We start from the raw sequence: 54,096 nt of genomic DNA on the forward strand, positions 1-54,096 counted from the left end.
GCAGTGCTTGCCCCCAGGAAAGCCCCGGGCCTCCGATCGCCATATCCTGAGTGTGGCGCCGCCCGGTGCTTGCGAGCGGCTCAGACGGTAAAGCTTTCGCCGCAGCCGCACTGGTCCTTGACGTTGGGGTTGTTGAAGCGGAAGAAGCGGTTCAGCCCTTCGTTGACGTAGTCCACCTCGCTGCCGTCGAGCATCTCCAGGGCCTCGGGAGCCACGTAGACGGTGGCGCCGTGGGCCTCGAAGGCGGTGTCCTCGGCGTCGGCCTCGTCGGCGAAGTCGAGCACATAGCTGTAGCCGGAGCAGCCGCTGGGCTTGACCGAGACGCGCAGGCCCAGGCCGTGTCCGCGTTCGTCGAGGACGCGGTGAATCTGTTCGGCGGCGGCGGGGGTGATCGCGAGTTGCGCCATGGGACTTGCCTCCTGCAAGGAAGTGGGGGTCAGCGGCGAAGCCGGGTCAGGGCGTGGCGGATCTCCGCCAGGGCCTGGTCGATATCGGTTTCGCTGGTGAAGCGGCCGAAGCTGAAACGCAACGAAGCCAGGGCCCGGGCCCGGGGCACGCCGATGCCCTGCAATACATAGGATGGCTCTACGCTGGCGGAGTTGCAGGCGGAGCCGGTGGAGAGGGCTAGCTGGCGCAGGGCCATCAGCAGCGACTCGCCATCCACGCCGTCGAACGCCAGGTTGACGATATTGGGCACGGCGGCCTCCAGGCGGGTATTGGCATGGATACCTTCCAGGTCGGCGAGGCCGGCCAGGAAGCGCTCGCGCAGGGCGGCGATGCTTGCCTGGTCCGCTTCGCCCTCCGACTGGGCCAGGGCGAAGGCCTCGCCCATGCCGACGATCTGGTGCGTCGCCAGGGTGCCGGAACGCATGCCGCGCTCGTGGCCACCACCGTGGATCAAGGCCTCCAGGCGGATCTCGGGGCTGCGCTTCACATAGAGCGCGCCGATGCCCTTGGGGCCGTAGACCTTGTGGGCGGAGAGCGACAGCAGGTCGATGCCCTGGGCCGCCACGTCCAGGGGTAGCTTGCCAGCGGCCTGGGCGGCATCCACATGGAAGACGGCGCCATGGGCGTGGGCCACTTCGGCCAGGGCCGCCAGGTCGTGGATCACGCCGAGCTCGTTGTTGACCGCCATCAGCGAGACCAACTGGGTGTCGGCGCGCATCGCCTCGGCGAGTTGCTCCGGGGTGATGCGGCCATCGGCCCCCGGGGTCAGCCAGGTCACCTCGAAGCCCTCGGCCTCCAGGGCCTTGGCGGTATCGACGATCGCCTTGTGCTCGATGATCGAGGTCACCAGGTGGCGACCCCGCCCGCGGTTGGCGCGCATGAAACCGATCAGCGCCAGGTTGTCCGCCTCGGTGGCGCCGCTGGTCCAGACGATCTCGCGGGGGTCGGCCTGGATCAGGTCGGCGACCTGGCGACGCGCGCCTTCCACCGCCTGCTCCGCCAGCCAGCCCGGCATATGGCTGCGCGATGCCGGGTTGGCGAAGGTGCCATCCAGGGTCAGATAACGGCTCATGGCCTCGGCGACGCGGGGGTCGACCGGGGTGGTGGCGGCATAATCGAGGTAGATAGGGGCGCTCATGGGCTGGATCGGGACTCGCTGCGAGAAAACGGGGCCGCTCAGGGCGACGAAGTGGCGATGGTGCCGTCGGCGTGGCGCTGACGCTGGCGATCGGCCACCCGCTGGACCTCCTGGCGGGCGATCAGGTCGGCCAGGGTGATGCCGTCGAGGAAGCCGTGGATCTGCCGGGAGAGCTCGCACCAGAGGTGGTGGGTCAGGCAGATATCGCCCTGCTGACAGTCGGAGAGCCCCTGGCAGCGGGTGGCATCCACCGACTCGTCCACCGCATCGATGACCCGGGCCACGGTGATCGCCTCCGGGGCCACCGCCAGCAGATAGCCGCCGCCGGGGCCTCGCACGCTCTTGACCAGCTGGGCACGGCGCAGGCGGGCGAACAGCTGCTCCAGGTAGGAGAGCGAGATCTCCTGGCGGCGCGAGATATCGGCCAGGCTGGTGGGCTCACGGCTCGCGTTCATCGCCAGATCGAGCATGGCGGTGACGGCGTAACGTCCTTTGGTGGTCAGGCGCATAGTGAGTGCACGCTTGGTGGCGCCGGTCGCGCGCCACGAGTGGCTGTTGGCCCACCATTATGGGGAAGCCCCAGTAGAAGGGTCAACTATTCCCCGGTGCCGGTGGCCTTGTCGTCGGGCGGGTTGGGGCGCGCCTGACGCGGCGATGGGTCGGCCTCCGCCGGTGGGCAGCAGCCGTCCATGTCCTCGAGGATCTCGGCGAAGTCCTCGTCGCGCAGCTCCGGCAGCTTGCCTTCCCGGTAGCTGGCATCGAGCTTGCGCAGGGTGGAGCACATCCGCTCGATGCGTTCGTCCACCGCATGCATATGATCGAGCATGGCCTGCATGGAGCGAGCCATGGGGTCGGGCATGTCCTGGCTGACGCCATAGGCATCGAAGCCGAACTTCTTGCGGATCGCCTCGCGACGCTCGGGGTCGAAGCTGGGCACCTCTTCCACGTCCGGCTCGTCGCGCTTGACGATCTTGCCGGGAATGCCCACCACGGTGGCACCGGCGGGCACCGCCTTGGTGACCACCGCATTGGAGCCGATCTTGGCGCCGGCGCCGACGTTGAAGGGGCCGAGGATCTTGGCCCCGGCACCGACGATCACCCCGTCCTCCAGGGTGGGGTGGCGCTTTCCCTTGTTCCAGCTGGTGCCGCCCAGGGTCACGCCGTGGTAGAGGGTGACGTCGTCGCCGATCTCGGCGGTCTCGCCGATCACCACCCCCATGCCGTGGTCGATAAAGAAGCGTCGGCCGATCTTCGCGCCGGGGTGGATTTCCACGCCGGTGAGCCAGCGGGTCAGGGTCGAGAGGGTGCGCGCCAGCCACTTGAGGTTCTTCTGCCACAGCCAGTGGTTACAGCGATGCGCCAGCAGGGCGTGCAGACCGGGGTAGTTGGTCAGCACTTCGAAGAAGTTGCGTGCCGCGGGGTCGCGGGCGAAAACGCTATTGATATCTTCGCGCAGGCGTTGAAACATGCGGTGATCCTTGATGGCGATGGCTGCCCCTCCCCAGGGAGCGGCAAGGCGGCGTCGGCCTCGATCGATGAACAGGCCTACGCCTTATAGTGGGGGTCCGGGCGATGGCCTTCAACCCTCGCGGCGACGCGCCGCCTCGGCCTGCTTCTCGGTGGCGCTGAGGATGCCGCGCAGGATATTCACCTCCATGCTGTCGGGGCGGGCGCGCATCATCAGGCGGCGCAGCCGGGCCATCAACTGGCGCGGGGTGGCCGGGTCGTGGAAGCCGATGGTGATCAGGGTGCGCTCCAGGTGCTCGAAGTAGCGCTCCAGGTCGGCATGGCTGGCCGGCGGGGCGGTCTCGGTCATGCCCATGGGCGGCAGGGCGTCGTCGTCCTGCTGCTGGTCGAGCCAGGCCAGGCGGCACTCGTAGGCCAGCACCTGGACCGCGGTGGCCAGGTTCAGGGAGCTGAACTCCGGGTTGGCGGGGATATGCACATGGGCATGGCAGCGCTGCAGCTCGGCATTGGAGAGGCCGCTGTCCTCGCGGCCGAAGACCAGGGCGATGCGCGCCTTGGGGGCGGCCAGCTCCGCGGGGAGGCGCTCGCCCAACTGGCGGGGGCTGATCATCGGCCAGGGCAGGGTGCGCGAGCGGGCGCTGGCGCCCACCACCAGGGTGCAGTCGGCCACCGCCGCCTCCAGGGTCTCGACGACGCGGGCGCCGTGGACCAGATGGTCGGCCCCGGAGGCCCGGGACACGCTGTCGGCGGTCAGCACCTCGCAGCGCGGCGCCACCAAGGCCAGGTCGGTCAGGCCCATGTTGTGCATGGCGCGGGCGGTGCCGCCGATATTGCCGGGGTGGCTGGTGCCGATCAGCACGATACGGATGCGCTCTAGCATGGGGGTTACCTGGGGCTGCTGAATCCAAGGGGGCAGAGTTTAGCATGCCGACCGCTGGCGTGTGCGTGGCGCAATCCTCGGGTATCTGCTAGGATTCGCGCCGTCCACTATCGACGCCCCGCGTCCGTTCTTTAACAGTCACCGACTCCTCAAGGCCCGATCATGCATCCGATGGTCCAATTCGGCCTGCGCGCTGCCCGTAGCGCCGCCGAACAGTTTCTGCGTATCCGTGAGCGTATCGAGAACGCCCATGAAGAACACAACCTCGACCGGCTGCTGGAAGATACCGCCCGCAATGCCGAGACCCTGATCACCCGCCAGCTCGCCCGGGGCTATCCCGAGCACGGCGTGGCCGGCCGCTATACCCCGCACCGCGAGGGGCAGGGCGAGGGGCGTGACTATCACTGGCAGATCGAGCCCTTCCACGGCTACTCCAACCTGGGCGTGGCCGGGCGTGGCTTCGCGATCTCCTTGGTGTGCCTGCACAAGGGACGCCCGGAACATGCCGTTATCATCTGTCCCTTCAGCGACGACGAATACCTGGCCAGCCGCGGCCGTGGTGCCCAGCACAACGGCAAGCGCATCCGTGTGCCCAAGGCGTCCGCCATCGAGGGAGGGCGCCTGGCCCTGGGCCTGCCGGAGCTGTGGCAGCGCACCCGCCACTTCCCCGCCTATCTGACCCTGGCCCAGCGCCTGGGGCCCCAGGTGGAAGTGCAGCTGGCCACCGGCAGCGGCCTGCTGGACATGGCCGAGCTGGCCGCCGGTCGCGTCGATATGGTCTTCGTGCTGGGCCTGGAGGAGCAGGACAAGCTGGTCGGCAGCCTGCTGCTCAAGGAGGCCGGGGCGCTGATCGGTTCCCTGGACGGCGCCCCCAGCGTGCCCGCCGAGGGACAGCTGATGGCCGCCAACCCGCGCCTGTTCAAGGCGCTGATGCAGCAGCTTAAGCCGCATTTCTAAGCGCCGAGCGCCAAGAAAAACCGCCCCCATGGCCATGCCATGGGGGCGGTTTCGTTTGGGGTGCTTGCCGGCTTCCGGCGAGGCTAGGGCAGCTCTTCCGCCTCCGGATCTTCCTTCTTGGCGGGGATCAGGTCCTCGCGGTTGAGTTTCACCGCCAGCAGCAGGGCCGCGGACACATAGATGGAGGAGAAGGTACCGACCACGATGCCGATGATCAGGGCGATGGAGAAGTAGTGGATCATGTCGCCGCCCAGCACCAGCAGCGCCAGCAGCACCAGCAGGGTGGTGCCGGAGGTGGCCAGGGTGCGCGACAGGGTCAGGTTGATCGCCTCGTTGAAGATCGCCGGCATGTCGTCGATCCGCGAGGTGCGGATCGTCTCGCGGATGCGGTCATAGACCACGATGGTGTCGTTCAGCGAGTAGCCGATCACCGCCAGCAGGGCCGCCAGCACGGTCAGGTCGAACTCCCACTGGAACAGCGCGAAGGCGCCGACCACGATGATCACGTCGTGGATCAGCGCCAGCAGGGCGCCGATGGCGAACTTGTACTGGAAGCGGAAGGCCACGTAGAGCATCACGATGCCCAGTGCCACCAGCAGCCCCAGGCCGGACTGGTCGCGCAACTGGTCGCCCACCTGGGCGCCGACGAACTCGGCGCGCACCAGGTCGACACCGGAGCCACCCTCGCGCAGCAGGGCTACCACCTGGTTGCCCACCTCGGCGTCGAAGGCCTGCTGCAGGCGAATCAGCACCTCGGTGGCGGCACCGAAGGTCTGCACCGAGACGTCGCGGAAGCCCGCATCCTCCAAGGTCTGGCGCACGGCATCCAGGGTCGGCGCGGCGGCGTAGCGCACCTCCACCAGGGTGCCGCCGGTGAAGTCGAGCCCCAGGTTGAGCTGCTGCAACAGCAGCGAGGCGATCGATACCAGCAGCATCACCCCGGAGATCGCGAAGGCGAGCCGGCGCTTGCCCATGAAGTCGAACTGTCGATTGACTAGGCTTTTCATGCTCACCTCGTTAGATCCGGAGCGTCTTCAGCGGCTTGCCGCCATGGGTCAGGTTGACCATGGCGCGGGTCACCATCAGGGCCGTGAACAGCGAGGTCAGGATGCCCAGTGACAGGGTCACGGCGAAGCCCTTGACCGGCCCGGTGCCGATGGAGAAGAGGATCACCGCCACCAGCAGGGTGGTGATATTGGCGTCGACGATGGAGGTGAAGGCGCGCTCGTAGCCGGCGTGGATCGCCTGCTGTACCGACAGGCCGCCGCGCAGCTCCTCGCGTATCCGCTCGAAGATCAGCACGTTGGCGTCTACCGCCATGCCCAGCGTCAGGACGATGCCGGCGATGCCCGGCAGGGTCAGGGTGGCGCCGAGCAGCGACATGGCGGCCACCAGCAGCACCAGGTTGATGGCCAGGGCCAGGTTGGCGATGACGCCGAACACCTTGTAGCGCACCAGCATAAACAGCACCACCAGCAGCAGGCCGATCATCACCGACATCACGCCGCGGTCGATGTTGTCCTGGCCCAGGCTGGGCCCGATGGTGCGCTCCTGGACGAAGTAGATGGGCGCCGCCAGGGAGCCGGAGCGCAGCAGCAGGGCCAGTTCCGCCGCCTCGGTGGGGGAGTCGAGACCGGTGATGCGGAAGCTGTTGCCCAGCGCGCTCTGGATGGTGGCCAGGCTGATCAGGCCGCGCTCGGTGTAGGGCTCGCGGACCACCACCTCTTCGCCGTTTTCCAGCACTACCCGGTCGCGGGTCTTGTGCTCGATGAAGAGCACCGCCATGTTGCGGCCGATATTGGTGCGGGTCGCGCGGTTCATCAGGGTGCCGCCGGTGCCGTCCAGGTTGATATTGACCTGGGGACGGCCGTTCTCGTCGAAGCTGTGGTTGGCACTGGAGACGCTGTCGCCGGTGATGATGACGTCGCGCATCAGGTCGGCGCTGCGCGAGGGCGCGTTGCGGAAGGCGAAGCGCTCGGTCTCGGCGTCCGGGGTGTCGGGGCGCGCCTCGAGGCGGAACTCCAGGTTGGCGGTGGCACCCACCACCCGCTTGGCGGCGGCGGTGTCCTGCACGCCGGGCAGTTCTACCACGATGCGGTTGGGGCCCTGGCGCTGCACCATGGGCTCGGCCACCCCCAGCTCATTCACCCGGTTGCGCAGGGTGGTGAGGTTCTGGTTGATGGCGTAGTCCTGGATCTCGTTGACCGCTTGCTCGGAGAGGGTCATGGCCAGTGCCGCGCCGCGCCCCTCGCCGAGGTTCTGGTAGTCGAAGTCGGGGAAGTCGCGGGCGATCAGTCGACGGGCGTTATCGCGATCTTCCTCGTCGATAAACGCCAGGGTCAGGGTGCGCCCCTCGATCTCGGTGCCCCGGTAGCGGATGCGCTCGTCGCGCAGCAGCTCGCGCATGGCGCTGGCATTGACCTCGAGGCGCTGGGTCAGGGCCGCGTTCATGTCCACCTCGAGCAGGAAGTGCACGCCGCCGCGCAGGTCCAGGCCCAGGGTCATGGGGGAGGCGCCCAGGCCGGCGAGCCAGTCGGGGGTCGATTCGGCCAGGTTGATGGCCACCACATAGTCATCATTGACCCGCTCGGCGATCAGCTCCCGGGCCGGCAGCTGGTCGTCGGCATGGCGCAGGCGAATCAGGGTGGTGCCGCCATCCTGCTCGCTGGCCTTGACGGCGATGCCGGCGTTTTCCAGGGCGCTTTCGAGGCGATTCACCTGATTGGCATCGAGGGCCAGGTCGCCGCGGGCGCTGCTGATCTGGACGGCGGGGTCTTCCGGGTAGAGATTGGGAAGGGCGTAGAGGAGACCGACGAAGAGGACCAGAAGTACGAGAAGATACTTCCACAGGGGGTAACGGTTGAGCATGCAAGCCCTGCCTTGTTGCTAACGCAAGAAATGGCGGATGCCGGGCGGGGGGAAACCGCCCGGCGAGGCCGGGCGGTCGAGGATCAGATGGACTTGATGGTGCCCTTGGGCAGCACCGCCGCCACGGCATTCTTCTGCACATTGACCTCGGTGCCGTCGGCGATTTCCATGCTGAGGAACTCGTCGCTCACCTTGGTGACGCGACCCACCAGGCCGCCGCCGATGACCACTTCATCGCCCTTGGCGAGGCCGCCGATCAGCTGCTTATGCTGCTTGGCCCGCTTGGCCTGGGGGCGCCACAGCAGGAAGTAGAAGATCAGCACGAAGCCGACCAGCATCACGATCTGGGCGATACCGCCGCCCGCGGCGGCGCCGCCTTCGGCATGGGCCGGAGCGATAAGGAAATCCAGCATGGGTCAGTGTCTCCTGGACAGGTTAAGCAGAGTGCCGCGGGGCCATCCCCGCGGCGCAGAAAAGGGCGTCGTCGGCTTACTGCGGTGCCTCGGGAACCGGCAGGCCCCGGCGTGCATAGTAGCGTTCCACGAAGTTCGCCAATGTACCCGCTTCGATAGCCCCGCGCAAACCGGCCATCAGGCGCTGATAGTGGCGCAGGTTATGGATGGTATTGAGCATCGAACCGAGCATCTCGCCGCAGCGATCCAGGTGGTGGAGGTAGGCCCGGGAGAAGTGCTGGCAGGTATAGCAGTCGCAATCCTCTTCTAGGGGACGGGTGTCGTGGCGGTGCTTGGCGTTGCGGATCTTGACCGTGCCCTCGAAGGTGAACAGATGCCCATTGCGGGCATTGCGGGTGGGCATCACGCAGTCGAACATGTCGACGCCGCGCCGCACCCCTTCGACCAGGTCCTCCGGCTTGCCCACGCCCATCAGGTAGCGCGGCTTGTCGTCCGGCATCCAGGTGGGCAGGTAGTCGAGGACCTTGATCATCTCCTCCTTGGGTTCGCCCACCGAGAGGCCGCCGATGGCCAGGCCATCGAAGCCGATCTCCAGTAGGCCGTCCAGGGAGCGGCGGCGCAGCTCCGGGTACATGCCGCCCTGGATGATACCGAACAGCGCCGAGGGCGAGTTGCCGTGGGCATCCCGGGAGCGCTTGGCCCAGCGCAGCGAGCGCTCCATGGAGAGCTCGGCCTCCCGCTCGGTGGCCGGGTAGGGGGTGCACTCGTCGAAGATCATCACCACGTCCGAGCCCAGGGAGCGCTGCACCGCCATGGACTCCTCGGGGCCCATGAAGACCTTGGCGCCATCCACCGGCGAGCGGAAGTGCACCCCCTCCTCGGTGATCTTGCGCATCTCGCCCAGGGAGAAGACCTGGAAGCCGCCGGAGTCGGTGAGGATCGGCTTGTCCCACTGGGCGAAGTCATGGAGGTCGCCATGAGCCTCGATCACCTCGGTGCCGGGGCGCAGCCAGAGGTGGAAGGTGTTGCCGAGGATGATCTCGGCGCCGATCTCCTTCACCGAGGCCGGGGTCATGCCCTTGACGGTGCCGTAGGTGCCCACCGGCATAAAGGCCGGGGTCTCGACGGTGCCACGGGGGAAGGTCAGGCGGCCACGCCGCGCCCGGCCATCGCTGGCCAGGTGCTCGAAGGTCATGAAGCAATCGTTACGCATGGGAATCTCGACTCGAAAACAAGGGGCTCAGCGCGTCTTGCGGGTGAGGAACATCGCATCGCCATAGCTGAAGAAGGCATAGCGCTTGCGCACCGCCTCCCGATAGGCCGTCATCACGCTGTCATAGCCTGCGAAGGAGGAGACCAGCATCAGCAGGGTCGACTCCGGCAGGTGGAAGTTGGTGATCAGCGCATCCACGCAGCGCCACTCATAGCCGGGATAGATAAAGATATCGGTGTCGCCCCGCAGTGGGGCGATCTCGCCGCCGGCGCTGGCGCTCTCCAGGCAGCGCACGCTGGTGGTGCCCACGGCGATCACCCGGCGGCCGGCGGCACGGGCGGCGCGAACCTGCTCGCAGACCACCTCGTTCACCTCCACCCACTCGCTATGCATCTGGTGCTCGCGGATATCGTCGGCACGCACCGGCTGGAAGGTCCCGGCGCCCACGTGCAGGGTGACGAAGGCACTCTCCACGCCCTTGGCGGCGAGGCGCTCGAGCAGCGGCTCGTCGAAGTGCAGCCCCGCGGTGGGGGCGGCCACGGCGCCATCGCGGCGGGCATAGACGGTCTGGTAGCGGTCGCGGTCGCTGAGCTCGTCGTCGCGGGTGATATAGGGCGGCAGGGGCATATGGCCATGGCGCTCAAGGAGCTCGATCATCGGCGTCTCGCCGAGGAAACGCAGCTCGAACAGCGCCTCGCGGCGTCCTTCCACCACGGCGCGGATGCCGCCCTCGAAGTGCAGCTCGGTGCCCGGCTTGGGCGACTTGCTGGCGCGCAGGTGGGCCAGGCCACGGTGGGCGTCCAGGGGACGCTCCAGCAGCATCTCTACCTTGCCGCCGCTGGCCTTGTGGCCGTGCAGGCGGGCGGGAATCACCCGGGTGTCGTTGAACACCAGCAGGTCGCCGGGCTGCAGCAGGTCGAGCAGGTCGGGGAAGCGGCGATGAGCCAGCTCGCCGCTGTTGCCATCCACGCACAGCAGGCGGCAGTCGCTGCGCTGCTCGGAGGGGTAACGGGCGATCAGCTCCTCGGGGAGCTCATAGTGAAAGTCGGCGCGCTGCATGGCGGTTCGGGCTCGTTCGGCTCGGTGGCAGGGAGTGAAACTCGGGCGCCGGGCGCCCGGAAAAAACGCGCCCTAGGATACCCTGTCCTGACCGCCAAGTCAGGCCGCCCGGTGCATTCGCGATTGACCTGCCCGGTCCGCCACGTATAATGCCACGCCGTTGCCGGTGTGGCGGAATTGGTAGACGCAGCGGATTCAAAATCCGCCGGGTGCAAGCCCTTGTCGGTTCGAGTCCGACCACCGGTACCATAAAATCAAGCGCTTAGCGGTTCCTTCCTGGCTTGATTCTCTTTGCTTCCCCTACTTTGACGACATTTTGACGACGCCGGCTTTCGGTGCGTACTCGATCGCGTCGGCCAGATGGTCGGGGGGGCGGGTGTGTCTGTCTTAGGGGCCGTGGGCCGGCTTCCGGCCGCATCGCTCGGTATCGTCCATTCGGGGGATGGCGAGGCGGCGCCGTACGGGCAAGGTCCAGGTGACGGTGGCGTGCTTCGACTCGGGGTGGGCCGTCGTCGCGCCCCCGACTGGAGAGGACATGCCGAGCGTGATACCGAATAGAGACGTTGCCCTTTACGATACCGGCGAGGTGCCGATCGAGGCCAGTGGCTGGCGGGCGGTGTCGGCGCCGCCCGCCGGCTATGCCAGCCTGGAACAGGACCTGGAGAGCGATGTGCTGATCATCGGTGCCGGCCTGGCCGGGGCGTCGCTGGCCTTGCACCTGGCGGAGGCGGGTGTCGAAGTGACCCTGCTGGAGGCCCGCCAGCCGGGCTGGGGCGCCTCCGGGCGCAATGCCGGCCACGTGTTGCCGATGGTCAAGGATATGCGGGCGATCGAGAGCTTCGCGGATGGGGGGCGAGCCTTCCTCGAGTTGTTCGGCGAGCACCACCGGCTGCCCTTTACCCTGGCGCGTCGCCACGGCATCGAGTGTGATGCCGCCGAGGTCGGCTACCTGCATGCCATGCGTAGCAAGGGGGCCTTCGAACGCTTTTCCCGGCAGGCGGTGGCGCAGGCCGAGCGGCTGGGGCAGCGCGTCGAGCTGCTGGATGGCGCGGCCATGCGTGAGCAGACGGGGAGTCGCGCCTACCCCTTCGGGGTGTGGAACGCCGCGGGGGGGCGAATCAACCCCTACCGCTTCACGCTGGGCATGGTGGCCGCCGCCCACCGGCTAGGGGCCAGGGTCTATGGTGATAGCGCGGCCCTGACGCTGACCCCGGAGGGGCGGCGCTGGCGCGTCGAGACCGCCCGGGGTAGCGTGCGCTGCGAGCGGGTCGTGCTCTGTACCAATGCCTATTCCGGCGACCTGGTGCCCGTACTGGCCGGTGGCTGCTACCCCTTGACCGCGTATGCCCTGATGACCCAGCCACTGCCCCGGGAGCTGCGCGAGGTCATCATGCCGGGACGAGCGGTCCTGGCTCAGGAACCGGTCGATCTCAATCCGCTGGTCGTCGATGGTCAGCATCGCTTGATCATGGCGTCGATTCCCAGTCGCCGCCGACCCGCCGATGCCGCCTGGCACTTCCGTCATCACCTGCGTTGGCTGCACCGCACCTGGCCGCAGAGCCGGCATATCGAGCTCTCCCTCGCCCACTACTGGACTGGCCGGGTGGCGCTGCGCGATCAGGCCTTCCCCGGGGTCTATGAGGCGGCACCGGGACTCTATGGCCTGATGCACTTCAATGCCTGGGGCAATATCATGGCGCCCTTGCTGGGCATGCGCCTGGCGCAGGGACTGGTGGAGGATCGCCTGGATCGTATGCCGTTTCCGCTGATGCCCCCGCGGGCGGTGGCCTATCCGGGCAAGCAGGGCCTGCTGATTCGTCGCGGCCTGATTCCCGCGGCAAGAATGGCTCAGACCCTGGGCATGATCTAGGCCCCAGAGGGAGGCATCACCACCCACTCCGGTTCCTCGAATTCGCCGATCAGGTGGATCTCGCAGCAGGGCGCGGCAGCCTGAATGATCTCCCTGACCACCGGGTCCTGTCGCGCCTCCATGGCGTCGCGGCTGGCTTTGCTGTCCCAGTGGGCGATGGCGATCAGGGTGTGCGGGTCATCGATCTTGCGATGCAGCTCGGTACCTCGTGCGCCCGGTGCCCGCTGGATGCGCTGGCTGGCACGCACCCAGGCCTCGGCATAGTCCTCGGCCCGATAACCGTCGCGGATACGTACCTCGAAGAGATATTTCATTGCCCTTCCCCTGGTGGCTTCGGCGGCGTTGCCGAACAGTGTAGGCGCCTTTTCCTGCGGCCTTCGTGGGACTGTCCAAGCCCGTCGTTAAGGCTTATGATGCGATGAATTCACAGTCCTTCGCCCGCTTGCGGGCGGAGGACTGTTTTCGTTGGACGGTCGGTTTTTCGTCCATAGAGCGTTGACCGGCCTGTAGGAGGCACCATGTCGTCACGTCCCGCTATTATCATCAACCGTCTCGATGCCGAGCGCCTGCAGCGGCTGATCGATGCCGCCAGCGACAAGGACCTGCCGGTGGCGGAGTCCCTGGAGGAGGAACTGACCCGGGGCGAGGTCATCGACCCGGAGGATATCCCCGAGGATGTGGTCAGCATGAACAGCCAGGTGCAGTTCACCGACCTGACCCGCGACCGGCAGATGATCCGTACCCTGGTCTATCCCCATGCCCTGGCCGCCACCGAGGATGGGCTCTCGGTGATGGCGCCCATCGGCGCGGCCCTGTTGGGCCTGCGCATCGGCGATATCATCGACTGGCCGCTGCCGGACGGCAGCGAGATCAAGCTACGCATCGATGCCATCTTCTGGCAGCCGGAGCGGGAGGGGCAGTTCCACCGCTGAGCCCGCTAGGGAAGAGCGTTCCGGCCCTGGCCTTGGTAGGCTGGAAAAGTTACGTTCACGTCAATAAGCCAAGGAGGAGAGGCAGGATGCCATTATCACTGTGGTTGTCATTGGCGGCGGTCTGCGCCATGGGGGCGGTATCGCCGGGGCCCAGCCTGGCCCTGGTGCTGCGCCATACCCTGGGCGGCGGTCGTGCGCCCGGGGTCACCGCGGCCGTCAGCCATGCCCTGGGGGTGGGGCTCTATGCGCTGCTGACCGTCTGGGGGCTGGGTGCCCTGGTGGCCCGCCAGCCGGCGCTGTTCCAGGCCATCACCTGGCTGGGGGCGGCCTACCTGGCCTGGCTGGGCATCAAGGCGCTGCGCGCCGGCCGCGGCGCGGCCCTGGCCGCCGAGGGCGTGGCCACCACGCCGCGCCAGGCGGCCAGGGAGGGGCTGTTGGTGGCCCTGGGCAACCCCAAGCTGATCCTCTTCTTCGTGGCCCTGCTGAGCCAGTTCGTCAGCCCCGAGATGTCGGTGGCCGCCAAGGCGCTGATCGTCGCCACCGCCATGATCATCGACGGCGGCTGGTACGCCCTGGTGGCGGTAGGGCTCTCCCATGGTCGGGTGCTGCCCTGGCTGCAGGCCCGGGCCCACTGGATCCACCGCATCACCGGGGTGCTGCTGCTGGGCCTGGCGATACGCGTGGTCTGGGGCCCCCTCTAGCGCCATCCTGCGTTGACGGGCCCGCCTGGCACCCCGGCCCGCTCCTGTTAGGCTGAATAGCGGGCCTATCCTGGGAGAGAAGGGCATGACGTCGACGCATCCTAACGAGGCGGCGGTACTGGACAGCGATCAGGACGTGGCCGCCTCCCTCTCCCTGCAGTTGCATACCCTGGGCATTCGCGCCCGTTACTATCGGAGTCGTCGGCGCCTGCTGGAGGAGCTGGACCGGCGGCGTCCGCAACTGGTGGTGCTGGCCCTGGAGCCGGGGCGCATCGATGGCATCGCCGTGCTGCGCGACCTGTCCCGGCTCGGCTATGTCGGCGCCGTGCTGCTGCTCAGTGGCGTCGAGCGCAAGGTGGTACGCATCGCCGAGCGGGTCGGCCGCACCCTGGGCCTGCTGATGCTCGACTCCCTGCCCAAGGCCTTTCGGCTGGCGGAGCTGCGGCAGCGCCTCGATGGCCTGCATCCCTTGCCCCGGGAGGCCTGGCAGGCCCCAGCGGCGCCACCGGCACGTACCGTGGAAGAGATCGAGCGGGCCCTGACCCAAGGCGAGTTCCTGGTTTACTACCAGCCCCAACTGGAGCTGGCCGGGCAGCGCATCAGCGGCGTCGAGGCCCTGGTGCGCTGGCGGCATCCCCGGCGGGGCATCCTGGTGCCGGGGCAGTTCCTGGGGGCCATGACGCTCGAGCAGTACCGCCGCTTGACCCGTTGCATGCTGACGGGCGTGATGGCGGACGTGGCGCGCTGGCCGACCCTGCAGGAGCTCGACAGCATCTCGGTGAACGTGACCCCCGAGGAACTGATGAGCGAGGAACTGCTGCTGCTGATGGAGGAGCTGCGCGCCGGCCTGGCCAAGGCGCCCCCCCTGGTGCTGGAGGTGACCGAGACCGCGGCCATGGACGACGAGCTGCTGGGCGGCGAGGTGGCGGCGCGACTGCATCTGCACGGCCTGGAGCTGGCCATCGATGACTTCGGGGTGGGCTTCTCCTCCCTGGCTCGGTTACAGATGCTGCCGGTCAGTGAGCTGAAGCTGGATCGCAGCTTCGTCAGCCACCTCCAGGAGGAGCCCCTGGATGCCGCCATCGTCGAGGCGGTGGCCCTGCTGGGGCGGCGCCTGGGGATCCGGGTGGTGGCGGAGGGCGTGGAATCCCTCGCCACCCTGGAGGCCCTGGCCCGCTATGGCTGCACCCATGCCCAGGGCTATGCCCTGGCCCCACCCATGCCGGCGGAGGCCCTGGCGGGGCTGCTGACCCGCCACGCGGGCTGAGGGCGTCACGACTCAGTGGTGGTGGGCGTCCGCCGCCTCGCTGCCTACCGACGCTTCCTCCACCCAGACCTCGACCTCGATGCTATCGCGCTCGGCGAACTCCAGGGTCAGTGGGAAGCGCTGGCCCACCGCCAGGGGGGCTTCCAGGTTGATCAGCATCAGGTGCTTACCGCCGCCGGGACGCATGGTCAGGGTCTCGCCGGGGGCGATCTCGAAGGCTTCCAGTTGGCGCATCACCATACGGTCCTCCGCCATGGTCATGTCATGCAGCTCCACCACCTCGCTGACCGGGCTGCTGGCGCCGATCAGGCGCGCCGGCTGCTCGCCCTCGACGCCGATATCCAGGTAGGCGGCGCCATTGGGCGCCCCCGGCGGCGTGGGCGTGGCGAAGGGGTGGGTGACACGCAGGTCCCCATGATGGGCCTCGTGGGCCAGGGCGGAAGGGGGCAGGGCGGCCAGGACTGTGGCGGCCAGACCGGCAGCGAGGCCGAGGCGAAGGGAAAGCGCGGGCATGATGCATCCTTGTCGTATGAGAGACGATAAGCTTAGTCGCGGCCCCAGCGTAACCAAGGCGGCGCTTTGTCGCACTCATCGCGCTCAAGGGCCGGGCAGCCGATCGAGGATCGGCGTCAGGGCCAGGTCGGCGGGCAGGCAGCCGTAGGCGGGGCTGGCCTCGCCCAGGCGGCTGCGACAGAAGCCCTCGGCCACCGCCGCCGGGACCCGGTCGAGCAGTAGCGCCGCCTGGGTGGCCTGGGCCAGGCGCTGGGTCAGCCAGCGGGCCCGGGGCTCCAGTGCCTCGGCGGGGCCGGCCAGCAGGCGGTGAATCTCCGCGAGGGCGCGATCATAGTCGCCCTGGCGACCCTGGGCCTTGGCCAGCAGGGCGAGCAGTGCCTCCAGGCTCCGGGGCTGGCGCCGGACCACCCGCAGCAGGTCCAGGCAGATCACGTTGCCGGAGCCCTCCCAGATGGAGTTGACCGGGGCCTCCCGATAAAGCCTGGCCAGGGGCGACTCCTCCACATAGCCGATGCCGCCCAGGCACTCCATGGCCTCGGCCATGAAGCCGGGCCCGAGGCGGTTATGCCAGTACTTGGCCAGGGTCGGCAGCAGCCGCGCCAGGGCCGCCTCCTCGTCGTCGTCGGCGGCGGCGTCGAAGGCCCGGGCGGCGCGCAGGCTAAGCACCACCCCGGCCTCCACCTCCAGGGCCAGGTCGGCGATCACCGCGCGCATCAGTGGCTGATCCGCCAGGCGCTTGCCGAAGGCGTGGCGGCCGCAGGCATGCTGCCAGGCACACACCAGGGCCTGGCGCATCATGCCCACCGGGGCGACGGCGGCGTCGAGGCGGGTCTGCTGGACCATCTCGAGAATGGTGGCGATACCGCGGCCCGGGTCGCCCACCGGCAGGGCCCAGGCGCCCCGGTACTCGATCTCCGCCGAGGCGTTGGCGCGGTTGCCGCACTTCTCCTTGAGGCGCTGCAGCTCGATGGCATTGCGTGTGCCGTCCGGGGTGAAGCGGGGCACCAGGAAGCAGCTCAGTCCCTTGCTCTGCTGGGCCAGGGTCAGGAAGCCGTCGGACATGGGGGCGCTGCAGAACCACTTGTGGCCGGTGAGGCGGTAGCCGTCGCCGTCGCGCTCGGCCCGGGTGGTGTTGGCGCGCACGTCGCTGCCGCCCTGCTTCTCGGTCATCGCCATGCCCAGGGTGGCGGCAGCCTTGTCGGCCAGGGGCAGGGCGCGGCCATCGTAATCGTGGGCCAGCAGCTTGGGCTGCCAGGTGGCGAGCACCTCGGGGGCGTGGCGCAGGGCGGGCAGGGCGGCATGGGTCATGGTGATCGGGCAGCAGAACCCCGGCTCCGCCTGGGTCAACAGATAGAGGGCCGCCACATGGGCCTGGTGGCCGCCGCGCCCCGCTTCCCGCCAGGCCACGGCATGCCAGCCACCGCGGCAGGCCAGCTCCATCAGCCGATGATAGGCGGGGTGATAGCGCACCTCGTCCAGGCGCCGTCCGTAACGGTCGAACAGGCGCAACTCCGGCGGGTGGCGATTGGCCGCCTCGCCCCAGGCCTGCACCTCGCGGCTGCCCACCGCTTGGCCGAGCGACGCCAGGCGCTCGGCGACCCAGGCCGGGGCCTCGTGGTTCAGGGCCTCGCGCAGCGGCAGGTCGTCGGCGAAGGCGTCCCGGTCGTCGTCCGCGGGCGGCTGATTCTCGACCGTATGGCTGGCCAGGGTCTCGCGGGGGGCAAAGTCGCGCATCGAGGCGCTCCTAAAGCGATGGGCCTGCCCCCAGGATAGCCCCTGGGCAAGAGACTCGGCCGCTGGCCCATTTCGACTCCCGCTCTTTCTGGCCCTATGGGCGGGGACTGAGTAGGCTGAGGGGAGATCCACAGGAGAGTCCGATGACCGCCGATATTGCTTCGACCCTGGCCCTGCCCGAGCCGGTGATCGCCGATGAGTCCATCCAGTTGGTGGACGCTCGCAACCGCCCCTGTGGCAGTGCCCCCCGGGCGCTGATGCGGCGCTTTCGCTTCTGGCATCGGGCCACCTATGTGGTGGTGCTCAATGGCCGCGGCGAGCTCTGTGTGCAGCGCCGTACCCTGATCAAGGAGGTCTTCCCCGGCCACCTGGACCTGGCCGCCGGGGGCGTGGTGGGTGCCGGCGAGGCGGAGCATGTGGCGGCCCGCCGCGAGCTCGCCGAGGAGCTGGGGATCCGCGGCGTGGCGCTGCGGCCCTGTGGCGGCTTCCGTTATGTGGAGGGCGGCCACCATATCTTCGGCAGCCTCTTCCTGGTGCGCTACGACGGGCCTTTGACGCTTCAGGCCGAAGAGGTGGCGGAGGCCTTCTGGCTGCCCCTGGACGAGGCCCTGGCCCTGGACTCGGTGACCCCGGACACCCGTCGCGCCATCGAGGCGCTGCGGCGCCTTGGCCTGCTGGAGTCGCCGGCATGAATCGGCCCTTGGCGCCGCCGCTGAGCGAGGCGCGCCTGGCCCGGGTGGCCGAGGCCCTGGCCCAGGTGGTGCGTGGCAAGCCCCGGGAGGTGCGCCTGGCGTTGTGTTGCCTGCTATGCCGGGGCCACCTGCTGATCGAGGACCTGCCGGGGCTGGGCAAGACCACCCTGGCCCAGGCCCTGGCCCGGGTCACCGGCTTGGCGATGCAGCGCATCCAGTTCACCAGCGACCTGCTGCCGGCGGACGTGCTGGGGGTCTCGGTGTTCGATCCCCGGGACGCCAGTTTCCGCTTCCATCCCGGCCCCATCTTCCATGGCCTGGTGCTGGCCGACGAGATCAACCGCGCCACCCCCAAGACCCAGAGCGCCCTGCTCGAGGCGATGGAGGAGGGGCAGGTGACCATCGAGGGCGAGACCCGTGCCCTGCCCGACCCCTTCTTCGTCATCGCCACCCAGAATCCCCAGGAGCAGTCGGGGACCTTCCCGCTACCGGAGTCGCAGCTGGATCGCTTCCTGATGCGCCTCTCCCTGGGCTACCCCGATGCCAGGGCGGAGCGCGAGATCCTCAAGGGCGAGGCGGGGCGGGGGCGTCTCTATGAGCTCGCCGCCCTGCTCGACGCCGAGACCCTGCGCGGCTGGCAGGCGCGGGTCGCCGAGGTGCATGCCTCCGATAGCCTGCTCGACTATGTGCAGGCTTTGGCCAAAGCCAGCCGCGAGCACGCCGAACTGCCCTGGGGGCTCTCCACCCGGGGCGTGCTGGCTCTGCTGCATGCGGCCCGGGGCTGGGCCCTGCTGGAGGGGCGCGATCATGTATTGCCGGAGGACGTCCAGGCGGTCTGGGTGCCGGTGGTGGGCCACCGCTTCAGCGAGGCGCGCCGGGAGGAGGGCGAGGGCCTGGCCTGGCAACTGCTCACCGCGGTACCGGTGCTGGGCTAGCCATGATGCTGGGCATGGCGGCCCGAGCCTCCTTGCGGCAGCGCTGGCGGCGTCGCCTGGCCACCCCCCAGGGGCAGCCACTGCACCAGCGCCGCCTCTTCCTGCTGCCCACCGTCTTCGGCCTGGGCTGGGCCACCCTGGTGCTGGTGCTGTTGCTGTTCGGCATCAACTACCAGAACAACCTCGCCTATGGCCTGGCCTTCTGGCTCTTCGCCATCGCCCTGGTGGCGCTGTGGCGGGGCTGGCGCAACCTGCACGGCATCCGCGTCACCCTGCGCTCGCCCCAGGAGGTCTTCGCCGGCGGCGAGGCGCGCCTGGGGGTGCATCTCCAGGCGCCCCGGGCCCGTCAGGGCATCCAGCTGCGCCTGGGAGGCGACCCGGTGACCTGCGTGATCGAGCACGGCGAGGGCCAGGCCCAGCTGACCCTGCCGGCGGCGCGCCGTGGCTGGCAGCCCTTGCCGCTGCTGCGCCTGCACAGCGACTGGCCCCTGGGGCTGGTGCGGGTGCTGGCCTGGGTGGCCCCGGGCGATCCGCTGCTGGTCTATCCGGCGCCCCAGGACGAGGCGTCCCGTAGCTCCCGGGACGACGGGGAAGGGCAGGAGGAACGCGACTTCAGCGGACTGCGCCGCTATGTGCCCGGCGATAACCCCTCCCGGCTGGCCTGGAAGCAGTGGAGCCGCACCGGCATGCTGGCCACCAAGCAGTTCAGCCGGCCGCCGCGGCGGGTGCTGTGGCTCGATTACGACGAGGCGCCGGGGGACCCCGAGCGCCGCCTCGCCTGGTTGTGTGCCCGGGTGCTGGCCCATCACCGCGCCGGCGACGCCTATGGCCTGCGCCTGCCCGGGGTGACCCTGACCCCGGACGGCGGCGATGCTCAGCGCCGTCGCGCCCTGCGTGCCCTGGCCTTATGGAGACAGACCCCAGAGGTGAGCCCATGAGCGCGGCCCCGCTCGCATGGCGCCGTCGATCATGGCGTGCCCTGGCCTTATGGAGGCAGACCCCAGAGGCGAGCCCATGAGCGCCGCTCCGGTAATACTGGCGGATGGCCGCTCGTTGTCGGCGGCCATGTTGCGCCAGCTGTTTATCGGCCAGTGCCTGGTGGTGGCCCTGCACCTGGCCTGGATGCCGCCCTGGTTGCTGGGGGTGGCCCTGGCCGCCGCCGGCTGGCGCTATCTGCAACTGCGCGACCGGGTGCCCCGGGCCAGTATCCTGCTGCGGCTGACCGCGGTAGTCGGCGTGCTGGCGGCGCTGTGGGTGGAGTTCGGCAGCCTGCACGGCATGGATGGCCTGATCGGCGTGTTGCTGGGCATCTACCTGCTCAAGTTGCTGGAGACCCACAATCGTCGCGATGCCCGGGTGGTGATCTGCATCGGCTTCGTGGCCATGACGGTAGCCTTTCTCCACGACCAGGGCGTGCTGATGACGATCGGCGCCCTGGTGGCGGCGGTCTGGCTGCTGCAGTCCCTGGTGGGGCTGGCTGGGGCCGCCCAGCCCGCGAGCCGCTGGCGCGAGACCCTGTGGCTGGCGGGGCTGTCGCTGCCACTGATGGTGGTGCTCTTCTTGGGCTTCCCGCGGCTGGGGCCGCTATGGAGCATGCCGCAGACGGAGCGCGCCGCCACCGGCCTCACCGAGGAGATCGCTCCCGGCGATATCGCCGAGCTGTCGCGCAGCGATGCCCGGGCCTTCCGGGCGCGCTTCGAGGGCCGCGAGCCGCGCCCCGACGAGCGCTACTGGCGGGTCTATACCCTGTCGCGCTTCGATGGCGAGCGCTGGTCGCGGCTGACTCCGGCGGAGCTGGCCCGGGCCCTGGGCCGGGCGGAGGAGCGCCTGGCGGTGCCGGCCACCCGCTCACCCTTCGCCGACGGGGCGCCGACGCGCTTCCGCGCCGAGCTGCTGCTGGAGCCCGATAGCCGACCCTGGCGCCCCTCCCTGGGCGCCCCCCTGGCCAGCGACGTGCGCCAGCGCTACCTCACCGATGGCACCCTGGAGGGGCTGGAGCCCCTGGCCGGGCGCAGCCTGCTGCGCCTGGCCAGCAGCGGTGAGGCCCCGGCCCATGCCGACCCCGTGGGACCGGCCTGGTACACCCGGCTCCCCGAGGGCACCAACCCGCGCAGCCGGGAACTGGCCCGGCGCCTGTGGCAAGCGGCGGGCGGTGACTCCCAGGCCTATCTGGCGGCGCTGATAGCACGTTTCGGCGAGGCCCCCTTCCGCTATACCCTGGCCCCGCCGCGGCTCACCGGGCGCGATCGGGTCGACGAGTTTCTCTTCACGAGCCGGGCCGGTTACTGCACGCATTACGCCTCCGCCACCGCGGTGATGGCCCGGGCGGTGGGCATCCCGACGCGCATCGTGGTGGGCTTCCTGGGCGGCGAGCGCCATCCCGACGGCCATTACACGGTGCGTGACTATGACGCCCACGCCTGGACCGAAGTATGGCTCGACGGCACCTGGCGGCGCCTCGATCCCACCGCCGCCATCGCCCCGGAGCGTATCGAGGAGGGGCCCCAGGCGGTGAATGACGCCGACCAGGCCTACCTGGCCAATGCGCCCTTCTCGCCGCTGCGGCTGCGGGAAGTGAGCTGGCTCAACCAGGCGCGCCTGGAGTGGGAGCGCCTGGAATATCGCTGGCAGCGCGGCGTGGTGGGTTATCAGCAGCAGCGCCGGGAGGCGGTGCTGGCCCGGCTGCAGCAATGGTGGGGCGAGGCCTGGTCCCGCCTGACCACGGGCATTCGCGGCCCACTGCTAGTGGTGCTGTTGGTGGGGCTAGGCGGGGGGGGCGTCCTGGCGCTACGCCGGGGCTGGCCGCGTTTCCGGGCGCGGCGCCATGAAGCCTGGCTGATGCGCCGCCTGCAGGCCTGGCTGGCTCGGCGCGGCCAGGGCGTGCGTCCCGGTGAATCGCCGGCGGCCCATCTGCGTCGGGTGGCTGCCGAGGGACTGGCGCCGGCGCCCCTGGACGAGGCGGCCCGGGCCTATGAGCGCCTGGCCTATGCGCGGTTGAGCGAGGCGGAACGCCAGCAGCGCCGCGATCAGTTGGCCCGGGCCTGTCGGCGTATTAGACAGCAATGGCCGCGCCGCTAGGGAAACACTGCATAAATGTCTGCGCGGGCAAATCACTGCGTTGCGCGCTGCTCGACATCCTCACCTAGTACTGCATAGGCTCCGGTGTCTGCGCTGCGGGCGCCTGGTGCTTCATCCTGCTCGCCGATTTATTCAGCGATTTCCCGGCTCGAGTGGCGGGGCGAGGGTCACGGCAAGGGTGGCATCGCCCGCGGCGTCATGGCATCTTGGAATTTCTTGAACTGCGGGCCTGCGGCATGTCGCTCTACGATATCGATTGCCATACCCATCTCGGCGAACCCTTCAACCTGCGCGCCCTGCGCGGTCAGGTACTGTTGATCACCAATGTGGCCAGTCGCTGTGGCTTCACGCCCCAGCTCGAGGAGCTGGAGGCCCTCTATCGGGGCTATCGCGACCAGGGCTTTATGGTGCTGGGCTTTCCCTGCAACCAGTTCGCCCGCCAGTCGCCGGAGTCGGCTCGCGATTTCTGCGCCTTCTGCGGCCGGGAGTACCGGGTCACCTTCCCGCTGATGGAGAAGGTCAAGGTCAATGGCGCCGCGGCCCATCCACTGTTTCTCGAGCTGCGCCGCCAGGCGCCGGGGGTGCTGGGCAGTACCCTGATCAAGTGGAACTTCACCAAGTTCCTGGTGGGCCGCGATGGCCAGGTACTGGCGCGCTTCGCGCCCCGGGACGGCCAACGGGTGATTCGCCCCGCCCTGGAGCGGGCCCTGGAGAGCCCCTTCGCCACCGACTAGTCGGCCCGCTCGGCGCCCGGTGCCGCCTCGTCCTCGGCCAGCTGCACCCGCATCATCAACTCCTGCCAGCGGTGGCGGGTCATCATGGTGGTCAGCCCCGAGAAGAGCGCCCAGCACTGGCGTCGCCAGCCGCGCAGGCGGCGATTGTGGGCCACCAGCTGACGCAACAGCCGCGTCTCGTCGAAGGCCCGCCACTCCCCGGCCACCGACATCTGGTGCCGCGACAGCACCGGGGCCAGTTCCAGGCGGAAGACCCACTCCAACTGCCTGAGGGTGAGGCCGCTGCGCCGGACTACCGCCACCATGCGGGCATAGTCCCGCTCGCCGGGCTCGCGATCGAGCCAGAGCGGGGCCAGCACCAACCAGAGGTCGCGGCGCTCCTCGACCAGTGTCTCGATATCCATCCTGACTACCTGTTAAGCGGTGCGCCCGTCGGGCGCCTTGCCGGCATCTTCGTTGATATGGCCGCCCTGCTCAAGGGCGGACAGCCCGGCGGCGAGTCGGTAGAATGGCCGTATTACTCGGCGTGGCCGGCAGGCGGCCGCGAAGGATCGAACAGCAAGAAGTCGAGGTCAGTCGTGATCATCAAACCCAAGGTTCGCGGTTTTATCTGCACCACCACCCATCCCGTCGGCTGCGAGCAGAACGTGCTCGAGCAGATCGAGGCGACCCGTGCCCGGGGCCTCGACAAGGCCGCCGGTCCCAAGAAGGTGCTGGTGATCGGCGCCTCCAGTGGCTACGGCCTGGCGGCTCGCATCACCGCGGCCTTCGGCTATGGCGCCGACACCCTGGGGGTGTTCTTCGAGAAGCCCGGCACCGAGAAGAAGCCCGGCACCGCCGGTTGGTACAACTCCGCCGCCTTCGACAAGTTCGCCAAGGCCGAGGGCCTCTACAGCAAGGCGATCAATGGCGACGCCTTCTCCCATGAGGTGCGGGCCAAGGCCATCGAGCTGATCAAGGAAGACCTCGGCCAGGTCGACCTGGTGGTCTACTCCCTGGCCTCGCCGGTGCGCAAGCTGCCCGACAGCGGCGAGCTCAAGCGCTCCAGCCTCAAGCCGATCGGCGAGACCTACCGCGCCACCGCCATCGACACCAACAAGGATGCCATCATCGAGGCCGAGGTGGAGCCCGCCACCCAGGAGGAGATCGAGGACACCATCACCGTGATGGGCGGCGAGGACTGGGAGCTGTGGATCGATGCCCTGGACAAGGCCGGCGTGCTGGCGCCGGGCGCCCGCAGCGTGGCCTTCAGCTATATCGGCACCGAGATCACCTGGCCGATCTACTGGCATGGGGCGCTGGGCAAGGCCAAGGAGGACCTGGATCGCGCCGCCGGCGAGATCGACCGTCGTCTGGCCGCCTCCGGCGGCGGCGCCAACGTGGCGGTGCTCAAGTCGGTGGTCACCCAGGCCAGCGCCGCCATCCCGGTGATGCCGCTGTATATCGCCATGGTCTACCGGGTGATGAAGACCCAGGGCCTTCACGAGGGCACCATCGAGCAGCTCAACCGGCTGTTCGGCGAGCGTCTTTACGGCGGCAGCGCCGAGACCGACGAGGCGGGCCGTCTGCGCCTCGACGACTGGGAACTGCGCGACGACGTCCAGCAGGCCTGCAAGGACCTCTGGCCCAAGGTCACCACTGAGAATCTCTTCGAGATTACCGACTATGCTGGGTATAAGCATGAATTCCTGAAGCTCTTCGGCTTCGAGCGCGACGACGTGGACTACGATGCCGACGTCGACCCGGTGGCGGAATTCGATGTGATCAGCGTCTGATCGGTGCCTCGGCGCCGGTCGGCAAGTGCAACTGGCGCGGAGGCTCGCGATGGATACTCGTGAAAGCAAGACCCCGGAAGAGGAACGTCAACACCTCAAGGAAGTCAGGCAGCCGGAGGATTACAGCAATCCCGAACCCGACGAGGATCAACCCGAGGCCCGGGAGTCGGCCCATGGCGTGCACCGGGTCCTGCTGATCGCCATCGTGGTGGGTATCATCGCGGTGGGCTTCTTCCTCTTCGGTCGCTGATCGCCATCGCAGGCCGCCCTCCGGGGCGGCCTTTGTGCTTCTGGGACGGCTTTTTCTCTCGGCTCGTCCCGTCGCTTTCTCCCCCGTGGCAATTGGGTAAGATGGTGGGTTCCGCGATCGGAGTCTGCCCATGCACGATGCCCCCTTTTCCAGCGCCAACCTCGGACACCCCCGCCGTGTGGGGGCGGTGATGCTCCCGGGCTTCTCGCTGCTGGCCCAGGCCTGTGCCCTGGAACCCCTGGTGGTGGCCAACCAGCTCGCCGGGCGACGCCTCTACGAGCTGCATAGCCTGGGCCTGGATGGCCGGGAGGTCGGCAGTGTTGCCGAGGTGGCGCTGCTGCCCGGCGAGCGCATCGACGAGCTGGACGCGGTCCCGGACCTGTTGCTGGTCTGCGCTCCCTCGCCCCTGGCGGGTAGCCTGGCGCCGTCCCTGGACGAGTGGCTGCGGCGGCTGGCGCGGGGCGGGGTGGTGCTGGGCGGCATCGCCGGCGGCGCCGAGGTGCTGGCTCGGGCCGGGGTGCTGGACGGCTACCGGGCGACCCTGCCCTGGCAGCGCTTCGACGCCTTCGCTCGGGATTACCCCCGGGTGCGGCTCTCCCACCAGCTGTTCGAGATCGATCGGGATCGCCTGACCTGCGGCGGCGGCACCGCCGCCATGGACATGATGATGACCCTGATCGGCATGCAGCACGGCCAGCCCCTGGCCGAGGCGGTCTCCGAGCACTTCGTGCTGGAGCGCATCCGCATGGCCGACGAGCCCCAGCATGTGCCGCTGCGCTCGCGGCTGGGCCATGCCCCCCAGAGCCTGATCGATGCGGTGACCCTGATGGAGGCCAATATCGAGGAGCCGCTGACCACCCACGAGCTGGCCGAGCACCTGGGGATCTCCCGGCGCCAACTGGAGCGACTGTTCAAGAAGTACCTGCAGGCGGTGCCCAGCCGCTACTACCTCAACCTGCGCCTGCAGCAGGCCCGCAAGCTGCTGCGGGAGAGCGACCAGGCGGTGGGGGAGATCGCCCTGCAGACCGGCTTCTCCTCCGGCGCTCACTTTTCCACCGCCTATCGCAATCATTTCGGCATCACGCCCCGGGAAGAGCGCCTTACCGCCTGAGGCTCGGCTTGCCGGGCCTAGTCGTCGTCCTCGCCTGACGGGGGATCGGCCTTGCGGGCCCGCAGGGCGCGGAACAGCGAACCCATCAGCACCGGCCGGTCGGCCTCGATCACGAAACCGGCGCCTTCCAGCAGCGGCCGGGCCTGGCGGGTGATATCGGTGGCGATGGCGCGGGTCACCAGGTTGAGGGCGCGCCGCCCGAGGCCGGCGGGCCGCTCATCGGCCTGGAACTTGTCCATCACCGCGAGCCTCCCCGAGTCGCGCAGTACCCGATGGGCCTCGGCCAGGCCCCGTTCGGGGGCCGGCATCACCGCCAGGATCAGGTGCATTACCACCACGTCGAAGTGCCGGTCCGGGTAGTCCAGGTCGGCGGCATCCATCACCCGACAGTGCACTTCCCGGCCCAGCGCCTCGGCGCGGCGAGCGATTCGTCGTACCATGGCCGGTGACAGGTCGGTGGCATGCACCTCGGCGTCCTCCGGTAGCCAGGGCAGGTCGAGGCCGGTGCCGGCCCCCACCAACAGCACCCGGGCCCGGGGCGGCCACGCCAGTTGGGCCAGGGCCAGTTGGCGTGGCCGCCGTAAGGCGCGCGCGGCCACGGCGTCATAGATCGGCGCGTAGAGGCCGTAGCGCAGACGATTCCAGGTCGTGGCATCGAACATCGCAGTCCTCGTCACCCTAACCGCTTTTGATAATTCGCCGTCCCATCGATGAAAGCTTCCTTGGGCCGGCGTCCCTATACTCCCATGATCGAGCATTCCCACAGGATGGAGAAGACCATGAGCTATACCCCGACTCGCAGCGACTTCGACCAGTACATGGTGCCCAACTACGCCCCCCAGCAGGTGATTCCGGTGCGTGGCGAGGGCAGCCGCCTGTGGGACCAGCAGGACCGCGAGTACATCGACTTCGCCGGCGGGATCGCCGTCAACGCCCTGGGGCACTGCCATCCGGTGCTGGTGGAGGCCCTCAAGGCCCAGGCCGATAAGCTCTGGCATCTCTCCAACGTCTACACTAACGAGCCGGCCCTGGCCCTGGCCAAGTCCCTGGTGGAGCGCACCTTCGCCGACAAGGCCTACTTCTGCTCCTCCGGCGGCGAGGCCAACGAGGCGGCCCTGAAGCTGGCCCGTCGCTGGGCCCATGACACCCATGGCGCCCACAAGGACAAGATCATCTCCTTCCGCCAGTCCTTCCATGGCCGCACCTTCTTCACCGTCAGCGTCGGCGGCCAGCCCAAGTACTCCCAGGGCTTCGGGCCGGTGCCCGGCGGCATCCTGCATGCCGAGTTCAACGACCTGGAGAGCGTCCGCGCGCTGGTCGGCGACGACACCTGCGCCATCATGGTCGAGCCGATGCAGGGCGAGGGCGGCATCGTGCCGGCCACCCCGGAGTTCCTCCAGGGCCTGCGCGATCTGTGTGATGCCAACGACGCCCTGCTGATCTTCGACGAGGTGCAGACCGGCGTCGGCCGTACCGGCAAGCTCTACGCCTACATGAACTATGGCGTCACCCCGGACATCCTGACCACCGCCAAGTCTCTGGGCGGCGGCTTCCCGGTGGGCGCCATGCTGACCACCGACAAGGTGGCGCCGTCCCTGGCCATCGGTACCCATGGGTCCACCTACGGCGGTAATGCCCTGGCCTCCGCCGTGGCCCTGGCCGCCGTGGAGACCATCGACACTCCCGAGGTGCTGGGCGGCGTCGAGGAGCGCCACGCCCTGTTCCGCGAGCTGCTCGAGGCGATCAACCGCAAGCACGGCCTCTTCAAGGAGGTGCGCGGCATGGGCCTGCTGATCGGTGCCCAGATGGCCGATGCCTGGGAAGGTCGCGCCAAGGACATCCTGCCGCTGGCCATCGAGGAGGGCGTGATGGCCCTGATCGCCGGCCCCAATGTACTGCGCATGGCGCCCTCCCTGGTGATCCCCGAGGCGGATATCCGCGAGGGCATGGCTCGCCTCGAGCGCGCCATCGATCGCCTCGTCGCCCAGGGATGAGGTCGCCCATGCCCGAGCATCAACCCCTGTCCCCTGGAGGACTCGCCATGCTGGTCGTACGCCCCGTGCGGCCGGCGGACCTGCCGGCCCTAGAGCGGCTGGCGGGCTCCGCCACGCCGCGGCTGACCAACCTGCCGGCCCATCGTGACCGGCTGGAGGAGCGCATCACCCGCTCGCAACGCGCCTTCGGCCGTGAGGTCGATTTCCCGGGTGACGAGCACTACACCTTCGTGATCGAGGATCGCGAGCGCGACGAGGTGGTGGGCACCGCCACCATCCGCGCCCAGGCGGGGGCCAACGAGGCCTACTACACCTACCGCCAGGAGACGCTGATCCACGCCTCCCAGCAGCTCAACGTGCGCCGCGAGGTGCAGACCCTGTCGCTCTCCCACGAGGTCTCCGAGGCGACCCTGCTGTGCGCCCTCTCCCTGGACGAGCGCTACAAGGGCACCAGCGCCGAGAGCCTGCTGCGTCGCGCGCGACTGATGTTCATCGCCCAGTACCCGGAGCGCTTCGCCGAGATCCTGGCGGTGGCCTTCCCCGGCTTCCTGGATGCCGAGGGCGAGTCGCCGTTCTGGAACAGCGTGGGCAACCACTTCTTCGCCCGCGGCTACCAGGACATCAACCATATCGCCGGGGTGCGCTCGAAGAGCTTCATCGCCGAGGTGATGCCGCAGTTCCCGCTCTACTTGCCGCTGCTCACGCCCCAGGCGCGGGCCGCCATCGGCCGCGAGCACCCGGCCCACGAGACGCCCATGCAGGAGATGCTGGCGGAGGGCTTCGTGCGCTCCCGTCATGTGGACATCTTCGACGCCGGCCCGGTGATCAAGGGCGAGCGGGAGCGCCTGGAGACCTTCCGTCGCGCCGCCTGGCATCCCGTGCGGGTGCGCCCGGCGGCCAGCCTGCCGGACGCTGAGCCGGCGATGATCGCCAACCAGAAACTGGGCGAGTTCCGCTGCGTGGTGGCCCGTTATGCGCTCTCGCCCACCGGCCAGTTGATGCTGTCGCCGGAGCACGCCGAGGTGCTCGGCGTGGAGGAAGGTCGCGCGGTGCTGGCGGCCCCCCTGGCCCTACCCGCCGTGGATGACGTCTATGACGAGGGAGAGCTGTGATGCGTATTCGTCCCATCGCCCGTGATGACCTGGACGGTCTCCAGGCCCTGGCCCAGCAGACCGGGGTCGGCTTCACCTCGCTGCCCGACAACCGCGACTTCCTGGCCGGCAAGATCGAGGCCGCCGCCAGCGCCTTCGAGGAGCGCACCCCGGTCGACGACCGCCTCTACTTCTTCGTCCTCGAGGACGAGGCGAGCGGCGAGCTGGCCGGCTGCTGCGCGGTGGTCGGCCAGGTCGGCCACGACGCCCCCTTCTACAACTACCGCCTGGGGACCCTGGCCCACTCCTCGGTGCAGCTCGACCTGCACCGCACCATCGATACGCTCTTCCTGAGCTCCGATCACACCGGTGACGCCGAGGTCTGCTCGCTCTACCTGCGCCCCGAGTACCGCAAGGACCGCAACGGCACCCTGCTCTCCAAGGCGCGCTGGCTGTTCATGGCGCAGTTCCGCGACCGCTTCCCGGACAAGGTGCTGGCGGAGATGCGCGGGCGCTTCGACGAGAATGGCATCAGCCCCTTCTGGCAGTGCCTGGGCAGCCACTTCTTCCCCATGGACTTCAACGAGGCGGACCGCCTCACCGGCCTGGGACAGAAGAGCTTTATCGGCGAGCTGATGCCCAAGTTCCCCATCTACACGACCTTCCTCAGCGAGGAGGCCCGGGAGTGCATCGGCCAGGTCCACGAGCACACCCGCCCGGCCCTGGAGATGCTCAAGAAGGAAGGGCTGCGCTGGGAAGGCTTTATCGACATCTTCGACGGCGGCCCCACCGTCGAGGCCTATATCGACGACGTACGCGCGGTGCGCACCTCGCGGCTCTGTCAGGTGGAAGTGGTAGCGAGTGCCGAGAGCGACGAGCGCCCCGGCTGGCTCGCCTCCAGCACCTCGATGCTGGACTTCCGCGCCGGTTGGGTGGGGCGTGGCCCCAGCGCCGAGGATGTCATCGTATTGACCGAGGAGGAGTCGCGCCGGCTGGGTGTCGGCGCGGGCGATTCCCTCCGCCTACTCGAGACTTAGGAGAGACGCATGCAGGCCAAGCAGCAACAGTTGATCGGCGGCACCTGGCTCGACGGCGAAGCGGAGGCGCTTGCCAAGACCGACCCGGTGTCCGGCCAGACCCTCTGGGAGGGCCGCTGTGCCGCTCCTACCCAGGTGGAGGCGGCGGTGGCCGCCGCCCGCGCCGCCTTCCCGGCCTGGGCCCAGACCCCCTTCGCCGAGCGCCAGGCGCTGGTGGAGCGCTTCCGCGAGGTGCTGGAACACCACCGGGAAGCCCTGGCCACGGCCATCGCCGGCGAGACCGGCAAGCCGTTGTGGGAGGCGCGCACCGAGGTGGGCGCGATGATCGGCAAGGTGGCCCTGTCGATTCGCGCCTACGAGGAACGCACCGGCGAGCGTCAGCGCGACCTGGGCGACGCCAAGGCAGTGCTGCGCCATCGGCCCCATGGGGTGATGGCGGTCTTCGGCCCCTACAACTTCCCCGGTCACCTGCCCAACGGGCACATGGTGCCGGCGCTGCTGGCCGGCAACACCGTGGTCTTCAAGCCCAGCGAGCAGACCCCGCTGACCGCCGACCTGGCCCTGCAGTGCTGGCGCGAGGCGGGCCTGCCCGACGGCGTGATCAACCTGGTGCAGGGCGCGGCCCCGGTGGGTCAGGCCCTGGCCTCGGCGCCGGATATCGACGGCCTGCTGTTCACCGGCAGCGCCAAGGTGGGCGGCCTGCTGCACAAGCAGTTCGCCGGCCAACTGGACAAGATCCTCGCCCTGGAGCTGGGCGGCAACAACCCGCTGGTGATCAAGGACGTGCCGGATCAGGACGCCGCCGTGCTAACCATCCTGCAGTCCGCCTTCCTCTCCGGCGGCCAGCGCTGTACCTGCGCCCGACGCCTGATGGTGCCCGAGGGCGAGGTGGGCGATCGACTGATCGAGGCCCTGGTCTCGGCCATCGACAAGCTACGGGTGGCCGGCCAGTTCAGCGAGCCCGCGCCCTTCTACGGCGGCCTGGTCAGCGTGGCCGCCGCCGATGGCCTGCTCAAGGCCCAGGACGAGCTCGAGGCCCTGGGCGGCAGCGTGCTCTCGCGCATGCGCCGCCTGGAGGAGAACACCAGCCTGCTGAGTCCGGCGCTGATCGATGTCACCGGCCTGCCGGTGCCCGACGAGGAGCACTTCGGCCCGCTGCTCAAGGTGTATCGCTACCGCGACTGGGACGAGGCCCTGCGCCTGGCCAACGACACCCGCTACGGCCTCTCCGCCGGCCTGATCGGCGGCGAGCGCGCTGACTGGGACGACTTCCTGCTGCGTATCCGCGCCGGCATCGTCAACTGGAACCGCCAGACCACCGGCGCCTCCGGTGACGCGCCCTTCGGCGGCGTCGGCGACAGCGGCAACCACCGCCCCAGTGCCTACTATGCGGCGGATTACTGCGCCTATCCGGTGGCCTCGGTGGAGGCCGATGACCTGGCACTGCCCGATTCACTGCCGCCGGGGGTGAGTCTATGAGTGAGTCTATGAGTCGCTGCTTGATTCAGGCTGCCGCCATGCGGGGCTCTCTGGCCCTGCCCACTCATCAGTCGCCGGGGGTGAGTCTATGAGCGTGCTCGAAGTCAATTTCGATGGCCTGGTGGGGCCGACCCACAACTACTCCGGGCTGGCCCATGGCAACGTGGCCTCCATGTCCCATGGCGGCCTGGTCTCCAATCCCCGGGAAGGGGCCCTCCAGGGGCTGGGCAAGATGAAGTCGCTGATGGACGCCGGCTACGCCCAGGGCGTGCTGCCGCCCCAGCAGCGTCCCGACCTGGGCGCCCTGCGCGCCCTGGGCTTCAGCGGCAGCACCCGCGAGGTGCTGGCCCGGGCCGCCAAGGAGGCGCCTCAGCTCTTGCGGGCGGTGTGCTCCGCTTCCAGCATGTGGACCGCCAATGCCGGCACCGTGACCCCCAGCGTCGACGCCCCGGACGGTCGGGTGCACTTCACCCCGGCCAACCTGCAGTCCAGCTTCCACCGCTACCTGGAGCCGGAGACCACCGGCCGGGTGCTGGCGGCGATCTTCAAGGACGAGGCGCACTTCGCCCACCACCCGGTGCTGCCGGCCACCCCGGCCTTCTCCGACGAGGGCGCGGCCAACCACACCCGCCTCGGCGCCAGCCATGGCGAGCCCGGGGTGCACCTCTTCGTCTACGGTCGTCGGGCCTTCGGCGAGGGCGTCGAGCCCAAGCGCTACCCGGCCCGCCAGACCCTGGAGGCGAGCCAGGCGGTGGCCCGTCAGCACGGCCTCGGCGAGGCCCAGACGGTGTTCGCCCAGCAGCACCCGGACGCCATCGATGCCGGCGTCTTCCATAACGACGTGATCGCGGTGGGCAATGGCCCGGTGCTGCTCTATCACGAGATGGCCTTCCTCGACGAGCAGGGCACCCTCGACGAGCTGCGCGCCAAGATGGCCACCCCGCTGATCCCGGTGCGGGTGCCCAAGGAGGCGGTGAGCATGGAGGACGCGGTGGCCTCCTACCTCTTCAACTCCCAGTTGCTCTCCAACCCGGACGGCTCCATGACCCTGGTGGTGCCCGGCGAGTGCCAGGACAACGAGGCGGTGTGGCGCACCATCCAGGACCTGCTGATCGCCGGCCCCAACCCGATCAACGAGGTGCTGGTCAAGGACGTCAAGCAGAGCATGCGCAACGGCGGCGGCCCCGCCTGCCTGCGCCTGCGGGTCGCCCTCTCCGCGGCGGAGCGCGCGGCCCTCAGCGGCCGGGTGCTGCTCGATGACGGCCTGCACGGCGACCTGACCGCCTGGGTCGAGCGCCACTACCGGGACCGCCTGGCCCCGGAGGACCTGGCCGACCCGCAGCTGGCCGAGGAGACCCTGACCGCCCTGGACGAGCTGACCCGACTGCTCGCCATCGGCAGCGTCTACCCCTTCCAGCAGGCCTGATCGCCCGCCGGTAAATGCCAAGGGCCCCGCCTCGAAGCACGAGGCGGGGCCCTTGGCGTTATGGGGATTAAAGCTCCCGGCGTTCCTGGCGGGTGGGGGGCTCATCGGAGTCCGGGGCGCCCCATTCGGTGTCGCGGCTGCCGTCGGGGTAGGTGTTGACCGTGCAGCCGGCGAGCCACAGGGCGCAGAGCAGGGCGAGGGCGGTAAGCAGGGGGCGCATAACGAGTCTCCTAGCCGGAAGGGGGTATTGGCTTGAGTATTGCAGTTCCGGGGCGGGAGGGCTTCAACGGCCAGCCATTCCCGAGCGGCGGCGCCTCGCCTACCATGGGGCGGGAACCCCACGATAAGGATGCTGCGATGATCTCCGACCCCCTGTTCTCGAGCCTCCTGGCGGGGCTCTTCGGGGCCCTGCTGGCGGCCGGCCTGGCCGGGGCGGTCGCGGCACGCCGCCTGGGCATGGCCCGGGAGGCGCTGGCGCGTCTCGAGGCGGAGCGGGATGCCGCCCGGGAGGCGCTGGCCGCGGCCCGCGAGGCCCAGCAGGGCCTCGAGACCCGCCTGGCCCGCGCCCAGCAGGGCGAGCAGGAACTGCGCCAGGAGCGCGAGCGCCTCACCGAGCACCTGGCCCTCAAGGAGCAGCACTTCCAGGAGCAGCTGGCCCTGCTCAGGGAGAGCCGCAGCCAGCTGACCCAGGAGTTCGAGGCCCTGGCCAACGAGGTGCTGGAGCGCAAGGGGCGTGCCTTCGGCGAGCTCTCCCAGCAGCGCATCCAGGGCCTGTTGCAGCCGCTGCACGGCGAGATGAAGGGCTTTCGCGACCAGGTGGCCAGCATCCAGCGCCAGGAGAGCGAGCAGCGTATCCAGCTACGCACCGAACTGCAGCAGCTGCAGGCCCTCAACCGCGAGATCACCGACCAGGCCCAACGCCTGACCCAGGCCCTCCAGGGCCAGAAGAAGGTGCAGGGCAACTGGGGTGAGCTGATGCTGGAAAACGTCCTCGACGGCTCCGGCCTGCGCCTGGGCAAGGACTATCGCCGCGAGGTGAGCATCGCCACCGAGGCGGGCCGGCGGCGCCCGGATGCCATCGTCTACCTGCCCCAGGGGCGCCACCTGGTGATCGATGCCAAGACCTCCCTGGTGGCCTATGTGCGCTACGTCAACGCCGAGGAGGAGGCGCAGCGCCAGGAGGCCCTGGCGGAGCACTGCCGGGCCATGGCGGCGCGCATCGATGAGCTGGCCGAGCGTCACTATTACGACCTGCCGGGGCTCAACTCCCCGGAGGTGGTGGTGATGTTCGTGCCGGTGGAGTCCGCCTACGTGGAGGCTCTCAAGGCCGACGAGACCCTCTTCCAGCGGGCCCTGGAGAAGAACGTCCTGGTGGCCACCCCCACCACCCTGCTGACCAGCCTGAATATCGTCCGCCAGCTATGGCGCTTCGAGGACCAGAGCCGGCACAGCGCCGAACTGGCCGGCCGCGCCGAGCGCTTCCATGCCAAGCTGCGCACCTTCCTGGTCAGCATGGAGGAGGTGGGGCGCAAGCTGGACGGCGCCCGCGGCAGCTACGACCAGGCCCTGGGGCAGCTGGTCAACGGCAAGGGCAACCTGGTCAAGCAGGCCGCCGACTTCGCCGAGCTGGGGGTGGCGGTCAAGCGCGAGCTGCCGGAGTCCCTGGTGGAGCGGGCCCGACTGGAGCTGGAGACGCCCCGCGGCGAGGCGGGGGCGGCTCCCGAAGCAAGCGAGGCCGGCCCGCTGCGCTGGGATTCCTAGCGTAGGTGAGTGGCTAGAGTCCCAGCCGTGCCTTGACCCGGCCGAAGGCCGCCAGGGCGGCCTCCAGGTCGTCCCGGGAGAGGGCGGCGGAGACCTGGGTGCGGATGCGCGCCTTGCCCTGGGGCACCACCGGGTAGGAGAAGGCCACCACATAGATGCCTTCTTCGAGCATCGCCTCGGCGAAGCGCGCCGCCCGGGCGGCGTCGTGGAGCATCACCGGCACGATGGGGTGCTCGCCGGGCAGCAGCTCGAAGCCGAGGGCCTCGAGGCCGGCGCGGAAGAAACGGGTGTTCTCCGCCAGGCGATCCCGCAGCTCGCTGGACTCGCTGACCAGCGCCAGGGCCTCGAGGGCCCCGGCCACCACCGGCGGCGCCACGGTGTTGGAGAAGAGGTAGGGGCGCGAGCGCTGGCGCAGCAGTTCCACCACCTCCCGGCGGCCGCTGGTGTAGCCGCCGCTGGCGCCGCCCAGGGCCTTGCCCAGGGTGCCGGTGATGATGTCGACCCGATCCATGCAGCCCCGGTACTCGTGGGTGCCGCGCCCGCCGGCGCCGAGGAAACCGGTGGCGTGGCAGTCGTCGAAGTGCACCAGGGCGCCGTAGCGTTCGGCCAGGTCGCAGATCTCGTCGAGGCGGGCGATATAGCCGTCCATGGAGAAGACGCCGTCGCTGCTGATCAGCTTGAAGCGGGCACCGCGGCGATCGGCCTCCTGGAGCTGGGCCTCGAGGTCGGCCATGTCGTTGTTGCGGTAGCGATAGCGGCTGGCCTTGCACAGGCGGATGCCGTCGATGATGCTGGCGTGGTTGAGCTCATCGGAGATCACCGCGTCCTCGGGGCCCAGCAGGGTCTCGAAGAGGCCGCCGTTGGCGTCGAAGCAGGAGGGGTAGAGGATGGTCTCCTCGGTGCCGAGAAACTCGCTGAGCTTGGCTTCCAGCCGCTTGTGCAGGCTCTGGGTGCCACAGATAAAGCGCACCGAGGCGAGGCCATAGCCCCACTCATCGAGGCCGGCCCGGGCGGCGGCGGTGACTTGCGGGTGCTGGGCCAGGCCCAGGTAGTTGTTGGCGCAGAGGTTGAGCACCTCGCGGCCCGAGTCGAGGCCCACATGGGCGCCCTGGGGGGTGGTGATCAGGCGTTCGTGCTTGGTCAGGCCGGCGGCCTCGATGGCCTCGAGCTGCTGGCGCAGGTGCTGGCGGAAATCGCCGTACATAGCCCTATCTCCCTGTTATTGGAAAAACCGCATGATGGGGAAGGCGGCAAAACTCTGGTGAGGGACGCCGGGGGAGGGCAGAGCGAAGCGTCTTTTTCAGGGACGAAAAAGTCGAGCGCCCAGGGACGGGTTTACCGCGTCTTCGCGAGCCCTCTCCCGGAGAGTCCCTCCCAACTCGGCTACTCCCAGTTCAGCACCACCTTGCCCGCGGAGCCGTCGAGCATGGCGTCGAAGCCCTGCTGGAACTCCCGGTAGGGCAGGCGGTGGGTGATCACCGGGGAGATATCCAGCCCCGACTCGATCATCACCGACATCTTGTACCAGGTCTCGTACATCTCCCGGCCATAGATGCCCTTGATGGTCAGCATATTGAAGATCACCGTATGCCAGTCGATGGCCATGGCCTCGCTGGGAATGCCCAGCATGGCCACCTTGCCGCCGTGGCAGAGGTTGGCCAGCAGGTCGCGGAAGGCCTCGGGGCTGCCGCTCATCTCCAGGCCCACGTCGAAGCCCTCGGCCATGCCCAGGTCGCGCTGCACCTCGGCGAGGGTCTCTTTGCGCACGTCCACGGTGCGGGTGGCACCGAGGCGCCGGGCCAGGGCCAGGCGCTCCGGGTTGAGGTCGGTGACCACCACATGACGGGCGCCGGCATGGCGGCAGACCGCCGCGGCCATGGCGCCGATGGGGCCGGCCCCGGTGATCAGCACGTCCTCGCCCAGTAGCTCGAACTGCAGGGCGGTGTGCACGGCGTTGCCGAAGGGGTCGAAGAGCGCCGCCACGTCCAGGTCGATGCCCGGGCGATGCTCCCAGACATTGGACATGGGCAGGGCCAGGTATTCGGCGAAGGCGCCGGGGCGATTGACGCCGATGCCGCTGGTATGGGCGCACAGGTGGCGGCGCCCGGCCAGGCAGTTACGGCAGCGCCCACACACCACATGACCTTCGCCGGAGACCAGCTGGCCCGGCTTGAAGTCGTTGACGTTGGAGCCTACCTCGACGATCTCGCCGACGAACTCGTGGCCCACCACCATGGGGGTGGGAATGGTCTGCCGGGCCCAGGCGTCCCACTGGTAGATATGCAGATCGGTGCCACAGATGGCGGTGCGCTTGACGCGGATCAGCACGTCATTGATGCCCACCTGGGGCTCGGGAACCTCTTCCAGCCAGAGGCCGGGTGCGGCCTCTCGATTGACCAGTGCCTTCATGGTGTCTCCTTGGGCAGGTGATTTCCCTGGCATTCCCGATCCGGGGGTTTAAGATACGGGAATAAATTCCAGTATTGCAGACGAATTCCATGATGCAAGAAATTATTCCAGTATTTTGCGCATTGCGCTCCATGGAGGACGCCCGATGACCGCCACGTCGCCTCCCGCATCGCGCCCGGGCGAGCGCTCCGGCGACCTGGGCAGCCAGGTGCTCTCGGGCCGGGTGATCGAGCTGCGCAAGAAGCGCGGCCTGACCCTGGACCAACTGGCGGCGGCCTCCGGGGTCAGCCGCTCCATGCTCAGCCAGATCGAGCGCGGCCGCGCCAATCCCACCCTGGCAGTGACCCTGCGCATCGCCCAGGCCTTCGGCCTGAGCATCGGCGAACTGGTCGACCAACCCTGGACCGCCTCGCGCATCGAGGTGGTGCGCAGCGACGACGCCAACCAGCTGTTCCGCGACGATCGGGAGTGCCGCATCCGTACTCTCTCGCCGCTGCATATGGAGAAGTCGGTGGAGTTCTACGAGATCCGTCTCTCGCCGGGGGCCCGGCTCTCCAGCGCGCCTCACTTCGAGGGCACCCGGGAACTGCTCAGCGTCACCCAGGGGCGGGCGCGGATACAGGCCGGAGACAACGTCAGCCTGCTGGGCCCCGGTGACTCGGCGCACTATCACGCCGACCTCGACCACACTATCGAGAATAGCGGAGACCAGGAGCTGGTGTGTTTCCTGGTGGTGACCTATCAGTAGCCGTCGCGGGCAAGGGAGGAGGGCACGGTGACCGGTTGGATCTATTGGCTGGACATGGCCGGGGTGATCGTCTTCGCCCTGACCGGGGTGATTCTCGCCTGCCGCTCGCGGATGGACCCCTTCGGCATGCTGGTCCTGGCGGCGGTGACCGGCATCGGCGGTGGCACCCTGCGCGACCTGGTGTTGGGGGTGCGGCCGGTGTTCTGGGTGGAGGACCCCACCTACCTGTGGGTGATCCTCGCCACGGTGGCGCTGTCGATCCTCGGCTTTCGCTATATCCACCGCCTGACCCGCACCTTCCTGCCGGTCACCGACGCCTTCGGCCTGGCGCTGTTCACGGTGCTCGGCGCCCACAAGGCGTTGCTCCTGGAGGCCCCGGGCATCGTGGCGGTGCTGATGGGGATGATGACCGGGGTGGCCGGGGGCATGATCCGCGATGTGCTGGCGCGGCGGGTGCCCATGGTGCTGCGCCAGGAGGTCTATGCCACCGCGGCGATCCTCGGCGGCAGCGCCTATGTGCTGCTCCATGGCCTGGGAGTGGCCCAGTGGCTCGGCGTGAGCCTGGCCATCGCCCTGACCCTGGGGCTGCGCCTGGCGGCCATCTACTGGCGGCTGTCGCTGCCGACCTTCGCCTGGGTGGTCACCGTGCCCAACGCGCCGCCCGGCGACCCGGCTCTGCCTCCCGGCGAGACGCCGCCGCGCAAGCGCGCCAAGGCCCGGGTCAAACTGATCCGGCCCGGCCACTCCCGACGCGGTCGTCGTTAGGCCAGGGCCCCGATGGGTCGCCGGGGCAAGCCGGCTTATCCGGTTCGACCCCGGGCACTCCCGACGCGGTCGTCGCTAGGCCGGGGCCCGATGGCGCGCCGGGAACGGTGTCTCCGCGACTCAGTGGCCGTTATAGAGGCTGAAGCTGGCGTCGTTGAGCCACAGGTGGAGCAGGATGCTGGCCACATAGCCGAGCAGGATGATCGGCGACCAGCGCAGGTGCCCCATAAAGGTGTAGGAGCCGCGGGCCTGACCCATCACCGCGACCCCGGCGGCGGAGCCCACCGACAGCAGGCTGCCGCCGACCCCGGCGGTCAGGGTGATCAGCAGCCAGTGGCCGTGTGACATCTCCGGCTCCATGGTCAGCACCGCGAACATCACCGGGATATTGTCGATCACCGCCGACATCAGGCCCAGGGCGATATTCGCCCAGGTGGCATCCCACTGGGTATAGAGCAGCTCGGAGAGCAGGCTCAGGTAGCCCATGAAGCCCAGGCCGCCGACGCACATCACCACCCCGTAGAAGAACAGCAGGGTATCCCACTCGGCGCGGGCGATACGGTTGAAGACATCGAAGGGCACCACGCTGCCCAGGCGCTCCAGGGCGCGCTGGTCGCCCCGGCGCACGGCGATATCGCGCTTGCGGGCCAGGGAACGGCCGAGGGTACGGCGCAGGTAATAGCCGAAGAACTGCAGGTAGCCCAGGCCGGTCATCATGCCCAGCACCGGCGGCAGATGCAGCAGGGTATGGCAGGCCACGGCGCTGGCCACGGTGAGCAGGAAGAGGGCGATGATGCGCCGCGCGCCGCGCTTGAGCTCGATATGCTCGTCGTGGGGGGCGGGGTGGTGCTTCTTGACGAAGAAGCTCATGGCCACCGCCGGCACCAGGTAGTTGACCAGCGACGGCAGCAGCAGGTCGAAGAACTCGTAGAACTTGACCATGCCCGCCTGCCACACCATCAGCGTGGTGATATCGCCGAAGGGGCTGAAGGCGCCGCCGGCATTGGCCGCCACCACGATATTTACGCAGCACAGGTTGATAAAGCGGTGGTCGCCCTCCGCCACCTTGGTGACCACGGCACACATCAGCAGCGCCGTGGTCAGGTTATCGGCGATGGGCGAGATCACGAAGGCCAGGGAGCCGGTGATCCAGAACAGGCTGCGGTAGCTGAAGCCGCGCTCCAGCATCCAGGCGCGCAGGGCATCGAAGACCCGGCGTTCGTCCATGGCGTTGATATAGGTCATCGCCACCAGCAGGAAGAGCATCAGCTCGGTGAACTCCAGCAGGGTATGGCGGAAGGCATCCTCCGCCGCCTGGGGCTGGCCGGCCTGCACATAGACCCAGCCCACCAGGGCCCAGATGATGCCCGCCGCCACCAGCACCGGCTTGGACTTGCGCATCTTGAGGAACTCCTCGCCCATCACCAGCAGGTAGGCGAGCACGAAGAACACCAGGGCCATGCCGCCGACCATGGAGTTGGTGAGATCCAGGGGGCCGGCGGCGGCCAGGGCCAGGGGGCTGGCCAGCAAGGCCAGTGCCCCCAGCGTCAGGCCGAGGGCAGGACGGGGAGAGAAAGCGAGTCGCATGGGTGAATTTATCCTTATTAGGCGCAGTAAATAGAGTCTTGCGATGCTAGCATGTTGCGCCCTGTCAAGGGCTTGGCACTTGGTCGGTAATCGCGGCTTTTCCGGCCATGCACGACGCGCCGCCCTGTGTTACAAACGAGGCTTCGGGCCGCCGCGGCGGCTGGAGTGTGGCGAGAGCCGATCGATTAGGCAGAGTTGACATGTTTCTTGATGAGTTTCATTCGGTCAGGGATGGCCGGATCTGCATTTCCGCCGACCAGGCCAGCCACTTCGCCAAGGGGGTGGCCGGGGACTACAACCCCATTCATAACCCGGACGCCCGGCGTTTCTGCGTGCCGGGGGATCTGCTCTTCGCCCTGGTACTGATGCGCTTCGGCCTCTCCCAGCGCATGGTCTTCCACTTCCGCAGCATGGTGGGGGCCGGCGTCCCCCTGGCCCTTAGCCTCGATGCCGATGGCCTGATTCGCGTCACCGACGAGGCCGGCAAGCTCTACCTGGAGGTGGAGCGCGATGGCGAGATCACCCATGACGAGGCGGTGATCGAGGCCTTTACCCGGCGCTATGTGGCCTTCTCCGGCAAGAACTTCCCCCATTATCTGAAGCCGCTGATGGAGGCCCAGGGGGTGATGTTCAATCCCCAGCGTCCCCTGGTGATCTACGACAGCATGGGGTTCGAACTGGAGCGCCTGGACGTGCGCGAACCGTCCCTGGCACTCTCCGATTCGTCCCTGGAGGTGAACGGCAAGCGCGGCGATGTGCGCCTGGAGTTCGCCCTGAGTGGCGCCGATGGGCCCCTGGGGCGCGGTTCCAAGAAGCTGGTGGTCAGCGGCCTGCGCGATTACGACGCCGAGGCCATGGAGGCCATCGTGGCGGAGTTCTATCGCTTGAAGGGTGCCTACGAAGGGGTGGCTTGACCCCCGGATGTCGGAGACGGAGACCAGGGTGGCGGAGTTCTACCTGCTGCTCGAGGGCGCCTACGAGGGCGCCGCCTGATCCTGTCCGAGGCGTGCGACGTCGCCCAGGGATAGCCCATTGTCGCGACCGTGAAGGCGGAGCCTGGCCGGCTGGCACAGGCTTAGGGAAAGCCCCGCGGTGGGCATGGCGCCCATCGCCCGAGCGCAGGAGTGGCGATGATGACGACTCCCCATGGGCTGGCCCTGGCGGCGGCCCCGGACGACAGCGACCTGGCCATCGCCCGGGCGACCCCCTTGCGCCCCATCCTGCCCCTGGCCGAGCAGCGCCTGGGGCTCGCCGCCGAGGCGCTGATTCCGTACGGTCACCAGATCGCCAAGCTTAGCCATGCCACCCTGGCCAGCCTCGGCGAGCGGCCCCCCGGGCGATTGGTGCTGGTCAGCGCCATGAGCCCCACCCCCGCCGGCGAAGGCAAGACCACCACCAGCGTCGGGCTCTGCGATGCCCTCAATCGGCGTGGCGTCAGCACCGCGGTGTGCCTGCGCGAGCCCTCCCTGGGCCCCTGCTTCGGTCTCAAGGGCGGTGCCGCCGGCGGCGGACGGGCCCAGGTGGGCCCCATGGAGGCGATCAACCTCCACTTCACCGGCGACTTCCACGCCATCACCGCCGCCCATAACCTGCTCGCCGCGCTGCTCGACAACCACCTCTACTGGGGCAATGCCCTGGCCATCGACCCCGAACGGGTGGTGTGGACGCGGGTGCTGGACATGAACGATCGGGCCCTGCGCCGGATCGAGATCGCTCGCGGCACCGACCCCCGGGCGGTGCCCAGGGAGACTGGCTTCGAGATCACCGCCGCCTCCGAGGTGATGGCGATCCTCTGCCTGGCGGAGGACCTCGACGACCTGGAACGACGCCTGGGGCGCATCGTGGTGGCCTGGCGGCGCGACGATACCCCGGTGACCGCCGCCGACCTGGAGGCCCAGGGGGCCATGGCGGTGCTGCTCAAGGATGCCCTCCAGCCTAATCTGGTGCAGACCCTGGAGCATAACCCGGCCTTCGTCCACGGCGGCCCCTTCGGCAATATCGCCCATGGCTGCAACTCCCTGGCGGCGACCCGGGCGGCCCTGGCGCTCTCCGAGGTGGTGATCACCGAGGCAGGCTTCGGCGCCGACCTGGGCGCCGAGAAGTTTATCGATATCAAGGGGCGTCAGGCGGGGCTCTACCCGGATGCCGCCGTGCTGGTGGCCACCCTACGGGCGCTGAAGTACCACGGCGGTGCCTCCCGGGAGGCCCTGGGCGAGCCCGATGTCGCGGCCCTGGAGGCCGGCCTGGCCAACCTCGATCGACACCTTTCCATCCTGAGACGCTTCGGCCTGGAGCCGGTGGTGGCGCTGAATGTCTTCGCCGGAGACAGCGCCGCGGAGCTGGCCCGGGTAGAGGCCCATGGTCGGGACCTGGGGGCGACGGTGGTGACCTGTCGCCACTGGGCCGAGGGCGGTGCCGGTGCCGAGGCCCTGGCCGCCGAGGTGGTCTCCCGGCTGCAGGGCGAGGCGCCGAGGGTGGTACCCCTCTACGGCGATGACCTGCCCCTGGCGGAGAAACTCGAGTGCATCGCCCGGGAGCTGTATGGCGCCGTGGGCATCGACCTGAGCCCCGCCGCTCGGGAGCAGCTGGCCCGCTTCACCGCGGCGGGCCATGGCCACTTGCCGGTGTGCATCGCCAAGACCCCCTTCAGCTTCAGCGACGACCCCCGGCGCCTGGGCGCCCCCGAGGGGCATCGCCTGACCGTTCGCGAGGCTCGCCTCAGTGCCGGGGCCGGTTTCGTGGTAGCGCTGTGTGGCGAGATCATGACCCTGCCGGGGCTGCCCCGGGAGCCGGCGGCTCAGGGCATGGGGTTGGATGCCTGGGGAGAAATCTCTGGGCTGTGCTAGTCGCTTGGCCCCCGGATCGAGGCGGAGAGCCGCGGAGCGAGCGCGGCGTGGATCGGCTCGGCTCGGCTCGGCGGGAACGTTACCCCCCCAGTACGATGGCATCGGGAATCTCATAGCGGTCGTTATCGAGATAGATCACGGTGGTATCTCCCTCGCGCTCGGCGCGAAATTCCGGGTGATAGACTTGGCTAGTGGCGGTGCCAATGGCTCGCCCCATGCGGAAGTAGATGCCCTGCGAGCGACCATCCAGTGTCTCCACTACCACGGTGGTATAGCCGCCACCACTGCGTGCGACGCCAAACGCGCACCAGTCGCCAGGGGCACCGGCCCGATGGCAGCGCAGGCGGCCGGTGGCATCGAAGTCGCCGTTGCCGGCCCGCTGTGCCGAGTCATCGGGGCCCCGGGAGATGGCGCCATGAGGGGCGCGGGCCGGTTGCAAGAACTCGGCCGCCACATAGCCTCTTGGGCCGCCACCGAGCGCCTGAACGTCGCACCAGGCACGGCCCTCGGCCGCTAGGCAGCCCAGGTTGTCGAGCAGGGTGTTCGGTGCATAACGAGCCAGGATGGTCGCCGTCGTGCTGGGGCTCGCCCTAAGGTTCAGACTCCCCGTCAGGGTGGCCACCCGCCAGTTGCGTGGCCCTCCCTCCTCGGGAGCGGGGGGTACCTCGCGTGAGGCGCTGTCGTTGGTTGCAGGCAGGGTGGCGGCCTGGGCGAAGGTGCCGTTCAGGATGAACAATAAGGCGAGGGCAGGAAGCACGTGTGTCATGGGAGCTCCTTGATCGGGTCGGGGGACTTCGGAACTAGGCACCGGGTACCTTGCGACCTGCTGCGGGGCGAATGGTTTAGTTCCGGTGGGTGACCACCAGCACCGGGCAGGGCGCCTCGGCGATCAGGCGCCGACTGACGCTGCCCAGTAGCCGTTCCCGCCACTGCCCCAGGCCGCGGCGTCCCATCACCACCAGGGGGCGGCCACCGCGGCGGCGGATCTCGGTGAGCAGGCCCCGCGCCGGCGAGGCGTCCACCAGTGAGCGGGTCTCGACGTCGAGCGAGTCGGCGAAGTGGCGGCGGGCCCGGGCGAAGCGCCAGTCGCCGTCGCCGTCGCCGTCGTGCGATCCGCTGGCGCAGTGCAGCAGGGTCACCGGCAGGCCGCCGCTGGCCGCCAGGTCGGCGGCCAGCCGTGCGGCCCGGTCGCTATGGGAGGAACCGTCCAGCGGCAGCAGCAGGCGGTCGATACCCGCCACCGGGGGCTGGTCGGCGCGGACCACCGCCACGGGGCAGGTCGCCTTGTGCAGCAGGGTGTCGCCGAGGCCGGCCAGCAGATGGCCGGGTGCGCCGGGTAGCCCCACCACCAGCAGGGCGTGGTCATAGTGGCGCAGGTGCGCCAGCAGGTCCCGGGCCAGGTGATGCACCAGGTCGCGCTCGCGCAGGGTGATCTCCTCCAGGGGGGCCGAGAAGTCTTCGCCCAGGGCCTCCCGGGCATGGCGAAAGGCCGCTGCCTCGCCGCTGTTCAGCGCCTGGTGATCGTGATCCGCCTCGCCGAGCCGATTGGCGGGGATATCGCTCAGCTCGGCGGGGTAGAGGGGGCGCACATGGGTCAGCTCCAGGGTGGCCCGCCAGCGCGTCGCCAGTTCCCCGGCCAGCCGCACCGCGGCACGGCTGGTGGGGCTGGCGTCCACGGGCACCAGGATCCGCCGAATCGCCTCGCCCATTTCTTCCCCTCCCGACGACACTCCGCTGGGAATAGCCTAGCTCAGCGGCACCAGGCGCGGGGCGATCATATGTTCCGGGCGCAGGATATCGTCCAGGGTGGCGTCGTCGAGCAGTTGCTCCTCGCGCACCAGCTCCAGCACCCCGCGGCCGGAGGCCAGCGCCTCGCGGGCGATGCGGGTAGCGTTCTCGTAGCCGATATAAGGGTTCAGGGCGGTGACCAGGCCGATGGAGTTCTCGACCAGCTCCCGGCAGCGTTGCTCGTTGGCGGTGATGCCCACCACGCAGTGCTCGCGCAGCATGTCCATGGCCCGGGTCAGCAGGCGGATGGAGTCGAAGATCTTGTAGGCGATCAGCGGCTCCATGACGTTGAGCTGCAGCTGGCCACCCTCCGCCGCCATGGTCAGCGCCAGGTCGTTGCCGATCACCTCGAAGGCGACCTGGTTGACCGCCTCGGGAATCACCGGATTGACCTTGCCCGGCATGATCGAGCTACCCGGCTGGCGCGGCGGCAGGTTGATCTCGTTGAAGCCGGTACGCGGGCCGCTGGAGAGCAGGCGCAGGTCATTGCAGATCTTCGACAGCTTCACCGCCAGGCGCTTGAGCATGCCGGAGAAGAGCACGAAGGCACCCATGTCGGAGGTGGCCTCGATCAGGTCCTGGGCCGGTACCAGCGGATGGCCGCTGATCGATGCCAGGCGTTCTACCGCCAGGCGCTGGTAGCGCGGGTCGGCGTTGATGCCGGTGCCGATGGCGGTGCCGCCCAGGTTGACCTCGCAGAGCAGCGCCGGCACCTGCTTGGTGAGGTGGCCCAGGTCCTCGCCCAGGGTATTGGCGAAGGCGTGGAACTCCTGCCCCAGGGTCATGGGCACCGCGTCCTGGAGTTGGGTGCGGCCCATCTTCAGCACCTCGGCGAACTCCTTGCCCTTGGTGGAGAAGGCCAGGCACAGCTTCTCCAGGCTGGCCAGTAGGGAGTCGTGGCCCAGCAGCAGGCCCAGGCGGATCGCCGTGGGGTAGGCGTCGTTGGTGGACTGGGCCATGTTGACGTCGTTATTGGGGTGCAGGTGGCGGTAGTCGCCCTTGGCGTGGCCGAGGTATTCCAGGCCCAGGTTGGCGATCACCTCGTTGGCGTTCATGTTGGTGGAGGTGCCGGCGCCGCCCTGGATCATGTCCACCACGAACTGGTCATGCTGCTCGCCGTCGATCACCCGCCGGCAGGCGTGGTCGATGGCCTCGAAGCGGGTCTTGTCCAGGTGGCCGAGACGCTGGTTGGCGCCGGCGGCGGCCTGCTTGACCATGGCCAGGGCGATCACCAGCTTGGGGTAGTGCGAGAGCGGCACGCCGCTGAGGTGGAAGTTGTTCACCGCACGCAGGGTCTGGATGCCGTAGTAGGCCTCGGCCGGCACCTCCAGGCTGCCCAGCAGGTCGCGTTCTTCACGGGTGGCGGGGGAAACGGCGGGGGCGACTTCACTCATCTTCGACTCTCGGCAAGGTCAGGGGTTGAATGGCGCTCACGCTACCGAGTCGCCCGGTCGCTGACCAATGCCGTTGTCTTGGGAGTCATGCCGCCCCGGAATCATGTCTAGCGGGCATGGGGCATGTCGTGGTCGCCTCGCGTCCGGGTGAGGCGCCGAAGGATGGCGACGCCCAGCAACAGCAGCCCCATCAGCGTCGCCAGCAGCCAAGGGAAGGCGGCGGTGCCGGCACGCTCCAGCAGCGGCCCGGCGAGGGAGGGCACCAGCATGGCGCCCAGGCCGCTGGCCAGGAAGATCAGGCCGGTGCGCTTGCCGCTCATGGTCATCAGCCGATTGCACAGTCCGAACAGGGTGGGGAAGATCGCCGAGGCGGCCAGGCCATAGCCCAGAGCGATCGGCCACAGCGGCAGCCAGGGCATGGCCAGGGCGCTGGCCAGCCCCAGCCCCAAACAGCCTAGCAGCAGCCACCAGGGGGAGATCAGGCGCAGCAGCGGGATCGCCAGCAGGCGGCCCGCCGAGAGCGCCAGCCAGAACAGGGTGACCAGCAGGGCGGCGCTCTCCCGGGGCTCGCCCTGGAGGACCGCGTAGGCGGTGATCCAGCCGGCGAAGGTGATCTCGGCGCCCACATAGAGGGAGAAGAGCAGCATCAGGGTGCCCAGCAGGCCGGCATCGCCACGCCGTGGACGGGCCGTCGTCGCATCGCCGGGGGCCGCTTCGGGGGAGGCCTCGGGGGGCCGAGGCGTCGGGTCGCGGCGTAGCCAGGCCAGCAGGGTCAGGGCGTAGAGTCCCACCCCCCAGAAGGCCCACTCGAAGCGGCCGCTCCACTGCAGGGCCGCCACCAGGACCAGGGGAGCGAGCATATTGCCGAGGGCGAAGCAGAAGTGTAGGGCGCTGATATAGGGCCCCGCGGCCTGGCGGTAGGTCCATAGCAGCAGGGTGTTGCTGCCGGCATTGATCGCCACCTCGGCGAAACCCATGACGAAGATCACCCCGATCAGCACCGCCAGGGAGGGGCTCAGCGGCGCCAGAGTCAACGCCAGGACCATCAGCACCACCATCAGCATCAGCACCGGGTGGCCGGGCAGGCGATCCACCAGCACACCGACGCTCACCGAGCCGAGCATATTGCCCAGGGCCCGGGCGGTGAACAGCAGGGCGATCTGGCTCATGCCGGCGCCGGTCAGCTCCGCCAGGTGCGGCAGAGCGGGTCCCAGCAGGCCGCCGGTCAGGCCGATGGCGACGAAGGCCAGGAAATAGGTGAGGGTGACGCGGCGCCGATAGGCGTTCTCAAACAGCGGCATGGGGCTTCCCCGGACGGACGAAGCGCCCCATGCTGCCGCAAGCGCGAAGAAAAGTCCTGTGCCCAGAGGATGTGGATGCATTCGCCCCCGGCATGGCTTATGGTTCGTGGCGAACCCAGTGCCGGGAGGCGCCATGATACGAGGCCTGTTGATAACCGCCGACGGCGAGGTGACACACGGCGGCGAGGAGCTGATCGCCCGTTGGCGAAGCGATGACGACAGCCGCTTGTGGCTCGATCTCCAGGGCGAGCCGCAGCCCCGGGAGCGGGCCCTGCTGGAGGACTTCGGCTGCCACCCCCTGGCCATCGAGGATGCCCATCGGGAGCGTCACCCCCCCAAGATCGAGGAGTTCGAGAGCCATACCCTGATCCTCTATCGCGGCATCGCCTCCTTCGATGCCGAGCTCAACTACGTGCCCCAGCAGGTCGCCTTCTTTATCGGCGAGCGCTATCTGATCAGCCTGCATCCGGGGATCGCCCTGAGCCTCGACCGGCTCTTCGACAATGGCGAGGGGCAGCGCCTGCTGGCGCGTTCCCCGGAGTTCGTGGCCCTTAGGGCGATGTATTTCTCGGCGGGCTTCTATCTGGATAGCCTGCTGGAGTTCGAGGAGGTGCTCAGCGACCTGGAGGATGGCCTGCTCGAGGGCGGCGACGATGCCCTGATGCGCCAGTTGATCGCCTATCGTTCCAAGCTGGTCAAGATGCGTCGCGTCTTCAACTATCACGTCGGCATCACCCAGGAGCTGACCGCCTACGACTACCGCCATCTGCCGCGGGAGTTGGACGAGACCCTGCATGCCATCAATGACGTTCACGAGCGCTTCGAGCGCCTCTATAGCCTGACCCAGATGTATTACGAGATCTGCGGCGACCTGGTGGATGGCTATATTTCCCTCTCCTCCCACCAGCTCAACAACACCATGCGCATCCTCACGGTGATCACCGCCATCTTCGTGCCCCTGACCTTCCTGGCCGGCATCTACGGGATGAACTTCGCGTATATCCCTGAACTCGGTTATCGCTACGCCTATTTCATCCTGCTCGGCGTGATGCTGCTGATTGCCGTCGGCTTGGTGTGGCTGTTCCGCCGCTGGCGCTGGATATAACGGCGTTTGGTCCCGCGGCGCACTATGCTGGGGGGAACCCAATCAGCCAAGGGAGGTTTGCCATGTCGATTGCCAGCCTGTGTCGAGGGGCGCTGCTCGGCGTCCTGTGCCTGCCCGCCGTGGCTCTGGCCAGCGAGGGGCATGACCTGGTCTTCCAGGGCGATGCCAGCTTCCAGGGGCCCCATGGGGGCCAGGCCATCGCCGTGGCCCTGGTGGAGGCCGAGAGCGGCGAGGTGCTGGCGCGCCAGGAGGGTCGCGTCGCCGGCGAGGGCGAAACGGCCTTCGCCTTCGAGTTCCCCGGCGCGCTGATGCCGGAGACCGCCTATGAGGTCCACTACTGGATCGACTCCAACTTCGGGGGCGGCGGCGAGGGCGTCTGCGACGCCATGAGTCAGGACCACCAGTGGCGGGTGGCCCTGGACCCCGCGATGGGGGACCTGACCCATACCGAGACGCATGACCCGGCCCGGCTGGGCGAGGTCTGCGACAGCTTTATGATGGAGGGGTGAGCCGCGGCACGCCATCCGAGCCCCGGGCCAGGTCCCGGGGCTCGGCGCGTCAGGGCACCAGGTCGAGGAGGGCGCGGCCGCTGCGAGGGTCGAAGGGCGCCGAATGGTGCTCGTGGACCAGCTTCCACTCACCCTCGATACGCCTGAGTCCGCCGCTCATGCGCGGCCAGCCGGCATCCTTGGCATCGCCGCCGCAACGGATCAGGGCATGGCAGAAGGCCACCTGATCCTCGGCATAAATGACCTCCTCGTGAAGCTCGAAGATCATCTCGGCCGGGCACTGCGCCAGGCAGCTCGCCCAGTGTTCGCGGTAGGCCTCCCGTCCCTTGAACTGCAGTTGGGCGATGGCATCGAAGGCGACGATTTCGGCGGCATAGTGGGCGGTGATGGCATCGATGTCCTTGGCGCGCACCGCCGCCGCCCAGTCGTCCAGTAACTCCATGACCGCGGTTTCGGCGGACAGGCCGGTATGTGTGCTCATCGGGGGCTCTCCTCGAGATGACGGGCTTTTAGTGTGGCAGCCGTGCCTCGGTGGCGGGGCGATCAGATCGACATCGAGGCGTCTTCCCGCGGCGGGCGCGGCGCTGGCGGATATGGCATGCTGGTCCCGCGGACGGGCCAGGGCACAGGGCCGGCCGCCAACCCTTCGTGCGACACGTCGTGCGACACGTCGTGTGACCCTATCGTGACCCGGCAAGGAGCTACCCCATGAGCGTGATGATTCTCGGCCTCGTGATCTTCCTCGGCGTGCATTCCGTGCGCATCGTCGCCGATGACTGGCGGCGGGCCCAGATCGCCCGCGTCGGCGAGCTGGCCTGGAAGGGCGGCTATTCGCTGGTCTCGCTGGTGGGGCTGGCGCTGGCCATCTGGGGCTTCGGGCAGATGCGCCTCGATCCCGCCGTCGTCTGGTTTCCGCCCCTGGGGCTGCGCCACGCCGTGGCGCTGCTGATGCTGCCCGCCATGATCCTGCTGGTGGCGGCCTATGTGCCGGGCAATGCCATCCGCGCCCGGCTCGGCCACCCCATGCTGCTGGCGGTGAAGCTCTGGGCCTTCGCCCACCTGCTGGCCAATGGGCGCCTGGGGGATATCGTCTTCTTCGGGGCCTTCCTGGCCTGGGCCATCGTCGCCTTCGCCGCGGCCCGGCGTCGCGACCGGGCCGCCGGGCTCGCCGCGCCGGCCTCGCGGCTGCCGGCGACCCTGGTGACCCTGGCGATCGGTCTGGTCGCCTACTACCTCTTCGCCATGCATCTGCATGGGTGGATCATCGGGGTACCGGCCATCGCCATGGGCTGATCGGCCTATAGCTTGACCTTGCCGCGCAGCGCCTTGGTCTTGCCCTTCTGGGTCTTCTTGTCGACCCGGCGCCGCTGGGAGCCCTTGGTGGGGCGGGTGGGCTTGCGGCTCTTCTGGGTCTTCACCGCCTCGAGGATCAGCGCCCTGAGGCGGCGCAGGGCGTCTTCCTTGTTGAGCTCCAGGGTGCGGTGGCTCTGCGCCTTGATGACGATCACCCCCTCCTTGCTGATGCGCTGGTCGGAGAGCGCCATCAGCCGTTCCTTGTAGAAGGGTGGCAGGCTGGAGCGGGGAATATCGAAACGCAGGTGCACCGCCGAGGCGACCTTGTTGACGTTCTGGCCACCGGCGCCCTGGGCGCGGATCTGGGTGATCTCGATCTCCCAGTCGGCCAGGGAGACGTTATTGGAGAGTCTCAGCATGGGCGCCTCAGTGCCCCCGGCGCAGGGGCGCCAGCAGGTCGTTCAGGCCGTTGTGGTCGATCTCGTGCATCAGCTGCAGCAGGCGTCCCAGTTCGCTCTTCGGGAAACCCTCCCGGGCGAACCAGGCCAGGTAGGGGCCGGGCAGGTCGGCGATCACGCGGCCGGCATACTTGCCGAAGGGCATCTTCAGGGTGACCAGCCGCTCGAGGTCTTGCGGATTCACGACGGACTCCTCGCGAGGATGGGCGACCTACTCTACGGGCTCCCGGCCGATCCGGCCAGCCGTCCCTGGTCGCTCAGGGCGCGGGGGACTCGACCGCGGGCCCGAAGATTGGGCATGCTGGTGGCCTGTCTCTGCAGAGGAATGGGAGCGATGACGCGATGGAAAGGATGGGCCGGCGGCTGGGGGCTGCTGTTGGCAGGGCTGGCGTCGGCGCCGACGCTGGCAGACGAGGCACCGGTATTCGGCTGGGTGGAGAAGGCGTCCCTGGAACCCTGGGGCATCGAGGTCAAGGCCAAGCTGGACAGCGGCGCCCTGACCTCATCGCTGGATGCCCGGGACATCGAACGCTTTACTCGGGACGGTGAGCGCTGGGTGCGCTTTCGTCTCGACCTGGAGGACGAGGCCACCGGCGAGGTGATCAGCGAGACCCTGGAGCTGCCCCGTTATCGCCGGGTGCGGCTGCGCGGCGCCGGCGGCGAGGACTCGCGGCCGGTGGTGTTGATGGACATCTGCCTCGGCGGCACCATCTACGAGGAGCAGTTCAGCCTGCGCGACCGGGGCGACATGCTCTATCCATTGCTGCTGGGGCGACGCACCATCGGCCACCTGGGGCTGCTGGACGTCACCGAGACCTTCCTCACCGACCCCGAGTGCGACGCGGACTCGCCGCGGGTGCCCCACGACCCCGACGAGGAGTGACCCAGGGCCGGGCCAGCCATAAGGGAGGCCCGCGTCGCCGAGGATCGCATCAGCCCAGCCGGGCCAGCAGTGCCACCACCGCGGTCTCGACCCGCAGGATGCGCTCGCCCAGGTGAATGCCCTCGCAGCCGGCGGCCTGCAGCTGCTCCACCTCGTAGGGAATCAGCCCCCCCTCCGGGCCCACCACCAGCAGGGCCGGTTCGGTGAGGCCCCGGGGGCAGGCCTGCTCCATGCCGGGGTGGGCCACCAGGCCGCGGCGGGCCGCGAGGCGCCCCGGCAGCAGGTCCTCCACGAAGGGCTTGAAGCGGGTTGCCAGTTCGATCTCCGGCAGCCGGGTATCCCGGGCCTGTTCCAGGCCCAGGATCAGGTGTTCATGGATCTTCTCCGGGCGCAGTTCCGGCGACTGCCAGTAGCTCTTCTCCACCCGCCGGGTATGCAGCAGGGTCAGCCGCTTCACCCCCAGGGCGGTGACATGCTCCAGGCTGCGGGCCAGCATGCGCGGCCGCGGCAGGGCCAGTACCAGCTCGATATCCAAGGCCGGTGGCGGGGCCTGGTCGAGGGTGTCGACCTCGAAGCGGGCCTCCTCAGCTTCCAGGCTCAACAACCGGCCGCGGCCGATGCCGCCGCCCAGCACCCCCAGGGTCAGCTCGTCGCCGGGGGCGGCGCGATGCACCTCCTTGAGGTGGCGCAGGCGTCGCGGGTCGCGGACCCGGGCCAGGTGGGGGGCATGGAGGTCTTCCGGGGCGAGGAGGATCAGGTTCATCGGGGGCTCGTCAATTGGCGTCCTGGGGTGGCGCGGTGCACAATACCTGCAAAGCCGACCACAGGAGCCGTGCCGTGCGCGTGATTCGCAAGTATGCCAACCGTCGCCTCTATGATACCGAACAGAGTCGCTATGTGACCCTCGAGGATCTGCGTCAGTTGGTGATCGACGAGGTGCCCTTCCGGGTCGAGGACGCCAAGAGCGGCGAGGACCTGACCCGCACCATCCTGCTCTCGATCATCATCGAGCAGGAGCAGGCCGACGGCGACGCCGAGGTCTTCTCCAACGACCTGCTGGCGCAGCTGATCCGGGTCTACGACATGGCCCAGCCGCTGCCCCTGGCCCGCTACCTGGAGCAGGGCACCCGGCTGATGCTCGAGCAGCAGAAGCAGATGCAGGATCAGTGGCAGCAGGCCATGCGCCACTCGCCCATGGAGGTGATGCGCGAGCTGGCCGAGGAGAACATGCGCTTCTGGCAGCAGACCTTCGGCGGCATGGGCCGCGCCCCCGGCGACAAGGGCGGCGACAAGGACAAGGACGGCGACAAGGAATAACCCGCCGACGACCGGGCGCCTTTCTGGCATAATGCCGAGCCCCAAGCAGCGATTTCCCCGATAGCAAGGTACTCCCATGAAGGTTCTGATCATCGGCGGCGGCGGCCGCGAGCATGCCCTGGCCTGGAAGGTCGCCCAATCCTCCCAGGTGAACGAGGTCTTCGTCGCCCCGGGTAACGCCGGCACCGCCGGCGAGGCCAAGCTCACCAATGTGGCCATCGCCGCCGATGCCCTGGAGGAGCTGGAGGCCTTCGCCCGCCGTGAGGCCATCGACCTGACCATCGTCGGCCCCGAGGCGCCGCTGGTGGAGGGCGTGGTGGACCGCTTCCGTGACGCCGGCCTGGCGATCTTCGGGCCCACCGCCGGCGCCGCCCAGTTGGAGGGCTCCAAGTCCTTCACCAAGGACTTCCTGGCGCGTCATGCCATCCCCACCGCCGACTACCAGACCTTTACCGCCGTGGAGCCGGCCCTGGCCTACCTGGCCGAGAAGGGCGCGCCGATCGTCATCAAGGCCGACGGCCTGGCCGCCGGCAAGGGCGTGATCGTCGCCATGACGCAGCAAGAGGCCGAGGCGGCGGTGCGCGATATGCTCGAGGCCAATGCCTTCGGCGATGCCGGCGCCCGGGTGGTGATCGAGGAGTTCCTGGAGGGCGAGGAGGCCAGCTTTATCGTCATGGTGGATGGCGAGACCATCCTGCCCATGGCCACCAGCCAGGACCACAAGCGGGTCGGCGAGGGCGACAGCGGCCCCAACACCGGCGGCATGGGCGCCTACTCCCCGGCGCCGGTGGTCGACGACACCATCTTCGAGCGCATCATGGCGCGGGTGATTCGCCCCACCGTGGCCGGCATGGCCGCCGAGGGCCACCCC

General features: G+C 68.9%; 56 protein-coding genes and 1 tRNA gene (1 of these 57 only partly in view). 30 read left to right on the plus strand and 27 right to left on the minus strand.

Annotated features, from left to right (window positions below; translation table 11 throughout):
- Window positions 1–80: 80 nt before the first annotated feature.
- The 5 genes from HPA02_RS02170 to trmJ all read right to left on the minus strand — a co-directional run bounded on the left by HPA02_RS02170 (window position 81) and on the right by trmJ (window position 3,932).
- Window positions 81–407, minus strand: a complete 327-nt coding sequence (locus tag HPA02_RS02170; RefSeq protein WP_146801438.1) for a HesB/IscA family protein — start codon at window positions 405–407, stop codon at window positions 81–83.
- Between the two features lie 29 nt (window positions 408–436).
- Window positions 437–1,585, minus strand: a complete 1,149-nt coding sequence (locus HPA02_RS02175) for an aminotransferase class V-fold PLP-dependent enzyme (protein WP_146801439.1) — start codon at window positions 1,583–1,585, stop codon at window positions 437–439.
- A gap of 38 nt (window positions 1,586–1,623) precedes the next feature.
- Window positions 1,624–2,094, minus strand: a complete 471-nt coding sequence (gene iscR / locus HPA02_RS02180; RefSeq protein ID WP_146801440.1) for a Fe-S cluster assembly transcriptional regulator IscR — start codon at window positions 2,092–2,094, stop codon at window positions 1,624–1,626.
- Window positions 2,095–2,180: 86 nt separating this feature from the next.
- Entirely contained in the window at window positions 2,181–3,053 is an 873-nt protein-coding gene (gene cysE, locus HPA02_RS02185; protein WP_146801441.1) for a serine O-acetyltransferase, read from the minus strand.
- A 111-nt stretch (window positions 3,054–3,164) separates the two neighbouring features.
- Entirely contained in the window at window positions 3,165–3,932 is a 768-nt protein-coding gene (gene trmJ, locus HPA02_RS02190; protein WP_146801442.1) for a tRNA (cytosine(32)/uridine(32)-2'-O)-methyltransferase TrmJ, read from the minus strand.
- A gap of 162 nt (window positions 3,933–4,094) precedes the next feature.
- Here trmJ and HPA02_RS02195 point away from each other — a divergent pair, with 162 nt between their 5' ends.
- Window positions 4,095–4,889: an inositol monophosphatase family protein gene (locus HPA02_RS02195; RefSeq protein WP_146801443.1), complete on the plus strand. Its 795-nt coding sequence runs from the start codon at window positions 4,095–4,097 to the stop codon at window positions 4,887–4,889.
- A gap of 83 nt (window positions 4,890–4,972) precedes the next feature.
- On the opposite strand, the gene secF is transcribed toward HPA02_RS02195, so the two are convergent.
- The 5 genes from secF to queA all read right to left on the minus strand — a co-directional run bounded on the left by secF (window position 4,973) and on the right by queA (window position 10,442).
- Window positions 4,973–5,896 (minus strand): protein translocase subunit SecF, encoded by a 924-nt coding sequence (secF, locus tag HPA02_RS02200; protein WP_146801444.1) that lies wholly within the window; start codon window positions 5,894–5,896, stop codon window positions 4,973–4,975.
- Between the two features lie 10 nt (window positions 5,897–5,906).
- Window positions 5,907–7,757 carry a protein translocase subunit SecD gene (gene secD, locus HPA02_RS02205; protein ID WP_146801445.1) on the minus strand — a complete coding sequence of 617 codons (1,851 nt, stop codon included), beginning with the start codon at window positions 7,755–7,757 and terminating at the stop codon, window positions 5,907–5,909.
- A gap of 83 nt (window positions 7,758–7,840) precedes the next feature.
- Window positions 7,841–8,170: a preprotein translocase subunit YajC gene (gene yajC, locus HPA02_RS02210; protein ID WP_146801446.1), complete on the minus strand. Its 330-nt coding sequence runs from the start codon at window positions 8,168–8,170 to the stop codon at window positions 7,841–7,843.
- A 76-nt stretch (window positions 8,171–8,246) separates the two neighbouring features.
- Window positions 8,247–9,365: a tRNA guanosine(34) transglycosylase Tgt gene (gene tgt, locus HPA02_RS02215; protein WP_186809909.1), complete on the minus strand. Its 1,119-nt coding sequence runs from the start codon at window positions 9,363–9,365 to the stop codon at window positions 8,247–8,249.
- A gap of 45 nt (window positions 9,366–9,410) precedes the next feature.
- Window positions 9,411–10,442, minus strand: coding sequence for a tRNA preQ1(34) S-adenosylmethionine ribosyltransferase-isomerase QueA (queA, locus tag HPA02_RS02220; RefSeq protein WP_146801448.1), 1,032 nt, complete (start codon window positions 10,440–10,442; stop codon window positions 9,411–9,413).
- A 162-nt stretch (window positions 10,443–10,604) separates the two neighbouring features.
- Here queA and HPA02_RS02225 point away from each other — a divergent pair.
- Together HPA02_RS02225 and HPA02_RS02230 are read left to right on the plus strand one after the other, a co-directional pair.
- Window positions 10,605–10,691 (plus strand) — tRNA-Leu (locus tag HPA02_RS02225).
- 286 nt (window positions 10,692–10,977) lie between these two features.
- Window positions 10,978–12,312, plus strand: coding sequence for an NAD(P)/FAD-dependent oxidoreductase (locus HPA02_RS02230; RefSeq protein WP_186809904.1), 1,335 nt, complete (start codon window positions 10,978–10,980; stop codon window positions 12,310–12,312).
- On the opposite strand, the gene HPA02_RS02235 is transcribed toward HPA02_RS02230, so the two are convergent.
- Window positions 12,309–12,626: an antibiotic biosynthesis monooxygenase family protein gene (locus HPA02_RS02235; RefSeq protein ID WP_146801450.1), complete on the minus strand. Its 318-nt coding sequence runs from the start codon at window positions 12,624–12,626 to the stop codon at window positions 12,309–12,311. The genes HPA02_RS02230 and HPA02_RS02235 overlap by 4 nt on opposite strands.
- Window positions 12,627–12,830: 204 nt before the next feature.
- Between HPA02_RS02235 and rnk the strand changes: the two genes are divergently transcribed.
- The 3 genes from rnk (at window position 12,831) to HPA02_RS02250 (ending at window position 15,212) form a co-directional block, all read left to right on the plus strand.
- A complete protein-coding gene (gene rnk / locus HPA02_RS02240; RefSeq protein ID WP_146801451.1) occupies window positions 12,831–13,244 on the plus strand; it encodes a nucleoside diphosphate kinase regulator in 414 nt (137 codons plus the stop codon).
- Window positions 13,245–13,330: 86 nt separating this feature from the next.
- Entirely contained in the window at window positions 13,331–13,945 is a 615-nt protein-coding gene (locus HPA02_RS02245; RefSeq protein ID WP_146801452.1) for a LysE family translocator, read from the plus strand.
- 85 nt (window positions 13,946–14,030) lie between these two features.
- A complete protein-coding gene (locus HPA02_RS02250) occupies window positions 14,031–15,212 on the plus strand; it encodes an EAL domain-containing response regulator (RefSeq protein ID WP_146801453.1) in 1,182 nt (393 codons plus the stop codon).
- 12 nt (window positions 15,213–15,224) lie between these two features.
- Here HPA02_RS02250 and HPA02_RS02255 read toward each other — a convergent pair whose 3' ends face one another.
- Window positions 15,225–15,725 (minus strand): copper chaperone PCu(A)C, encoded by a 501-nt coding sequence (locus HPA02_RS02255; RefSeq protein WP_146801454.1) that lies wholly within the window; start codon window positions 15,723–15,725, stop codon window positions 15,225–15,227.
- Between the two features lie 84 nt (window positions 15,726–15,809).
- Window positions 15,810–17,459 carry an acyl-CoA dehydrogenase family protein gene (locus HPA02_RS02260; protein WP_146801455.1) on the minus strand — a complete coding sequence of 550 codons (1,650 nt, stop codon included), beginning with the start codon at window positions 17,457–17,459 and terminating at the stop codon, window positions 15,810–15,812.
- A gap of 143 nt (window positions 17,460–17,602) precedes the next feature.
- On the opposite strand from HPA02_RS02260, the gene HPA02_RS02265 reads away from it, so the two are divergent.
- From HPA02_RS02265 to HPA02_RS02285, 5 genes are all read left to right on the plus strand, one after another.
- Window positions 17,603–18,151, plus strand: a complete 549-nt coding sequence (locus HPA02_RS02265; RefSeq protein WP_146801456.1) for an NUDIX hydrolase — start codon at window positions 17,603–17,605, stop codon at window positions 18,149–18,151.
- Window positions 18,148–19,086: an AAA family ATPase gene (locus HPA02_RS02270; RefSeq protein ID WP_146801457.1), complete on the plus strand. Its 939-nt coding sequence runs from the start codon at window positions 18,148–18,150 to the stop codon at window positions 19,084–19,086. The genes HPA02_RS02265 and HPA02_RS02270 overlap by 4 nt, the downstream gene beginning before the upstream one ends.
- 14 nt (window positions 19,087–19,100) lie before the next feature.
- Window positions 19,101–20,024, plus strand: a complete 924-nt coding sequence (locus HPA02_RS02275) for a DUF58 domain-containing protein (RefSeq protein WP_146801458.1) — start codon at window positions 19,101–19,103, stop codon at window positions 20,022–20,024.
- Window positions 20,025–20,100: 76 nt separating this feature from the next.
- Complete coding sequence (locus HPA02_RS02280) at window positions 20,101–22,164, plus strand: transglutaminase TgpA family protein (protein WP_186809905.1); 2,064 nt, start codon at window positions 20,101–20,103, stop codon at window positions 22,162–22,164.
- Between the two features lie 236 nt (window positions 22,165–22,400).
- Complete coding sequence (locus HPA02_RS02285; RefSeq protein WP_146801557.1) at window positions 22,401–22,898, plus strand: glutathione peroxidase; 498 nt, start codon at window positions 22,401–22,403, stop codon at window positions 22,896–22,898.
- Here the strand turns inward: HPA02_RS02285 and HPA02_RS02290 are convergent.
- Window positions 22,895–23,302, minus strand: a complete 408-nt coding sequence (locus HPA02_RS02290) for a DUF7079 family protein (RefSeq protein WP_146801460.1) — start codon at window positions 23,300–23,302, stop codon at window positions 22,895–22,897. The two genes, HPA02_RS02285 and HPA02_RS02290, sit on opposite strands and share 4 nt — an antisense overlap.
- A gap of 174 nt (window positions 23,303–23,476) precedes the next feature.
- Here HPA02_RS02290 and fabV point away from each other — a divergent pair, with 174 nt between their 5' ends.
- The 3 genes from fabV (at window position 23,477) to HPA02_RS02305 (ending at window position 26,034) form a co-directional block, all read left to right on the plus strand.
- Window positions 23,477–24,673: an enoyl-ACP reductase FabV gene (gene fabV, locus HPA02_RS02295; protein ID WP_146801461.1), complete on the plus strand. Its 1,197-nt coding sequence runs from the start codon at window positions 23,477–23,479 to the stop codon at window positions 24,671–24,673.
- Between the two features lie 49 nt (window positions 24,674–24,722).
- Complete coding sequence (locus tag HPA02_RS02300) at window positions 24,723–24,923, plus strand: hypothetical protein (protein ID WP_146801462.1); 201 nt, start codon at window positions 24,723–24,725, stop codon at window positions 24,921–24,923.
- A 130-nt stretch (window positions 24,924–25,053) separates the two neighbouring features.
- Window positions 25,054–26,034, plus strand: a complete 981-nt coding sequence (locus HPA02_RS02305) for a GlxA family transcriptional regulator (RefSeq protein WP_186809906.1) — start codon at window positions 25,054–25,056, stop codon at window positions 26,032–26,034.
- Window positions 26,035–26,051: 17 nt separating this feature from the next.
- Here HPA02_RS02305 and HPA02_RS02310 read toward each other — a convergent pair whose 3' ends face one another.
- Window positions 26,052–26,696, minus strand: coding sequence for a class I SAM-dependent methyltransferase (locus HPA02_RS02310; protein WP_146801463.1), 645 nt, complete (start codon window positions 26,694–26,696; stop codon window positions 26,052–26,054).
- 117 nt (window positions 26,697–26,813) lie between these two features.
- Between HPA02_RS02310 and HPA02_RS02315 the strand changes: the two genes are divergently transcribed.
- The 5 genes from HPA02_RS02315 to astB all read left to right on the plus strand — a co-directional run bounded on the left by HPA02_RS02315 (window position 26,814) and on the right by astB (window position 33,061).
- Window positions 26,814–28,028: an aspartate aminotransferase family protein gene (locus HPA02_RS02315; protein ID WP_146801464.1), complete on the plus strand. Its 1,215-nt coding sequence runs from the start codon at window positions 26,814–26,816 to the stop codon at window positions 28,026–28,028.
- Between the two features lie 47 nt (window positions 28,029–28,075).
- On the plus strand, window positions 28,076–29,140 hold the full coding sequence (locus tag HPA02_RS02320; RefSeq protein ID WP_146801465.1) for an arginine N-succinyltransferase: 1,065 nt from the start codon (window positions 28,076–28,078) through the stop codon (window positions 29,138–29,140).
- Window positions 29,140–30,156 (plus strand): arginine N-succinyltransferase, encoded by a 1,017-nt coding sequence (gene astA, locus HPA02_RS02325; RefSeq protein WP_146801466.1) that lies wholly within the window; start codon window positions 29,140–29,142, stop codon window positions 30,154–30,156. Before HPA02_RS02320 ends, astA begins: the two co-directional genes overlap by 1 nt.
- Window positions 30,157–30,165: 9 nt before the next feature.
- The gene (gene astD / locus HPA02_RS02330; protein ID WP_146801467.1) at window positions 30,166–31,635 is read left to right on the plus strand and encodes a succinylglutamate-semialdehyde dehydrogenase; all 1,470 of its coding nucleotides are present in this window, start codon (window positions 30,166–30,168) and stop codon (window positions 31,633–31,635) included.
- 88 nt (window positions 31,636–31,723) lie between these two features.
- Window positions 31,724–33,061, plus strand: coding sequence for an N-succinylarginine dihydrolase (gene astB, locus HPA02_RS02335; RefSeq protein WP_146801468.1), 1,338 nt, complete (start codon window positions 31,724–31,726; stop codon window positions 33,059–33,061).
- A gap of 67 nt (window positions 33,062–33,128) precedes the next feature.
- Here astB and HPA02_RS18180 read toward each other — a convergent pair whose 3' ends face one another.
- A complete protein-coding gene (locus tag HPA02_RS18180; RefSeq protein WP_186809907.1) occupies window positions 33,129–33,281 on the minus strand; it encodes a hypothetical protein in 153 nt (50 codons plus the stop codon).
- Window positions 33,282–33,418: 137 nt separating this feature from the next.
- On the opposite strand from HPA02_RS18180, the gene HPA02_RS02340 reads away from it, so the two are divergent.
- The gene (locus tag HPA02_RS02340; protein WP_244945842.1) at window positions 33,419–34,822 is read left to right on the plus strand and encodes a DNA recombination protein RmuC; all 1,404 of its coding nucleotides are present in this window, start codon (window positions 33,419–33,421) and stop codon (window positions 34,820–34,822) included.
- A gap of 13 nt (window positions 34,823–34,835) precedes the next feature.
- On the opposite strand, the gene kbl is transcribed toward HPA02_RS02340, so the two are convergent.
- Both kbl and tdh read right to left on the minus strand, forming a co-directional pair.
- A complete protein-coding gene (gene kbl / locus HPA02_RS02345) occupies window positions 34,836–36,026 on the minus strand; it encodes a glycine C-acetyltransferase (RefSeq protein WP_146801469.1) in 1,191 nt (396 codons plus the stop codon).
- Between the two features lie 179 nt (window positions 36,027–36,205).
- Window positions 36,206–37,231, minus strand: coding sequence for an L-threonine 3-dehydrogenase (tdh, locus tag HPA02_RS02350; RefSeq protein WP_146801470.1), 1,026 nt, complete (start codon window positions 37,229–37,231; stop codon window positions 36,206–36,208).
- Between the two features lie 145 nt (window positions 37,232–37,376).
- Between tdh and HPA02_RS02355 the strand changes: the two genes are divergently transcribed.
- Window positions 37,377–37,979, plus strand: a complete 603-nt coding sequence (locus HPA02_RS02355) for a helix-turn-helix domain-containing protein (protein ID WP_146801471.1) — start codon at window positions 37,377–37,379, stop codon at window positions 37,977–37,979.
- A gap of 27 nt (window positions 37,980–38,006) precedes the next feature.
- Entirely contained in the window at window positions 38,007–38,744 is a 738-nt protein-coding gene (locus tag HPA02_RS02360) for a trimeric intracellular cation channel family protein (RefSeq protein WP_146801472.1), read from the plus strand.
- Between the two features lie 120 nt (window positions 38,745–38,864).
- On the opposite strand, the gene nhaD is transcribed toward HPA02_RS02360, so the two are convergent.
- Window positions 38,865–40,331 (minus strand): sodium:proton antiporter NhaD, encoded by a 1,467-nt coding sequence (gene nhaD, locus HPA02_RS02365; protein ID WP_146801473.1) that lies wholly within the window; start codon window positions 40,329–40,331, stop codon window positions 38,865–38,867.
- 200 nt (window positions 40,332–40,531) lie between these two features.
- Between nhaD and HPA02_RS02370 the strand changes: the two genes are divergently transcribed.
- Both HPA02_RS02370 and HPA02_RS02375 read left to right on the plus strand, forming a co-directional pair.
- Entirely contained in the window at window positions 40,532–41,245 is a 714-nt protein-coding gene (locus HPA02_RS02370) for a DUF3581 domain-containing protein (protein WP_146801474.1), read from the plus strand.
- 216 nt (window positions 41,246–41,461) lie between these two features.
- A complete protein-coding gene (locus HPA02_RS02375; RefSeq protein WP_244945843.1) occupies window positions 41,462–43,177 on the plus strand; it encodes a formate--tetrahydrofolate ligase in 1,716 nt (571 codons plus the stop codon).
- A gap of 79 nt (window positions 43,178–43,256) precedes the next feature.
- On the opposite strand, the gene HPA02_RS02380 is transcribed toward HPA02_RS02375, so the two are convergent.
- From HPA02_RS02380 to HPA02_RS02395, 4 genes are all read right to left on the minus strand, one after another.
- Window positions 43,257–43,943 carry an SH3 domain-containing protein gene (locus tag HPA02_RS02380; protein ID WP_146801475.1) on the minus strand — a complete coding sequence of 229 codons (687 nt, stop codon included), beginning with the start codon at window positions 43,941–43,943 and terminating at the stop codon, window positions 43,257–43,259.
- Between the two features lie 76 nt (window positions 43,944–44,019).
- Window positions 44,020–44,886, minus strand: a complete 867-nt coding sequence (locus HPA02_RS02385) for a universal stress protein (RefSeq protein ID WP_146801476.1) — start codon at window positions 44,884–44,886, stop codon at window positions 44,020–44,022.
- 36 nt (window positions 44,887–44,922) lie between these two features.
- Window positions 44,923–46,359, minus strand: a complete 1,437-nt coding sequence (gene aspA / locus HPA02_RS02390; RefSeq protein WP_146801477.1) for an aspartate ammonia-lyase — start codon at window positions 46,357–46,359, stop codon at window positions 44,923–44,925.
- Between the two features lie 107 nt (window positions 46,360–46,466).
- Window positions 46,467–47,660 carry an MFS transporter gene (locus HPA02_RS02395; protein ID WP_146801478.1) on the minus strand — a complete coding sequence of 398 codons (1,194 nt, stop codon included), beginning with the start codon at window positions 47,658–47,660 and terminating at the stop codon, window positions 46,467–46,469.
- A gap of 133 nt (window positions 47,661–47,793) precedes the next feature.
- On the opposite strand from HPA02_RS02395, the gene HPA02_RS02400 reads away from it, so the two are divergent.
- Window positions 47,794–48,765 (plus strand): magnesium transporter CorA family protein, encoded by a 972-nt coding sequence (locus tag HPA02_RS02400; protein WP_146801479.1) that lies wholly within the window; start codon window positions 47,794–47,796, stop codon window positions 48,763–48,765.
- A 62-nt stretch (window positions 48,766–48,827) separates the two neighbouring features.
- Window positions 48,828–49,274 carry a hypothetical protein gene (locus tag HPA02_RS02405; protein WP_146801480.1) on the plus strand — a complete coding sequence of 149 codons (447 nt, stop codon included), beginning with the start codon at window positions 48,828–48,830 and terminating at the stop codon, window positions 49,272–49,274.
- A 49-nt stretch (window positions 49,275–49,323) separates the two neighbouring features.
- On the opposite strand, the gene HPA02_RS02410 is transcribed toward HPA02_RS02405, so the two are convergent.
- Window positions 49,324–49,755 carry a YybH family protein gene (locus tag HPA02_RS02410; protein ID WP_146801481.1) on the minus strand — a complete coding sequence of 144 codons (432 nt, stop codon included), beginning with the start codon at window positions 49,753–49,755 and terminating at the stop codon, window positions 49,324–49,326.
- 227 nt (window positions 49,756–49,982) lie between these two features.
- Between HPA02_RS02410 and HPA02_RS02415 the strand changes: the two genes are divergently transcribed.
- A complete protein-coding gene (locus HPA02_RS02415) occupies window positions 49,983–50,567 on the plus strand; it encodes an NnrU family protein (RefSeq protein WP_146801482.1) in 585 nt (194 codons plus the stop codon).
- Between the two features lie 5 nt (window positions 50,568–50,572).
- Here HPA02_RS02415 and arfB read toward each other — a convergent pair whose 3' ends face one another.
- Window positions 50,573–50,986: an alternative ribosome rescue aminoacyl-tRNA hydrolase ArfB gene (gene arfB / locus HPA02_RS02420; protein WP_146801483.1), complete on the minus strand. Its 414-nt coding sequence runs from the start codon at window positions 50,984–50,986 to the stop codon at window positions 50,573–50,575.
- A gap of 7 nt (window positions 50,987–50,993) precedes the next feature.
- Window positions 50,994–51,209: a DUF3820 family protein gene (locus HPA02_RS02425; RefSeq protein ID WP_146801484.1), complete on the minus strand. Its 216-nt coding sequence runs from the start codon at window positions 51,207–51,209 to the stop codon at window positions 50,994–50,996.
- A 150-nt stretch (window positions 51,210–51,359) separates the two neighbouring features.
- Here HPA02_RS02425 and rloA3 point away from each other — a divergent pair, with 150 nt between their 5' ends.
- A complete protein-coding gene (gene rloA3 / locus HPA02_RS02430; protein WP_146801485.1) occupies window positions 51,360–51,908 on the plus strand; it encodes a retropepsin-like aspartic peptidase RloA3 in 549 nt (182 codons plus the stop codon).
- Between the two features lie 49 nt (window positions 51,909–51,957).
- Here rloA3 and HPA02_RS02435 read toward each other — a convergent pair whose 3' ends face one another.
- Window positions 51,958–52,671 carry a 16S rRNA (uracil(1498)-N(3))-methyltransferase gene (locus tag HPA02_RS02435; RefSeq protein ID WP_146801486.1) on the minus strand — a complete coding sequence of 238 codons (714 nt, stop codon included), beginning with the start codon at window positions 52,669–52,671 and terminating at the stop codon, window positions 51,958–51,960.
- Between the two features lie 74 nt (window positions 52,672–52,745).
- Here HPA02_RS02435 and phaR point away from each other — a divergent pair, with 74 nt between their 5' ends.
- Window positions 52,746–53,225 (plus strand): polyhydroxyalkanoate synthesis repressor PhaR, encoded by a 480-nt coding sequence (gene phaR, locus HPA02_RS02440; protein WP_146801487.1) that lies wholly within the window; start codon window positions 52,746–52,748, stop codon window positions 53,223–53,225.
- Between the two features lie 76 nt (window positions 53,226–53,301).
- On the plus strand, window positions 53,302–54,096 hold the 5' portion of the coding sequence (gene purD / locus HPA02_RS02445; RefSeq protein ID WP_146801488.1) for a phosphoribosylamine--glycine ligase. Its footprint extends 501 nt past the window's final position; 795 of the gene's 1,296 nt are visible here — the first part of the coding sequence; the start codon lies at window positions 53,302–53,304; its stop codon lies beyond the right edge, outside the window.

It is taken from the genome of Bisbaumannia pacifica, from assembly GCF_007989625.1.
In the GTDB taxonomy this organism is placed as follows: domain Bacteria; phylum Pseudomonadota; class Gammaproteobacteria; order Pseudomonadales; family Halomonadaceae; genus Bisbaumannia; species Bisbaumannia pacifica.

Bases quoted from the DNA above. Each gene is read 5' to 3' on its own strand.
- HPA02_RS02170 (WP_146801438.1), bottom strand. From the start codon at position 407: ATGGCGCAACTCGCGATCACCCCCGCCGCCGCCGAACAGATTCACCGC.
- HPA02_RS02175 (WP_146801439.1), bottom strand. From the start codon at position 1,585: ATGAGCGCCCCTATCTACCTCGATTATGCCGCCACCACCCCGGTCGAC.
- iscR (WP_146801440.1), bottom strand. From the start codon at position 2,094: ATGCGCCTGACCACCAAAGGACGTTACGCCGTCACCGCCATGCTCGAT.
- cysE (WP_146801441.1), bottom strand. From the start codon at position 3,053: ATGTTTCAACGCCTGCGCGAAGATATCAATAGCGTTTTCGCCCGCGAC.
- trmJ (WP_146801442.1), bottom strand. From the start codon at position 3,932: ATGCTAGAGCGCATCCGTATCGTGCTGATCGGCACCAGCCACCCCGGC.
- HPA02_RS02195 (WP_146801443.1), top strand. From the start codon at position 4,095: ATGCATCCGATGGTCCAATTCGGCCTGCGCGCTGCCCGTAGCGCCGCC.
- secF (WP_146801444.1), bottom strand. From the start codon at position 5,896: ATGAAAAGCCTAGTCAATCGACAGTTCGACTTCATGGGCAAGCGCCGG.
- secD (WP_146801445.1), bottom strand. From the start codon at position 7,757: ATGCTCAACCGTTACCCCCTGTGGAAGTATCTTCTCGTACTTCTGGTC.
- yajC (WP_146801446.1), bottom strand. From the start codon at position 8,170: ATGCTGGATTTCCTTATCGCTCCGGCCCATGCCGAAGGCGGCGCCGCC.
- tgt (WP_186809909.1), bottom strand. From the start codon at position 9,365: ATGACCTTCGAGCACCTGGCCAGCGATGGCCGGGCGCGGCGTGGCCGC.
- queA (WP_146801448.1), bottom strand. From the start codon at position 10,442: ATGCAGCGCGCCGACTTTCACTATGAGCTCCCCGAGGAGCTGATCGCC.
- HPA02_RS02230 (WP_186809904.1), top strand. From the start codon at position 10,978: ATGCCGAGCGTGATACCGAATAGAGACGTTGCCCTTTACGATACCGGC.
- HPA02_RS02235 (WP_146801450.1), bottom strand. From the start codon at position 12,626: ATGAAATATCTCTTCGAGGTACGTATCCGCGACGGTTATCGGGCCGAG.
- rnk (WP_146801451.1), top strand. From the start codon at position 12,831: ATGTCGTCACGTCCCGCTATTATCATCAACCGTCTCGATGCCGAGCGC.
- HPA02_RS02245 (WP_146801452.1), top strand. From the start codon at position 13,331: ATGCCATTATCACTGTGGTTGTCATTGGCGGCGGTCTGCGCCATGGGG.
- HPA02_RS02250 (WP_146801453.1), top strand. From the start codon at position 14,031: ATGACGTCGACGCATCCTAACGAGGCGGCGGTACTGGACAGCGATCAG.
- HPA02_RS02255 (WP_146801454.1), bottom strand. From the start codon at position 15,725: ATGCCCGCGCTTTCCCTTCGCCTCGGCCTCGCTGCCGGTCTGGCCGCC.
- HPA02_RS02260 (WP_146801455.1), bottom strand. From the start codon at position 17,459: ATGCGCGACTTTGCCCCCCGCGAGACCCTGGCCAGCCATACGGTCGAG.
- HPA02_RS02265 (WP_146801456.1), top strand. From the start codon at position 17,603: ATGACCGCCGATATTGCTTCGACCCTGGCCCTGCCCGAGCCGGTGATC.
- HPA02_RS02270 (WP_146801457.1), top strand. From the start codon at position 18,148: ATGAATCGGCCCTTGGCGCCGCCGCTGAGCGAGGCGCGCCTGGCCCGG.
- HPA02_RS02275 (WP_146801458.1), top strand. From the start codon at position 19,101: ATGGCGGCCCGAGCCTCCTTGCGGCAGCGCTGGCGGCGTCGCCTGGCC.
- HPA02_RS02280 (WP_186809905.1), top strand. From the start codon at position 20,101: ATGAGCGCCGCTCCGGTAATACTGGCGGATGGCCGCTCGTTGTCGGCG.
- HPA02_RS02285 (WP_146801557.1), top strand. From the start codon at position 22,401: ATGTCGCTCTACGATATCGATTGCCATACCCATCTCGGCGAACCCTTC.
- HPA02_RS02290 (WP_146801460.1), bottom strand. From the start codon at position 23,302: ATGGATATCGAGACACTGGTCGAGGAGCGCCGCGACCTCTGGTTGGTG.
- HPA02_RS02300 (WP_146801462.1), top strand. From the start codon at position 24,723: ATGGATACTCGTGAAAGCAAGACCCCGGAAGAGGAACGTCAACACCTC.
- HPA02_RS02305 (WP_186809906.1), top strand. From the start codon at position 25,054: ATGCACGATGCCCCCTTTTCCAGCGCCAACCTCGGACACCCCCGCCGT.
- HPA02_RS02310 (WP_146801463.1), bottom strand. From the start codon at position 26,696: ATGTTCGATGCCACGACCTGGAATCGTCTGCGCTACGGCCTCTACGCG.
- HPA02_RS02315 (WP_146801464.1), top strand. From the start codon at position 26,814: ATGAGCTATACCCCGACTCGCAGCGACTTCGACCAGTACATGGTGCCC.
- HPA02_RS02320 (WP_146801465.1), top strand. From the start codon at position 28,076: ATGCTGGTCGTACGCCCCGTGCGGCCGGCGGACCTGCCGGCCCTAGAG.
- astA (WP_146801466.1), top strand. From the start codon at position 29,140: ATGCGTATTCGTCCCATCGCCCGTGATGACCTGGACGGTCTCCAGGCC.
- astD (WP_146801467.1), top strand. From the start codon at position 30,166: ATGCAGGCCAAGCAGCAACAGTTGATCGGCGGCACCTGGCTCGACGGC.
- astB (WP_146801468.1), top strand. From the start codon at position 31,724: ATGAGCGTGCTCGAAGTCAATTTCGATGGCCTGGTGGGGCCGACCCAC.
- HPA02_RS18180 (WP_186809907.1), bottom strand. From the start codon at position 33,281: ATGCGCCCCCTGCTTACCGCCCTCGCCCTGCTCTGCGCCCTGTGGCTC.
- HPA02_RS02340 (WP_244945842.1), top strand. From the start codon at position 33,419: ATGATCTCCGACCCCCTGTTCTCGAGCCTCCTGGCGGGGCTCTTCGGG.
- kbl (WP_146801469.1), bottom strand. From the start codon at position 36,026: ATGTACGGCGATTTCCGCCAGCACCTGCGCCAGCAGCTCGAGGCCATC.
- tdh (WP_146801470.1), bottom strand. From the start codon at position 37,231: ATGAAGGCACTGGTCAATCGAGAGGCCGCACCCGGCCTCTGGCTGGAA.
- HPA02_RS02355 (WP_146801471.1), top strand. From the start codon at position 37,377: ATGACCGCCACGTCGCCTCCCGCATCGCGCCCGGGCGAGCGCTCCGGC.
- nhaD (WP_146801473.1), bottom strand. From the start codon at position 40,331: ATGCGACTCGCTTTCTCTCCCCGTCCTGCCCTCGGCCTGACGCTGGGG.
- HPA02_RS02370 (WP_146801474.1), top strand. From the start codon at position 40,532: ATGTTTCTTGATGAGTTTCATTCGGTCAGGGATGGCCGGATCTGCATT.
- HPA02_RS02375 (WP_244945843.1), top strand. From the start codon at position 41,462: ATGATGACGACTCCCCATGGGCTGGCCCTGGCGGCGGCCCCGGACGAC.
- HPA02_RS02380 (WP_146801475.1), bottom strand. From the start codon at position 43,943: ATGACACACGTGCTTCCTGCCCTCGCCTTATTGTTCATCCTGAACGGC.
- HPA02_RS02385 (WP_146801476.1), bottom strand. From the start codon at position 44,886: ATGGGCGAGGCGATTCGGCGGATCCTGGTGCCCGTGGACGCCAGCCCC.
- aspA (WP_146801477.1), bottom strand. From the start codon at position 46,359: ATGAGTGAAGTCGCCCCCGCCGTTTCCCCCGCCACCCGTGAAGAACGC.
- HPA02_RS02395 (WP_146801478.1), bottom strand. From the start codon at position 47,660: ATGCCGCTGTTTGAGAACGCCTATCGGCGCCGCGTCACCCTCACCTAT.
- HPA02_RS02400 (WP_146801479.1), top strand. From the start codon at position 47,794: ATGATACGAGGCCTGTTGATAACCGCCGACGGCGAGGTGACACACGGC.
- HPA02_RS02405 (WP_146801480.1), top strand. From the start codon at position 48,828: ATGTCGATTGCCAGCCTGTGTCGAGGGGCGCTGCTCGGCGTCCTGTGC.
- HPA02_RS02410 (WP_146801481.1), bottom strand. From the start codon at position 49,755: ATGAGCACACATACCGGCCTGTCCGCCGAAACCGCGGTCATGGAGTTA.
- HPA02_RS02415 (WP_146801482.1), top strand. From the start codon at position 49,983: ATGAGCGTGATGATTCTCGGCCTCGTGATCTTCCTCGGCGTGCATTCC.
- arfB (WP_146801483.1), bottom strand. From the start codon at position 50,986: ATGCTGAGACTCTCCAATAACGTCTCCCTGGCCGACTGGGAGATCGAG.
- rloA3 (WP_146801485.1), top strand. From the start codon at position 51,360: ATGACGCGATGGAAAGGATGGGCCGGCGGCTGGGGGCTGCTGTTGGCA.
- HPA02_RS02435 (WP_146801486.1), bottom strand. From the start codon at position 52,671: ATGAACCTGATCCTCCTCGCCCCGGAAGACCTCCATGCCCCCCACCTG.